The sequence below is a fragment of the Cryobacterium sp. TMT2-14 genome, assembly GCF_004402465.1.
Classification (GTDB): domain Bacteria; phylum Actinomycetota; class Actinomycetes; order Actinomycetales; family Microbacteriaceae; genus Cryobacterium; species Cryobacterium sandaracinum.
The window spans coordinates 1-57,237 of sequence record NZ_SOFV01000027.1; the positions used below are offsets into that span (position 1 = coordinate 1).

Genomic DNA, 57,237 nt, shown 5'->3' on the forward strand with positions numbered 1-57,237 from the left:
CTAGACAGTCAGAAACCTAGACAGGAAGCGGCGTGCGGCCGTTAAGGCGCTCCGAAACACCCACAGATGAAGCAGGAGAGCCAAAATCTCCGTCGAATTCGTTCGCGGCGTCGGCAGGCCAGTGCCCGGGGAGCCGGGAACCGGGACTGCTACCGAGTTACAGCGCCGCCTGGATGGCCGCCGCGTAGGCCTGGTAGCCGGCGGGGGTCGGGTGGAAGGCATCCGGACCAGCGAAGTAGACCCACGAGTCGACGTCTCCGATGCCGTGGCCCGCGAAAGCCGCGGACACGTCGACGTATTCGATGCTGGAGTTCGGTCGGATTGCCTGGGCCTGGGCTACGACGCCCTGGATGGTCTGGTTTAGCAGCATGGTTGCCCCGTTGAGCTGGGCGATCAGCGGGTTAGCCGAGGGGGCAAAGAGCAGCGGGTAACCGGTGACGACCACGTGGGCATTCGGGGCGGCCGCCGCGACGCGCGCGTAGGTGTCGGCCAGACGGGCTGTAAGCTCGCCGGAATAGATCAGGGCGCCGGCGGTGGAGATGGCGTTCCCGCACGCGACCGGATCCGCGGACGCGCACGCCGCCGCCACGCCGGCCACATTCAGATCGTTGCCGCCCACGGTAAGTGTCACCAGGGTGGTCCCCCGGTTCAGGGACGACAGCTGCGTGGTGGTCACAGTCCCGGTGGTGGCCAGGCTGCAACTGACGTTGCGCAGCAGGTTCGTGCCCTTCACCGCGTCCAGAAGGGCGGGGTAGCCGTTCGGGCTCTGCAGGCAGCTGTCCACGTAGTCACCGCCGCCTTGCCCGGCCGCGTAGGAGTCTCCCAAGGCGACGTACTTGTTGGCCGGGGCCGTGGGTGCGGCGGATGCCGGTAGAGCACCAGCGGCAAGCACGCCCGAGGCGGCGAGGATGGCGGCGAGGACGCTGGACAGGAGTCGGATTCGGGGTTTCATGGCCCGACTTTACTCGGATCTGCGCTCTAGGTGCAGGGTTGATTTCGGCACGACCTCAGCGACTCCCGGAAAGCGGCCTGGCGCTCAGCCAGCTCGGCTTTCTGGGCTGCCTGTGCTGACGGTGCCGACCTCACCAATTCGACGGAGATTTTGCCGGGATCACCCCGATCGGTGCGAAAAACCGGGTCCCGGAGCAAAATCTCCGTCGAATTGGTTCGCGCGCTCAGGGGATTGAATCGCGCGTCAGGCGGCAAGAACGTCAGGCGGTAAGGGGCACGTAGCGGTAATACTCGATGCCCTGGTCGTAGAAGTCGGGGCCGTTCGCGGTGCCGAGGTGGTCGACGACGAACTGGTCCTCGGCCGGGGCCGGCACGAGGTCACCGGGGCGCCCCTCGTGCAGCGCGATGTACTGCGCCTCGGTCAGGTCGACCGGGCCGTGCAGGGCGGTCTCGAAGTTGATGCGTGCGGCGGCGGCCTGCCAACCCTCGGCGACCCGCATCGGGAGAGCCTCGGCGGCGTCGCCGCTGCCGTAGCCGAGCGCCAGCCACTCCTGGCCGGCGAGCTCGAGGCCCTCCGTCAGTGCGTGCTGCAGACCGGATGCGAGCCACGCCGGCAGGGCGGCCGTGTAGAGGTTGCCCAGGTCGCGCATGGCGTCCGAGCCGAGGCCGAGCTTCTCGCTGACCAGGGTGTTCCAGACTTCGGTGCTGCGCAGGTGCTGGCGCAGGCGGCGGGACAGCGGGAAGACGTCACCGATGATCTCGCCGATGTCGGCCCCGTTTCCGTGGAACGGCGAGGGTGCGCACATCTCGGCGAGCAGGAGGTCGGCGTCGATCCCGGCATCCGCGCAGTGCGCGCGCAGCTGGTCGCGGCCCGATTCCTCGTCGGCCGCGAGCGTGAACAGGTAGGCCATCACCCAGCCGGTCGCCGGCATCTGGTGGTACGGGCGGTGCATGAACACCCGGTCGACCTCGTTGAAGTAATCGAGAGAATTGCCGGGGCGCTTTCCCAGCATGGCCGTCATCGCGTGGTGGGTCGCGTCGATGTAGCAGCTGGTCGAGTACCGGCCGTTGAACACGGGCAGGTCCTGCATCTGCCCGTCGTCGCGGGGCGGCTGCCCGCGGAAGCGCGCGAACGGCTTGCGGAAGTCGGCCACCCGGTAGTCGGAGTCGCTGCCGGACCCGGCCAGATTTACTTCCAGCAGTCGGGCCTCGCTTTCCAGGAGCACAGCGACGGCGCCTGCACCTTGGGTGGGCTCGCCGCTGCCGCCGCGAGCGTATTCGGCGATGTCGGCGGAGACGACGATGGCCTGGCGGCCCACGCCATCCGTCGCCAGGTAGCGCAGGGCGGCCTTGATGCCGTAGACGCCGGCGAGGCAGGCCTGCTTGAACTCGGGCACCTCGCAGTCGCGCGCGAGCAGCGGCATGCCATGGGCGGTGAGGGCATCGTTGACCATGCCCTTGACGATGACCGCACCGGCCGAGTTGTCGCTGCTGGATTCGGTGCCGAGGGCCAGGAGGCCGACCTGACCGGGGTCGATGTCGTAGTCGCGGATCAAACGCCACACCGCGTTCGCCGCGAGCGTGTAGACACTTTGGCCTGGGCCGCGCATGCGGAAGCTGCGTCCAACGACGTTCCGGACCTTCCCCCACGGCTGGTCGTTCCAGTCGCACCAGGCTTCGAGCTGCACCCGGTAGGGCGGCACGAACAGGGAGAATCCACTAATTCCAGGCGTCAACAGTTCCCTCTTCAGGTTTGGCGTGGTTGTTCACCCACACCGGGTCTCAAACGCACCACTCCATTATCAACGGATCGGTTGGTGAAAGTGGTGACCAGGATCAGATCGTCAGGCGGAACCGACCCGATCACGGCGGTGCGGCCCCCCGGGAAGCGACTAAAATCGAGTGAACCCGATCGGAGCACCACTGTGGACCAACCCATCGATGGTGGCGCCACCGCCGTGGCCCGCGCGCACAGCAACATCGCCCTCGTCAAATACTGGGGCAAGCGCGACGCCGCCCTGAACACGCCCGCGGTCGGCTCCATCTCGGTCACGCTCGACGCGCTCTACACCGACACCCGCGTCACCTTCACGCCCGGTCTGGTCGCCGATGAACTGTGGCTGGCCGGATGCCGCATCCAGGCCACGCGCATCAGTCACGTTCTCGACCTGGTGCGTGGGCATGCCGCCAGCATGGGCCTGTCCGCCGCCCGACTGAACGCCATCGTGACGTCGACGAACAACTTTCCGACCGGGGCCGGCCTCGCCTCGTCGGCGTCCGGCTTCGCCGCCCTCGCGGTTGCCGCGTCCGGCGCCGCCGGCCTCACCCTGGCCGACCGGGAACTGTCGATCCTGGCCCGGCACGGCTCGGGCTCGGCCGCCCGCTCGATCTTCGGCGGCTTCGCCGAGATGCACGCCGGCACCGCCGCCGACGGATCGGACGCCTACGCGGAAGAGCTGCTCGACCGGGCGGACTGGCCGCTGGCGGTCGTCGTGGCGATCACCGAGCACGGCGAGAAATCGATAAATTCCACTATCGGCATGAACGAGAGCAAGGCCTCCTCGCCGTTCTACCAGGCCTGGCTTGACTCGGCCGACGACGACCTCAACGAGATGCGCTCCGCCATCCGTGACCGCGATTTCGCCCGGCTCGGGCAGCTCTCCGAGTACAACTGCCTCAAACTGCACGCCCTGATGCTCACGACCCGACCCGCACTGATCTATTGGAACGCCGCGACCGTCGCCGCGATGCACGCCGTGGCGGGTCTTCGCGCCCAGGGCGTGCCGGCCTATTTCACCATCGACGCCGGGCCGCAAGTCAAGGTGCTCTGCCTGCCCGGCGACGCCGCCGCGGTTCAGCGGGCGATGGTGCTCGTGCCCGGGGTGCTCGAGGCGCGCATCAGCGCGCTCGGCCCTGCCGCCTGCCGGCTGGAATGACCATGGCGACGACTCTGCCGACGCCTCCGCCGAAGCCGACGATCCGGGCGTCCGCGCCCGGCAAGCTCTTCCTGCTGGGCGAGTACGCCGTGCTCGAGGGCGCGCCGGCCCTGCTCACCTCCGTCGACCGACGCGTAGAGGTGACGGTCGACGAGTCAACCACGGGCTCCTGGCAGGTCAGCGCGTCCAATTTGGGCATCCGGAACCTGGTGTTGGGCACGGATGGCGCCCTCCCGGCCGGGCTCACCGACCAGCAGCGCGACCACCTCCGCGTCTTCGACCAGGTGCGCGTCGCCGTGCAGGCCGCTGCGCTGCAGGCGCGGGTGCTGCCGCAGAGTCAGACCCCGCTCGCCATCACCATTGACAGCAGCGCGCTGTCCCGGGGCGGCCACAAGCTCGGCCTCGGTTCCAGCGCCGCCACCGCCGCCGGCCTGACCGACGCCCTGGCCCGCGCCCTGGGCCTGACGCTCGACCGGGACGAGCTGTTCCGCCTGGCCCACGCCGCCCACCGCAGCGCGCAGAACGGCGCCGGCAGCGGCGGAGACGTGGCCGCGAGCGTGCACGGCGGGTTGATCCGCTATGCCCCGGGTGCCGCAGTGGTGCCTCTGCGCTGGCCGGAGGAGCTCTGCATTTCGGCCGTCGTCACCGGCGAAGGTGCGCTGACCACCCGTCTGGTGGGCCGCGTGGCCGACTACGCCGCCGAGAACCCCGCCCGGCACCGGGCCGACCTCGACCGGCTGAAACACCTCGCCGAACAGGCCGAGGCGGCGCTGGCCAGCCCGGCCGATTTTCTGAGCCTCGCCTCCGACTACTTCGCGGCGCTCACCCAACTCGACGCGCATGCCCAGGCCGGCATCGTGAGCGAGCGACACCGTGAACTACACGCCCTCGCCCGGCGCAAGGGCGGCATCTTCAAGACCAGCGGGGCCGGCGGCGGAGACGTCGGTCTGGCCTTTAGCTACGCTGGAGAACCCACCGAGCGACTCGCCAGGGCACTCGCCCGGGCCGGGGCCGCCATCGTCCCGCTCGGCTTCTTCGCCGCCGGCCTACAGGGAGGCACCGCGTCATGAGCCGGTCCCGCATCCCCCGCTTCTACCAGTTGTCGGTCAGTGAACGCATCGCGCTCCTCCGGCAACGTGGTGTCCTGTCGACGGATGCCGCCGCGCACCTCGCAGACGGAACGTCCGCCCTCGACGTGGAGGCCGCCGACCGGTTGATCGAGAACGTGATCGGCGTCTTCTCAATGCCGATGGGACTCGGCCTGAACTTTCGGATCAACGGCCGGGACCACCTGGTGCCGATGGTGGTCGAAGAGCCCTCGATCGTCGCCGCGGTCAGCTCCGCGGCCCGGCTGGTGCGCCAGGCCGGCGGGTTCACGAGCGTCGCCGACGAGCCGCTGCTGATCGGCCAGATCCAGGTCGTCGACCTTATCGACCCCGAGCGCGCCCAGGCTGACCTGCTCGCGCGCGGCGACGAGCTCGTGGCGTTGGCCGACAGCGGGCATCCGAAAATGGTGGCGCGCGGCGGCGGCGCCCGCGGCATCGAGGTCTTTTTGCGCGGTGCGACGGCGCAGAACGGCGAACTGCTCGTAGTGCACCTGCTGGTCGACACCCGCGATGCGATGGGCGCCAATCTCGTCAACTCGATGTGCGAACGGCTCGCCCCACTGGTCGAGGAGATCAGCGGCGGCCGCGTGTTCCTGCGCATCCTCTCCAACCTCACCGACCGGGCCCTGGTGCGCGCCCGTGCCGTGATCCCGCACGCGCTGCTCGAGACCGCCGACTTCCCCGGCGAACGCGTGCGCGACGGTATCGTGCTCGCAAACGAGTTCGCGGCCATGGATCCCTACCGGGCCACCACGCACAACAAGGGCATCATGAACGGCATCGACGCCGTCGCCCTCGCCACCGGCAACGACTGGCGGGCGATCGAGGCGGCGGCCCACGCCTACGCCGGCCGCGGCGACGGCTACGGCCCGCTCACCACCTGGAGCGTGAACGACGCCGGCGATCTCGTCGGCGAACTGACCATCCCGTTGAAGGTCGGCACGGTCGGCGGCCAGGTGGAGTCGAACCCGGCCGTACGGCTCGCCCACACGATCCTCGGGGTGTCTTCAGCGCCCGAGCTGGCCGAGGTGATGGCCGCCGTGGGGCTGGCCCAAAATCTGGCCGCCCTCAAGGCCCTGTCGACCAACGGCATCCAGCACGGCCACATGCGCCTGCACGCGCGGGCCGTAGCGGCTGCCGCCGGCGCCAGTGGAGCCCGGTTCGAGGAGGTCGTCGAGAGGCTCATTGCCGACGGCGAGATCAAGGTGTGGAAGGCGCGCCAGATCATGCAGGCCCTCGAAGAGAGCAGCGACGGCGACCGGGCCATTGAGCCGGCCGCGCCGGATGCCGGGTACGGCACCGCCGCCGCCGTCGCCTTGCCCGCGGCTCACCCCGCACCCACGGCCACCCTTACGCCCAGCGCTTCCGCCACGTGCGCTGCTGCCCTCACCCCCGGCGCCCCCGGCCCGGATGCCCACCTCGGCTACGGTAAAATCATCCTGATGGGCGAGCATTCCGTCGTCTACGGCTACCACGCGATCGCCGCGCCGATCGGTCTGTCGGTGCGCGCGCAGGTCACCCGCCAGGCGTCGCTCCGCGAACCGGTCATCGCCGACCGGGACGTCGACGGCTCGGTGCGCGAACCGATCCGAGCAGACCTCTCGCACCGGGTGGCGGCGCTGATCGTCACCCGGCTCGGCGTGTCCGACGCCGGCCTTCGGGTCGACGTGTTCTCTCACCTGCCGCGCGCCAGCGGCCTGGGTGCCTCCGCCGCGTTCGCGGTGGCATTGATCCGCGCCGTCGCCGACAGCTTCCAGCTCACGATCAGCGACGCCGAGGTCTCGAGCCTCGCCTTCGAGTGCGAACAGATCGTGCATGGCACCCCGTCGGGCATCGACAACACCGTCGCCACCTTCGGCCGGTCGGTTCTTTTCCAGAGATCGGATGCCCCGGGCGGCCACACGATCCGCGACATCTTCACTCCCCACCCGATCCCCATCGTCATCGGGCTGTCCGGGGTGGAGTCGCTCACGAAGCAGACCGTGGGCCTCGTGCGCAGCGCCTGGCAGCGCAACCCCGCGCGCTACGACGCGATCTTCAGCCAGATCGACGGGCTGGTGTTGGCCGGGGTAGACGCGCTCCGCCGTGGCGACATCGCCGAGCTCGGCGAACTGATGAACATCAATCAGGGACTGCTCAACGCGCTACAGGTGTCGAGCCCGGAGATCGAGTCACTCGTGGCAATCGCCCGCCGCGCCGGCGCCCTCGGAGCGAAGCTGACCGGTGGCGGGGGCGGCGGCGCCATGATCGCTATCGCCGAACCCGGCGGCACCGAACCGATCATCACCGCGATGCGCAGCGCCGGCTACACGACTTACCTCACCGAGATTCGCTGAGCACCCGAAATTCGAACCTGTATTTGAGGTATTCGGAGCTGGGCATCTTGCCATTCCCGACAGCGATAAAAGGCGATTATGGCAGTCGTCCACAGGTTTCACACGTAGTTATCCACACCGGGCGTTCCAGTAATTATGCGGGCAAAAGCCACATTTCACTCTGCTGTCCACAGGGTTATCCACAAGGCTGTGGATAGACGTATCTTCGACGTCTGCCAGGCCGGCCTGCCCGCCTCGCGGCGCAGGTCTCAATCGGCGGCCCTACGGCGGGCCCACGCGCCCCGGCCACAGGTCGACACCCAAACCGTTCTCCAGACGGGCCACGGTCGCCAGGTCCGGCCAGGACCGTCCGTGCAGCACCGAGAGCAGTGTCGTGTGGTCGAGCCCGGCATCGCGCGCCACGGCGCGCACGCTCCGCTCGCCGATTGCGGCCTGCACGTTCACCGCGAACTGACGGGCCACCTCGCCGACGGCGCCCGCCGACGGCACGTCGGGCCACCCCACCACGAGGTCACGGGGAGCAGGTCGCGCCGGTCTGGACATAGCCCGAGCGTAGACGACGGATGTCCCCCTCGGATCGCCCACCCCAACCCGTCAGTCGAATCCACGGTGGTCGGGCTGGTCGAGACCCGGTGAGCCGCTCTCTGAACTTGTGAACAAACCTTCGAGATAAACTCTGAATCGAGTCTCTAAATACTGACAGACTATCAACTCTGTGTTCGCTTTGAGGTATCATCGTATCACGATCAATCTCGCGGATGACCTCAGGCAAGCGGCCGAGGCCGTCGCCCTGCTGGGTTCCTCGAGTGCCGATTATGAGGCGCTGGCTGATGCCGCAGTATTGTCCGGTCAGAAGCAGATCGCGGCGGCTCGCCGCCTGCTCGACACCCGCGCCGCGTGGATGGCCGGCACCATCGCCCGGCGGTCCCGGCCGGAGTTGGGCCACTCCGGGTTGGCGGCGCAGCAGGGGTTTCTCTCGCCGGAGGCCCTCATCCAGAAGTGGACCGGCTCCTCGAAGGGCGACGCCTACAAAATGGTCGCCGTCAGCACCATGATGGCTGATGCCGAAGCAGCCGAGAAGCAGGTCGAGGCGGCGCTCTCCTCTCCCGACGCGGATGCCGCCGAGGTCGCCGAGTTCGAGGCGAAGGTGCCGTGGCAGGCTCCGATCGCCCGGGCCGTCACCGCCGGAACCCTCTCCGTCGACGCGGCCGAGTCGATCCGCTCAGGGCTCGGCCAGATCGACGCCGCGGTCACCGCCGAGAAGCTCGGTGCGGCACTCGAAGCGCTACTCACCGAGGCGTCGTCACTGAATGCCGACGAGGTCTTCAAACGGGCGAGACGGATGCGCGACCGGCTCGATGAGGCCGGCATCGCCGCCCGCGAGAAGCAGGCCTACGACGACCGATACATGCGGGTCTACCGGCTGGGCAACGGCGACGTACGACTCAGCGGGCTGTTCGCGCCCGAAGATGGCGAGTTCGTGCTCTCCACCTTCGACTGAGCAGGTCAACGAACACGGGCCGGCCGAACCCGCCGCTCACGGGCAGATCGAGGGCCACCCTTTCCCCATCTCCCAGGAAACCATCGACCGGCTGCTCTGCGACGCCGGCACCCGCGGCATCAAATTCGACGACAACGGCCAGATCATCAACGTCGGCCGCGACGAACGACTCTTCACCGAGAAACAGCGCGCCGCGATGGCCGTGCGTGACGGCGGATGCCTCTGGATCGACTGCGACAGATCACCGGCCTGGAGCGAAGCCCACCACATCAACGAGTGGTCGAAAGGCAACGGCTACACCGACCTCGCCGACGGGGTACTCCTCTGTCATCCCCACCATCTGCTGCTGCACAACCAGCATTGGACGATCAGCCGCACCGGAACTCAGCATTGGTTGCGGCCACCGGTGGAGGTTGACCCGAAGCGGACACTGATCGCTCTGCCGAGCAAGCGGGCGAACCTGTAGGGCGGGACGGGTCGCCGGGTCTCGACGGGCTCGACCACCGGGGCTGAAACTACCGGAACGACAAAGGCCCCCAATCTCTCGGGGGCCTTTCTGTCCCACTGGGTGGACGGCAATCAACCCATCGTGTTCGCTGTGGGTTGATTGCAAAACTCAAAACTTCGGCCTGACCCCGTGTGCTGGTTGCGTAGTTCCTCGCGATTCTTCTGAATGATCTTGCCGATCCTCTGGCGTTCGACGAAAATCTTCTGAAAATTCATGGAATCGAGGGACACGCCTCCGCTGGCTCCACCGCGCTGTAGCGCCCGCGAGCGCAACGAAAGCTGGAACGCCTTCCTGAACCGCCTACACCCGTGTGTGGTGTGGTGCAGTTTCTGGTCATCGACGATGTCTTTCGCCTCGCGCAGTGACCGGGCGAGGCGGTCGAGCTTGGTGACCACAAGCGTGTCCCCGGCCCGGCATGCAGCCAGCGCTTCTCGTAGTCCTGGCCGCGCCCGGTTCGTGCCGGTCACCCTTGATCGGTGAACGTCCGACTATCGGGCACCCGGTAGATATAGATCCAGCACATACGTCGGCGACGGGCGTCCCAACAGCGAATGCTGGAATGGATGTGCGCCAACTCACCGGTGACGACCTGGAACTCATTGCGAAAGCCGGAGCGCGCGAGCTAACGGCGATTGTCGCCGTGGCGTGAAAACCCCGTGCGGCCGCGATCGCCAAGTTCTTGCCGAAGAGAAAGCGACCGCTGATGCGGCGAGCTCGGTTGCTGGCTAGTTCGACCATGAGTTGTCACGGGACGGCCGGGTGCCTCACGAACGGATAGCTTCCCATAACGCCGTTGACAGTTCCTGATGAGGCAACCCGACCGAGCTGTGGTTCTGCGGCGTGGACCCGACCTTTTCACCTTGCTGCTGCGTGAGGAAGAATTAGTCTGTACAACCACGATCCGAGACACCAATGGGTCGTGGTGAGAATTGTGCCGCCGAGAGCTACCATTCCTCCCAGCACGATTCCCAGCGCTGATAATCCGAAATAGAAGGACAAGGCCGCACCTGCAAGTAGCACGGTGGACAGCAGGTAGGAAAACCGTCGTGGACTCGGCGTGGGGGGAAGCGCCGGAGCGCGAAACATATGGCGAACGACCAAGTTATAGACCAGATCGAGAATCATGCCACGGGGAAATAGTGCACCTGTGAGAGGAACGATTGCACCCAATCCAAGAATGATAGGCGACTGCAAAATCAATCCGAGAACGATCAAGACAGTGCCCACTGCCGGTGTGAATCGTAGGGGCCATGCGTAACAAGACTTGGCTTCATCATCGAGGCCTCCGAATCCCTGCTTATCCAGATTGGTCTTCGTTAGTTCTCTCAGTGCCGCCACCTTCGATTCCTTAATGCTGGCCATAGGCAACCCCATTTCGCAGACAGGGGCTATTCGTCTTTTCTTAAGACATCTCAATGTTCCTAGGATATCGAACCCATGCCTCCGGCCCGGCGATGAGTGTTCACTCCCACTCCCGGCACCTACATGGCAATCGACCGTGCCAGTGGCAAGCGCGTCACCAGACCCGTCACACCAGTGACCGTCACCATCCCGATGGATGCCGGAGCCCCAGCCGAACGGAATCAGGACCCCCGGTTGGCCGTGAAGCACCTCCAGAAGTTCGCCTTCAATTACCTCGCGGCGACCATCGCCGCCGTGTCATCGAACCTGCGGAAGATATTCGACTTCTTCGTGAAGACCGCCGAACGTGACAGCGGCGAAAGTCTCTCCCGAGAACGCCGACGCAAAGAAGCCACCGGAACACCGTTGAACAAACACAGCGCACTTCCCGCCCTGGCACCGCCGCAGTAACGGAAACCAACGCCAATTCCGAACGTCACCCCGCGCACCGAACGCTTCAGCTTGCCCACCAGCAGGCTGATTGGCGTTTAAAGCGCAAACCCCCGAGCGGCGAGCGTTAAAACGGCCACCGAACGCGCACTGAGTCGTTAAAAGAAGAAGGCCGGCCGAGCATTTCTGCTCAACCGACCTGTCCACTTGGATTTCATGACAACCATTCCTGGATTTCCTGAAACACCCACTGTGCGCGAGGGGGGACTTGAACCCCCACGTCCTTTCGAACACTGGCACCTGAAGCCAGCGCGTCTGCCAATTCCGCCACTCGCGCGAACTTAGGCAGATTAGCACTTTCCGAGGGCACAACGCCATTCGAGACAGGCAGGCCGCGCGAACACAGGTCTGCGCGGCGTGCCGAACATCCTGAACACGCGCCCGATATGCGCCCGACATGGTGACCCGGACTGGCTCCCGTAGGATGACAACCCTCACCGGGTATTGCCCGGCGGGTGAGTTAACACTTGAGACAAGTAACATGCTCATAGCCGAAAGGATCGGATCGGGAGACCTGTGGGCATTCTGGATAGTTTTGAAAAGGGTCTCGAACGCGCCGTCAACGGTGCGTTCGCCAAGACCTTCAGGTCGGGGCTGCAACCGGTTGAAATCACCTCAGCACTGCGTCGCGAACTCGACACAAAAGCAGCGGTCGTGTCCCGCGATCGCATTCTCGCGCCCAATCGCTTCACGGTGCGAATGAGCCATGCCGACTTCCAGCGCATGTCCGCCCTTGGCCAGACCCTCCTAGACGAACTCACCGAACTCGTGCAGCTGCACGGCCGCGAGCAGCGTTACCAGTTCGCCGGCGGCGTCTCGATCACCCTGTCCGCGGATCGCGGCCTCAGTGAGGGCATGGTCCAGATCGACTCCAGTACGATCAAGGGCAGCGTCGCCTGGATCCCCGTGGTCGAGGTCAACGGCAAGCGCTATCCCCTGACGCAGTCGCACACGGTCATCGGCCGCGGGAGCGACGCCGACATCACCATCGACGACTCCGGCACCTCTCGCCGGCATGTCGAGATCCTCTGGGACGGCTCCCGCGCCCAGGTGCGCGACCTCGGCTCGACAAACGGCTCCCAGCTCAACGGTTCACCGGTCATGCAGGCCATCCTCGAGCCCGATTCAGTCGTCACCATCGGCCGCACCCGCATCGTCTTCCGGGTCATCGCGCAGGCATCCTCTTCCGAGCCGGTGACCGAGCGTCACCGCGACGGCGGCCGCGAACGTCACGACATGGACGGATTCTGGGGACCCACCGCATGAGCGTCAGCGAGCTCACCCTGCTGGTGCTGCGCCTCGGCTTCCTGCTGGTGCTCTGGCTCTTCATCTTCGGCATCGTCTATGCCCTGCGCAGCGACCTGTTCGGCCAGCGCGCCCGCAAGATGCAGGCGGATGTCGCTGGCTCGGCCGGCGCGCCCGCCGCGTTCCCGAGCGCCACGCCCGTGCCGAGCGCCACCCAGCCTCCCGCCGCCGCGGCCTCCGCGCCGACGGAGCAGTTCACGGCTCGGCCTGGCCCGGCGTTCACCGCCGTGGACGACAAGGCCACCAGCCAGAACGCGACCCGCCTCGTGATCACCTCCGGCCCGAAGTCCGGCACTGAGTTCCCGCTCACCGGCGACTCGATCACGATCGGGCGGTCGGGCGACTCGAGCCTCGTCATCCGTGACGACTACACGTCCACCCACCACGCGCGTCTGATGCTCTGGCATGACAAGTGGATGATCCAGGATCTCGATTCGACCAACGGCACCTTCCTGGATGGCAACCGTTTGGCCGTGCCGACCCCGGTCCCCCTGAACACCACCGTCAAGATCGGCGCAACCAGCTTCGAGCTTCGGCGGTAGCTGCATGGCGACAGTCAGTCACAGCGCGGCCGCGTCCCACGTTGGAAAGATTCGGTCCAACAACCAGGACTCCGGCTATTCCGGGCGCCATCTCTTCCTGGTTGCCGACGGCATGGGCGGGCACGCCGGCGGCGACGTCGCTTCGGCGATCGCCACCAAACGCATCATGGATGCTGACCGGGACTTCCAGTCCCCGCAAGACGCCGAGTTCGCCCTGCAGGCGGCGCTGATCGCCGCGAATTCGCAGCTCGCCGAGACCGTGTTCGAGCACGCCGAACTCACCGGCATGGGCACCACCGTCAGCGCGCTGATCGTGCTGGAAGACGAGGTGGCGATCGCGCACATCGGTGACTCGCGCATCTACCTGCTCCGCGAGGGCGAACTCTCCCAGATCACCATCGACCACACCTTCGTACAGCGGCTCGTCGACAGCGGCCGCATCACCGAGGCGGAAGCCATGGTGCATCCGCGCCGCTCGGTGCTCATGCGCGTGCTGGGCGACGTCGAATCGGCGCCGGAGATCGACACCTCCATCCTTGCGACCTTCCCCGGTGACCGCTGGCTGATCTGCTCCGACGGGCTCAGCGGCGTGGTCTCTAATTCGGGCATCGCCGCGGCCCTGCTCAGCCCACTTGACGCCCAGGGCGTGGCCGATCGCCTGGTCAAGGAAAGCCTCGACGGCGGAGCCCCTGACAACGTCACCATCGTCGTCGTCGACATCGGCTCACCCGCCGAACGCATCGACATGCCCATCGTGGTCGGGTCGGCATCCGCTCCCCTCGCCTTCGGCGAGGAGCCCACCCGCGGCCGGGCGCTGCGCATGTCGAGCTTGCGCCTGCACCCCGTGCGTGAAACGCACTTCGAGCCTGACTCCCAGGACTATCTCTCGGAGCTGATCGAGGAAGACAATCGCCGGGCCCGCCGCCGCAAGATCACCTGGCTGGTCGGCATCATCCTGCTGATTCTGGCCATCGTCGGCGCCGGCTTCCTCGGCTACCGGTGGACCCAGTCCCGTTACTACGTGGGGGTGGAAGGCAGCACGGTCGCCATCTTCCAGGGCGTGCAGCAGGACCTCGGCCCCCTCTCCCTGTCCTCCGTCTTCGAGGACACCGACCTGGAGCTGTCCGAACTGCGGGTCTACGACCGGCAGCAGGTCGAAAAAACCATCAGCGCAACCTCCCTCGCGGATGCGTTGCTCATCGTCGAACGGCTCCAAGATGCCAGCGTCCAGTAACCGGTCCATGACGACGGATGCGCCTGCGCGCCCGCCCCGCACAGGTCGCGTGCGCCGACTGCACCTGCCCCAGAAGCTGCGCAACCTCGAGTTGGTCCTGCTGCTCATCGCCTGCGGCATCAACGCGGCCACCGTTGTGCTCGTGCAGCTCGGCGCGCTCGGCCGAATCGACACGACACTGGTGCTGCTCGGCGCCGGCCTGTCGGTGCTGGTTCTGGCCATGCACGTGGTGCTGCGCGTCGTGGCCCGCGAGGCCGACCCGTTCATCCTGCCCATCGCCACCCTGCTCAACGGCCTCGGCATCGCCATGATCTACCGCATCGACCTGGCCAACGAAGAGTCCGGCTGGGCCAGCGCCTCCGTACGCCAGACCGTGTGGAGCGCCCTGGCCATCGGCTGCGCGATCGCGGTCATCCTGATCATCCGCAACCACCGGGTGCTGTTCCGCTACACCTACATCGCCGGGTTCGTCGGTGTGGCACTGTTGCTGCTCCCGCTCGTTCCCGGCCTCGGCCGCGAGGTCAGCGGGGCGCGCGTCTGGATCGGCGTCGGATCCTTCGCCACCTTCCAGCCGGGCGAGATCGCGAAGATCGCCCTGGCCGTCTTCTTCGCCGGCTACCTCGTGCGCAACCGCGACAGCCTCTCCATGGTGGGCAAGAAATTTCTTGGCATGCGTTTCCCGCGCCTGCGCGACCTCGGCCCGATCCTTGTCGTCTGGGCGCTGTCCATGTCCGTGATCATCTTCCAGCGCGACCTCGGAACCGCCCTGCTCTACTTCGGTCTATTCCTGGTCATGCTCTACCTGGCCACCGGCCGCCTCAGCTGGGTGCTGCTGGGCATGTCCCTCTTCCTCGGCGGTGCCCTCATCGCCAGCCAGACCCTGGACTACGTCAACGGCCGGTTCCAGAACTGGCTCGACGCCCTCAACCCGGATGTCTACGGGGCCGACGGCGGCAGCTACCAGCTGGTGCAGGGGCTCTTCGGTCTCGCCAAAGGCGGGCTCATCGGCACGGGCCTGGGCCAGGGGCGTCCAGAGATCACCCCCGTCCCCCAAAGCGACTACATCATCGCCAGCCTCGGCGAGGAACTCGGCCTGGCCGGCATCTTTGCGATCCTCGCGCTCTACCTGCTCCTCGTCGCGCGCGGCTTCCGCATCGGCTTCGCCGGCAATGACGACTTCGGCAAGCTGCTCGGCGTGGGTCTCTCCTTCGTCATCGCCCTGCAGTGCTTCATCGTGATCGGCGGCGTCACCCGTGTGATTCCCCTCACCGGTCTGACCACACCCTTCCTCGCCGCCGGCGGGTCCTCCCTCGTCGCGAACTGGATCATCGTGGCCCTGCTCCTGCGCCTGTCCGACACGGTGCGCAACCAACCCAGGCTGGTGGTCTGATGAATCGTGAACTCAAACGAGTGAGCATCGTGGTCATGCTCATGTTCGTGGCCCTGCTCGTCTCCACGACAATCGTGCAGGTCTTCCAGGCAGACAGCCTGTCCGCGGATGCCCGCAACACCCGCACGCTCTACGACAGCTACTCCGTCGAACGCGGTCCGATCCTCGTCGCGGGCGAGCCGATCGCCCAGTCGATGCCCGCCGACGATGAATACAAGTTTCAGCGCACCTACAGCAACGGGCCGCTCTACGCCCCGATCACCGGGTTCATTCCGCTCAACGGTGCGCCCACCGGGCTGGAGCATTCCCTTAACGGCGAACTCAGCGGAACGTCCGACGCCCAGTTCTTCGACAAGATGAACGCCCTGATCACCGGCCAGAACCCCAAGGGGGCTTCTGTGGAGGTCACGATCGACCCGGTCGCGCAGCAGGCCGCCTGGGATGCCCTCGGCGACCTCACCGGCTCCGTCGTCGTCTCCGAGCCGGCGACCGGTCGCATCCTCGCCCTGGTCTCCAAGCCCAGCTACGACCCGAACCTGCTCACCGTGCACGACAACCAGCAGGTCACCGACAACTATCAGTCGCTGCTGAACGACGACGGTAACCCGCTGCTCAGCCGCGCCACCAAAACCCTCAACCCACCCGGCTCGGTGTTCAAGCTGGTCGTGATGACGGCCGCCTTGGAATCGGGCAAGTTCACCCCGGAGAGCACCTTCCCGAACCCGCCCACGTACCAGCTGCCCGGCTCGTCGGCGGTCGTCATCAACTCCGGCGGCGGCACCTGCGGCGGAGGGGACACCGTCACTCTCGCCACCGCCCTGCGTCTCTCCTGCAACATTCCACTGGCCGAACTAGGTCTGCAGCTGGGCAACAAGGCCATTCGCGACACGGCCGAGAAGTTCGGCTTCAACAGCGACTATTCGATCCCCCTCGACGTGTCTCAAAGCGTGTACCCCACGGTTCTCGACGACGCCCAGACCGCACTCTCGGCCTTCGGCCAGACGGATGTCCGTGCGACGGCCCTGCAGATGGCGATGGTTTCAGCCGCGATCGCCAACGGCGGCCAGCTGATGACGCCCAACCTCGTCGACAAGGTGACCGCACCGGACCTGAGTCCGATTCAGGTCTTCGAGCCGGAAGCAATGAAACGGGTGATGAGCGCCGAAACGGCGGCAACACTGAACCAAATGATGGTCAACGGAGTCCAGGATGGCGCCGCCAGCAATGCAAGAATAGACGGGGTCAAGGTGGCAGGTAAAACGGGCACGGCGGAGAACGCCGAGGACGAGCCCTACACCCTGTGGTTCACCGGATTCGCTCCTGCGGAGGATCCGAAATATGCGATCACCGTTCTCGTTGAAAATGGCGGGGGACTTGGCCAGACAGGGTACGGCAATCTGCTTGCCGCACCTATTGCAAAGGAAGTACTAGAGGCGGTGCTGAACAAATGAGACCCACATCAGGGCTCACCTTCGGGGGACGATACGAGCTGCAGTCCCGGATCGCCATTGGCGGGATGGGCGAGGTTTGGAAGTCGATCGACCTCGTAATCGGTCGCACGGTCGCCATCAAGATTCTCAAGGACGAGTACCTCGGTGACCCTGGGTTCCTCGAGCGGTTCCGCGCCGAGGCCCGTCACGCCGCGCTCGTCAACCACGAAGGCATCGCCAACGTGTTCGACTACGGCGAAGAAGACGGCAGCGCCTTCCTCGTGATGGAACTCGTACCCGGTGAAGCACTGTCCACCATCCTCGAGCGCGAGCATGTCCTCCCCGCGGACAAGGTGCTGGACATCGTCTCCCAGACGGCCGCCGCACTTCACGCCGCGCACGCCGCCGGACTCGTGCACCGCGACATCAAGCCGGGCAACCTGTTGATCACGCCCGAAGGCCGCGTCAAGATCACCGACTTCGGCATTGCCCGCATCGCCGACCAGGTGCCGCTTACCGCGACTGGCCAGGTCATGGGCACCGTGCAGTACCTCTCACCCGAGCAGGCCAGCGGCCGCTCCGCCTCGCCGACCACCGACATCTACTCGCTCGGCATCGTCGCTTACGAAAGCCTCGCCGGCCGCAGGCCGTTCACGGGCGAGTCCCAGGTCGCGATCGCCATGGCGCAGATCAATGAGACCGCCCCCGACCTGCCCGACACGGTGTCGGAGCCGGTGCGCAACCTGGTGATCTCCTGCCTGGCCAAGAACCCCGCGGACCGTCCGGCCTCGGCCGCGCACCTGTCCCGTGCCGCCGCAGCCCTCCGCCGCGGCGACATCGCGGCCGCTGCGGCATCCGTGCCTGCCATCATGAACGGCGTCACGCCCACCTCCGCGACCATGTTGATGCCCGGCGCCGGCGGAATGCAGGCCACGACCGTGCTGCCCACCGGAGCGCCCGCGACGCGTGCCTCCGCGACGGCGGAACCCGAGGAAAAGAAGCGCAGCCCGTGGACCTGGCCGCTGATCGGCCTGATCGGCCTGCTCGCGCTCGTACTCACCGGCACCCTGATCGCCCTGTTCACACAGGACAACACGACGCCGGTGGAGACGCCGACCACGTCGGCACCGGCATCGGTGACTCCGTCCCCGAGTAAAACGCCCACCCCCTCGGCGACCCCCGCGCCATCGCCGACCCCAACGAGCAACACCGTCGAAGTCAGTCTGGCCGACTACCAGGGACTGACCAGCACGGAGGCGCGCGACAAGCTGTCCGGGCTGGGATTCGTAGCGGATGTCCAAGCCGGCAACGCGGCCACCACCCCGGAGCAGATCGCCGACACCGTCTACGACGTGAACCCCACCGGCCCGGTGACGAAGGGTTCCACGATCACGGTCACGGTCTACGCCCCCGCCGTCACCCCCGACGACCCGACCGCGGCGCCCACCGTCGCCCCCGCCTCGGTCGCCGCCGGAGCAGAGGCCACGGTCACCTGGGCTGCACAGTCCTGCCCAAGCGGCCAGACCCTCTCCGGCTATGAGGTCGTGGCCGACGGCGACGCCGTCTCCCCCGGCCCGATCAGCCCGGACGCCACCTCTACGAAGATCACCGCGGGTCCCGACGCCGGCACCTTCACGGTCAAGTTCCGCTACATCTGCGGCCAGGTCGCATCGGCCTACTCGAAGTCCAGCACACCTGTCACCGTCACCCCGGCGGCGTAGCGGAGGCTCAGGAAGGTACGGCTAAAATACGGTGAACTGTGTGCGCGAGCTGGGAGTAATGCTTTGACTGATGAAGGCCGTCTGCTCGCCGGTCGTTACCGGGTGGGTGCGCTCCTCGGGCGAGGTGGAATGTCCGATGTGCACATCGGCACCGATTCCCGGCTCGGCCGCACGGTCGCGATCAAGCTGCTCAAGTCATCGCTTGCCGCCGACCCGGCATTCCGCACCCGCTTCCGCCAGGAGGCGCAGGCGGCCGCCCGTATGGCTCACCCCACCATCGTGCGCGTCTTCGACGCGGGCGAGGAGTCTGTCTCCGAGATCGGCGGCCACGAATCGCAGATCCCGTTCATCGTGATGGAATACGTCGACGGTCGACTGCTCAAGGACATCATCCGCGAGGGCGCGGTTCAGCCCGACGAGGCCGTTCGCATCATCGTCGGCGTTCTGACAGCCCTCGAATACTCTCATCGCGCGGGCGTCGTGCACCGCGATATCAAGCCCGGCAACATCATGATCACCAAGACAGGTCAGGTCAAGGTGATGGACTTCGGCATTGCCCGGGCCATCTCCGACTCCTCGACGACCGTGGCGCAGACCACGGCGATCCTGGGCACCGCCTCCTATTTCTCCCCCGAGCAGGCCAAGGGTGAATCGGTGGATGCCCGCACCGACCTCTACTCCACGGGCGTGGTCCTGTTCGAGATGCTCGCCGGTCGCCCTCCATTCCGCGGTGACTCCGCCGTGGCCGTCGCCTACCAGCACGTCAGCGAAGCCCCGGTCGAACCGAGCTCGATCAACTCCCGGGTGTCCCCCGCACTCGACGCCGTCGTGCTGCATTCCCTGGCGAAGGACCGTTTCACGCGCTACCAGAGTGCCGTGGAGTTCCGCACCGACGTCGAGCTGGCCGGGTCAGGGCAGATTCCGGAGTACCACACGTCCGATGACTCCAGCGGCGGGCTGTTCGCTGCTGCCCCGCTGGCGGCTTCCGGCTCCGAGCTCGCGCTCAAGCAGCTCACCGAAGACGAAACCATGGTGCGCACGCAGCGCCGCCCACCCGTGATCTGGATCTGGGCCGGTATCCTCAGCGTCATCGTCATCGTGCTCTCCGTCATGATCTGGGCCTTCAGCCTCACGCCAAGCGTTGATCTGCCCGACAACTCGCGCCGGGTGCCGTCGCTCACCGGATTCAGCTATGAGAACGCCCAGAATTCACTTCTGGACCGTGACCTGGCCGCGATCCGGGCCGAGGAGGCCAGCGCCACGGTGCCCAAGGACCAGGTGATCCGCACAGACCCTCCGGCAGGCACGATCGCCCAGCCGACCGACCTGATCGAGGTTTATGTCTCCACCGGCGCCCAGCCGGTCGACGTCCCGGATGTCACCAACCTGCCCCTCGCCGATGCCCAGACCGCGGTGACGGACCTCGGTCTCACCGCGGGGTCGGTCACTCGGGAGAACTCTCCGACCATCGCCGCCGGTCTGGTGCTCCGAACCGACCCAGTCGCCGCGACGACGGAAAAAACCGGTGTCACGGTCGATTTCATCGTCTCCAGCGGCCTCGTAGCCCTCCCCGACCTCGAGGGTCAGCTCCTGAGCGCGGCGATCGATATGCTCGCCGCAGCCGACGTGCAGTTGTTCCCCATCCCCACACCCGATGAGACATGTCCCCAGCAGGATGGCTCGCCGGTGACCCAGCAGTCCCTGGCTCCGGGCGACGTGCCCCAGAAGTCCGAGGTTACGCTGGTCTACTGCACCGGCCCGGCTGCCGACTGAGTCCCGGCCCGGCGGCTGACTGCCTCAGCTGAGCTTCAGCAGGGGAGTGAGCCCCTGGGCCGTCTTCCGGGCGCCGGGCAGTCCGGCCAGAACCAGCCAGTTGGCCACCATCAGGTAGCCGCCCTCGGTCAGCACCGACTCGGGGTGGAACTGCACACCCAAAATGGGGGCGCTCACGTGCCGGAGCCCCATGATCACGCCGCCCTGCGTGCGTGAGGTGACGATCAGGTCGCTCGGCACGGTGCCGTCGACGACGGCGAGCGAGTGATACCGCGTCGCCGAGAACGGCTGCGGCACGCCGGCGTAGAAGTCGCTGCCGTCGTGCGTGATCAGGCTGGTCTTGCCGTGCATGAGTTCTTCGGCGTTGGTGACCGTGGCCCCGAAGGCCTCGGCAATCGCCTGGTGCCCCAGGCAGACGCCGAACAGGGGCTGACCGGAACCGAGGGCGGCGCGCACGATCGGTACGGAGACGCCGGCGTCGGACGGCTTGCCGGGACCGGGTGAGATGAGCACGCCGTCAAATTCCGCGATGCGGGCCGCGGCCTCCTCCGGCTCGAAGGCATCGTTGCGCAGCACGACCGTTTCGGCTCCGAGCTCCATCAGGTAGCCGTTGAGCGTGTAGACGAAACTGTCGTAGTTATCGATGACGAGGATGCGGGTCATGGGCTTCCTACCGTGACTTCCTGATTGTTGACAATGGAATCCACCCATGGGAACGCCCAGGTGGCAAGCACGAACAACATGGCTGTGAGCAACACGAACACCAGCACGATCCGGAGCCAGACCGGTCCGGGTAGAACCCGCCAGAGAGCAGCGTACATCCGAGCCTCCTAGCCCTGGGCCTGGGCCTGGGCATTGATAACGGTCGCGACTTCGGCCGGCGGGCCGGCAGATGTCGGTTGCCACGCCTCGAGAACACCGTACGCGATGATGCGCTCGGCCGTGGAGAGCAGGGGATTGCAGCTCGTGAGCGTGATGAACCGGTCGACGGGCGCCACATCCGGATTGTGCGGCACCGGCGCGATCACGTCGACCGCGGTCGGGGCGACGTACTCGAGGTCGCGGAACCGGTAGGTGTAATAGCCATCGGCGGTCTGAACGTAGATCGCGTCGCCCAGCTGGAGTTCGTTGATCAGGTGCATGCCACCGCCGTTAGCGCTGCGGTGCGCCGCCAGGGCGAAGTTGCCGACCTCACCGGGCATCTGGGTGTCGGGGTAGTGGCCGATCCCCGACCGGGAGCTGTTGAGCACATTGTTACCAATCCCCTCGGCGATGGACCGGTGATAGTCCGCCCCGAATCGCGGCACGTAGAGCACGGCGAAGGATTGGGCGCTGGGGGGAGCCTCACGGACGACCGGGTCACCGAAGTCGGCCGGGGCCGACTCCCCCGGGTCGGTTGTCTGCGGGGTATCCGCGGCCTGATCGCGACTGGACCGCTCGTCGTCAATCCAGGTCTGGCTGATCTCGGCCGCCGCCTTCGACTGCTGACCGGCCATAATCATGTCATTCCACCAGAGTTGCCAGCCCAGGAATGCGAGCACGAGAACGCCGGCCGTGATGAGCACCTCGCCGATGATCCCCACGGTACTGAGTCGCGGGCGACTCTTGTGGCGGGGGGCGTGGCGGGTCGCCTCTGCGGGAGGCTGATCTGCTCGCTCGGACATGGTCTCAATTCTAATCGGGGAGGTGGGTCCTCTCTGCCGGGCGCCTGCCGGTCGATCCAGCCAAAGACGCTAGAATCGCAGGCATGTCACGCTCGAATCCCCGCAGCAAGCCCGCCCGCACCGAGGTCGCCCGCTCCGGCGAGGCCGGTCCGAACGCCGTGTGGTTCAAGCCGGTGATGTTCGGTTTCATGCTCATCGGGCTGGCCTGGATCATCGTCTTCTACGTGAGCCAGGGAACGCTGCCCGTCGCTGGTTTCGGGTCGTGGAACATTCTGGTCGGTTTCGGGATCGCCTTCGTCGGCTTCCTGATGACCACCCGCTGGCGCTGATCCCGCCCTTATCCGGCCCGGTTATCACACCTGTCGAGACCCCGTCCCGCACCCCCGCGACGGGATAATGACAACGGTGTAATTATCCCCATGTGGACAAACCTGTGGATAACTTTTCCGGGAGGCGACCGCGGCCGAACCGCTCGCTGAACCCCGGCACTGTGTCTCACATTGTGCACCTGCTAAGGTGCTGTGTGAAACCAAGCGGGGGCACCGGCCGAGACGCGGTCGAGACGTGTTTCCGCTGTGTGAGAAGAGGCGTAACTCATGAAAGCATCAGCAGAACTCGGCTCCAACCTGCAGTCCGTTCTCGTCGACCTGATCGAGCTGCACGTGCAAGGCAAGCAGGCGCACTGGAGCGTCGTGGGCAAGAACTTCCGGGACCTGCACCTCCAGCTCGACGAGATCATCGACGATGCCCGACTATTCACCGACCAGCTGGCCGAGCGGATGCGCGCGCTCGACGCCCTGCCGGACGGCCGAAGCGAGACGGTCACGGCGACCACCCACCTGCCCAAGTTCCCCGCCGGAGAGGTGGACACCTCGGAGACCGTCGGCCTGGTCACCGAACGCCTCGACGCGGCGGTCGACAACATCCGTGCCGTTCACGACGCGGTCGACGAGGAAGACCCAACGAGCGCCGACATCCTGCACGGCTTTATCGAGAAGCTGGAACAGTACGCCTGGATGGTCAGCGCCGAGAACCGCACCCCGCGCAAGGCGCCGGCCAAGGCCCCGACCAGGCCAGCCGGCAGGGCCTGAGTCGGAAGCTGCGCCTCCTGTTCCACGCACCTGCACACGGAGCCTGGTGTGGTCGGTACCAAACCAGGAGGTCGGTTTGACGAGGATAGAAAGTCCGCGACCGACCTGGCTGACCGTGCCCGGGAAACGCACGGCGGAGTCCAGCCTGCGTGACGCCGCAACGGCTGCCTTCGCAGTGAACGGAGACGCGGGGCGGGCTCTGGGGCTCTCCCGCGCGCTCGGCGGCTCCGTTCCCCGACCAGGGTCAGGGCGGACGCTGCGCCTGCTTGAAACCCTGGCTTCCCTGGCCGCCGCGGACCTCACGGCCGCGCGGGTAGCCGAGGCGCACCTGGACGCCCTCGCCATCCTCGACCAGGCCGCCCTGCATCCGGCCGGGCTCGTCGCGGGGGGCAGCCCGGAACCGAGCTGGGGCGTCTTCGCCGCCGAGGCCGCAGGGTCTCGTCTCGAGGCGAGACTGGTCGGCGGCGAACGGTGGCGTCTCGACGGCACGAAACCCTGGTGCTCGCTCGCCGGCTCGCTCAGCCACGCCCTGGTCACGGCGAACACCGCGGCCACCACCCAGCGGCTGTTCGTGGTCGACCTGGCCGACCCCGGCATTACCGTCCGCACGGACGCCTGGGTGAGCCGAGGGCTCCCCGCCGTGCCGAGCGGACCGGTCGAGTTCCGAGGCACTATGGCCCGGCCGGTCGGCGACGACGGCTGGTACCTCCGCAGACCGGGCTTCGCCTGGGGTGGGATCGGCGTCGCGGCCTGCTGGTGGGGTGGCGCCGTGGGTCTGGCCAGGCGGGTCTGGGAGTCCGTACTCGAGCGAGAGCCCGATCAGATCGCGCTCGCGCACCTGGGCGCCCTCGACCTCGCACTGACCGCCGCCGGGACCTCCCTGGCTGCCGCCGCGGCGGCGATCGACGCCGGGGACGCCGTCGGCGACCAGGGCGCACTCCTGGCAGCGCGGGTGCGCGGCCAGGTCGCGCGCACGGTCGACGAGGTGATCACCCGCACGGGCCACGCGCTCGGCCCAGCGCCGCTCGCCTTCGACGCTCGGCACGCTGGGCGCATCGCCGATCTGCAGCTCTACGTTCGCCAGCACCACGCCGAACGGGACGACGCGGCGCTCGGCCGCCGACTACGGGACGCCGGGGTATCCCCGTGGTGAACTTCAGTCACACGGATGCTGGCACGGCCGAAACCGTGTGGACGGCGGTGCACGGTGATGCGGCCGGCGTGCAGGCACTGCGCATCGACGGATTGCGCCGACTCGTCGTGGTCGCGTCGCATCCCGACGACGAAACGCTCGGTGCCGGCGGGCTGATCGCCCGGGCCGGGGGAGCCGGAGTTCCGGTGACGGTTGTGGTGCTCACCAATGGTGAGGCCTCCCATCCCCGGTCCCGTACGCACGACCCCGGGCGGCTTGCGGAATTGCGCCGGGTTGAGGTGACGGCTGCCGTCACCGCCCTGGCGCCCACGGCCCTGGTGCGCCTGGTCGAGCTCCCCGACGGATCCCTCGCCGAGCGCCCGGAGGAGGCGTCCCGGGCGATTTCCGTCGAACTCGGGGCCGGCGGGCCGGGAACCTGGTTGGTCGCCCCCTGGAGCCTGGACGGCCATCCTGACCATGCGGCGGCGGCCGAGGCCGCCCGCCACGCGGCCCGCGGCCGAGGTGTCAGCCTCTTCGAATACCCGATTTGGGCCTGGCACTGGTCCACCCCGGGGGACCCGATCTGGTCGGACGGCGTGCTGCGAACCCTTGACCTGGCGCCCGAAGACCGTCGGCGTAAATCTAGGGCAATGGCTCTGCACATCAGTCAGGTGCAGCCGCTGTCCGAGCTGCCCGGCGACGAAGCGATCATCCAGGCGGCCTTCGGTGCGCACTTCGAACGCGAGTATGAGATTTTCATCGAGATCGAAACTGAGAAAGAGTCGGGGAATAGAGCGAGTCTGGCCGGGGATTTCTTCGAGGAGTTCTACGCCGGGAACCGTGACCCGTGGAGTTTCGAAACTCGCTGGTACGAGGAGCGCAAGCGGTCACTGACCCTGTCGGCGCTGCCTCGGAAACGCTACCGAGCGGCGCTGGAACTGGGCTGCTCGATCGGCATGCTGACGGCTGGTCTTGCCGACCGGTGCGACACTGTCGCCGCGGTCGACATCGCCGAGCAGCCGCTCCAAGTCGCCCGCGCCCGGCTGGTATCACGCCCCAGCGTCACTTTCGCACGGCTCACCCTACCCACCGAGTGGCCGGAGGGCTCCTTCGATCTCATCGTGTTCTCCGAGGTCGGGTACTACTTCTCGGCGGAGGAATTGCGAGCGGTTCTCGGGCGATGCCGCGATAGCCTTGCTGCCGGTGGTGTGCTCGTGGCCTGCCACTGGCGGCATCCGGTGCCGGAATATCCACTGACCGGCGACCAGGTGCACGCAGAGCTCGGCAGGCTGGCTGGGTTCGAGCGCACGGTTGAGCATCGGGAACGCGACTTCCTGCTCGAGGTGTTCGAAGCCGCGCCTGCTCGCTCGGTCGCACAACGTGAAGGCCTGGTTCCGTGAGCGGCCGCGGCGCGATCGACAGAATCATCGTCGTGGTACCGGCCCGCAATGAGGAGGAGCTCCTGCCGAGATGCCTGTCGGCATTGGCCGTGGCCGTCGGAGAGGTCGGCGGGGTGGCCGGTCAGGCGCCGCCGGTCATCGACGTCGTGGTCGTGCTCGACCGGTGCAGCGATGGTACAGCCGACGTCGCCTCGGAGTGGCCGATATTCGCGAGCATCCAGACGAACGGTGGCGCCGTCGGCGTTGCCCGCCGCGCCGGGGTGCGGCACCTTGTGCCGACCTCTGACCGGTTCACCTCGGCGACGTGGATCGCGACGACGGATGCCGACTCCGCTGTGCCGCCGAACTGGCTGACCGTTCAGCTCGCATTCGCCCGCAACTCCATCGATCTCGTCCTGGGAACCGTGGTTCCCGACGACGGGTTGTCCGACGGAGGCAGGGAACGGTGGGACGCCCAGCACCGCCTGGTCGAGGGCCACACCTATGTGCACGGTGCGAACCTCGGAGTGCGCGCCGACCGGTATTTGCACGCCGGAGAATTCGCGCGCGTCGACGGGCATGAGGACGTGCGGCTGGTCTCCGCCCTGCGTAGTCTCAGGGTGAGCGAGATTCGCACCGAACTGATCCCCGTTGTTACCTCCGGTCGCCTCGCCGGGCGCACTCCAGAAGGATTCGCCGGCTATCTGCGTGATCAGGCGGCCGAAGCCACTTCCTAGGGGAGTGAGTTCTCATCGTTTGGTTGTGTCGCTCCCGGAAGGTCGCGGGCTGACCGCACTGCGGGCACGCGTTCATCCCCGGCGGAGCGCCGTGCCCGGCGTCGAACCAATTCGACGGAGATTCTGGGTCAAACACCTGTTCCTCAGCTCAAACGGGCTGTTTAGAGAAGGATCTCCGTCGAATTCGTTCGGGCAGAGTAGCTGCAGGCCTCGGGCTCGACAGACACGGCGGTCGGGCCGCACGTACCGCCCGCCCCGCGGTCCCCTGCGCGCCTGCGTCGGTATCGGGAACAACCTTCTCCGCCACCCTCCGCGAACCCACATTGCCCCGGGCAATCGGGGCTCACTCGGCGAGCTAGGTCAGGAACATCGCACCGCTGACGACCACCAGAAACGCCCCGAAAGTCGTTATCAGCACGGTCTGCAGCCGCTGCTGCTTGATGCGGCGGGTCTGCACGAAGATCAGCCCGACCACCGCACCAGCGATCAGACCGCCCACGTGCGCCTGCCAGGCCACATTCAGCCCCGGTAGGAATCCGATCACCAGGTTGATGCCGACCAGGATCAAAAGCTGGGTCGCGTTGCCGCCCAGGCGTCGCTGGATGATCAGGAACGCGCCCATCAGGCCGAAGATGGCGCCGGAGGCGCCGACAACGGGAATCCGGGGGTCGGACAGGAACAGGACGCCCAGGGATCCGGCGAGGCCGCTCAGCACGTACAGGGCGAGGAAACGGCCACGACCGAGCATTCCCTCAAGGATCTGACCGAAGATCCAGAGCGTGTACATGTTCAGCAGTACGTGGAAGATGGAGCCGTGCACGAGCACGCTCGTCAGCATGCGCCAGGGCTCAAAGCTCCCGGGAGAGGAGTAAACGCCCGCGTACCAGAGGAGGCTGGTGAAACCAGCACCCAGGATGAACTGCAGCAGGTATATCGCCAGTGTGACGCCGATGATCACTGTGGTCACCGGGTGCGAGGTGCTCTTCAGCCGGGTCAGGATGGCCGGCTTGGTGCGCGGGGCATTCCTGCGCTGTTCGTTCATGCACTCGGGGCAGATCACGCCGACGGCGCCCTGAGTCTGGCAGTCAGGGCAGATTGTGCGGCCGCAGCGCTGGCAGAGGATGTAACTCTGCCTGCCCGGATGCCGGTAGCAGAAGTTAGCGGCGGTTCCGGGCAGGCCTGTCATCGTAGGCGGAGCCTAGACCTGCTCGACGGTGACGCTCTCGATGACGACTTCGGTCTGCGGACGGTCGCGGCCGTCGGTGGGCACGGTCGCGAGCTTGGCGACGATCGCACGAGACTCCTCGTCTTCGACGGCACCGAAGATGGTGTGCTTGCCCTGCAGCCAGGTCGTCGGCACGACGGTGATGAAGAACTGCGAACCGTTGGTTCCGCGTCCGCCCTGGATACCGGCGTTCGCCATTGCGAGCACGTACGGCTGTGTGAAGTCGAGGTCCGAGTTGATTTCATCGTCGAACTGGTAGCCCGGTCCGCCGGTGCCCTGGCCGAGCGGGTCGCCGGCCTGGATCATGAAGTCCTTGATAATGCGGTGGAAGACCGTACCGTCGTAGAGAGGTGCGTTGGAGGTTTGACCGGTGGCGGGGTGCTTCCACTCGATCTCGCCGGTTGCGAGACCGACGAAGTTCTTGACGGTCTTCGGCGCGTGATTGCCGAAGAGGTTGACCTTGATCGGTCCGAGGGTGGTATTGAGCGTTGCGACGGCGGTGTGCTTAGACATGGAATCAATTCTTGCACAGCCGGATTGCTGGATTCCGAATACCGGCTCCACCCAGAGCCCTCCCAGACGATTGCGTGGCAAGATGGACAGTGTTCGCCACATGACATCGATGGAGGGTCCAGATGAGCCTGTCACGCAAGCGCCGCAAGGAACTTACTCGGCTGCGTAAGAGCGCAGACGAATTATGGAACAACCAGCAGGAAGTGCTCGAGCGTGCCAACGCCATTGCAAGGGAGGCCAGCCGCCAGGCCGGCATCCTCACCCGTGAAGAAGTAGCTCCGCGCGTGCGTGAAAGCTATGAGCACCTTTTGCGCCCTGGAGTGCAGGCCACTCAGGATCTCGCCGAAGGTGTTCGCCACCAGGTCATCGACCGGGTGTTGCCCGGAATCGGCAGCGGAATCGGCACGGCCATCGGCTCGGTATTGAGCGTCGGGGACGTTGCCCGCGACGCCCGCGTTCGTGCGGCACTGAACCGCGTGCGGTTCCAGAAGCCTGTCGTGCTAGAGAACAAGGGTCCTGGCGCCGGCACCTACATCGCACTCGGCGTTGCCCTGGCCGCCGCCGCAGGCGTCGCCTACGCCGTCTGGCAGACCTTCCGCGCCGACGACGAGCTGTGGGTCGCTGAAGATGATCCCGCCGCCGCCACGTCAGTCGAAGACTAGACCGCAGCACCGCAACACCAGGGGAGGGCCCGCATCCATGGGATGCGGGCCCTCCCCTTTTCTTTCGGGTTGCCGGCTCAGCCGAGAAGAGTCGTCGAGGCACCCTCGAGTTCTTCGAGCTGCGTCAGAATCGACATGACGACAATCACGTCGATAACCACATTGAACAGCGCAGCGACGAGCGAGAGGATCAGCCCGATCTGCGCCAGCTCCCGGCGATTCGAGCGCCGCAGCGCGATAATGCCGAGCACAATCCCTACGATCGCGAGCAACAGGCCGAGAACCGGGAGCCAACCGCCGGCGAAGGCCACAATGCCCATCCAGAGGGCCGTGATCGCGAGCCTGTCGGCCGTGGGCCGGGAGGGCGGCATTGCGGCGGCTGGTGCGGGGCGGTTGCTGGCTGACATGCGCCTCACCGTACCAAATCGCAGGGTGAAGCTGTGCGAAAGTGACTGAGGGCCGATAAATGGAGAACGCCCGGCCCCAAAAAAAAAAGGGGNGGGGCCGAGCGTTCTTCCTTGTGGAGCCACGGGGAATCGAACCCCGGACCTCCTGCTTGCAAAGCAGGCGCTCTACCAATTGAGCTATGGCCCCGCATGATCACGGGGATTACATGCCGCTGTGTCAAAACTTTTCTTGCGTGGGGATACCGGGATTTGAACCTGGGACCTCTTCGTTATCAGCGAAGCGCTCTAACCAACTGAGCTATATCCCCCTAATGGGCAGGTTTGAGACTACCCGATTCGGCGGGATTGTCCCAATCGAGCCGCAAAGCGACCCGACCGGCGACATCCGACGACTAGTTGTTGGTGAATCCGACGAGCAAGCCGCCGGTGATCTTCACACTCAGGTTGTACAGAACCGCGTATACGGCTCCCAGCGCAGTGATGACGACCGTGTTCAAGATGGCCACGACGAAGGCGAAGCCCATCACGTTCCCGATGGACAGGATGCTGGCCAGATCGGACGAGGCGCCGGCGATATCGGTGTAGAGGTCATCGACCTTGCCGAAGATGCCCGTTCCGTTCAGGATCGTAAAGATCAGGAACGTGGCCACGATCGTGACGATGCCCAGGCACAGAGCGATCAGGAAAGACAGTTTGACAGCCGACCAGAAATCCACGTAGACGAGCTTGAGCCGCACCTGCTTGGTCGCGGCCGGCTTGCGGCTGGATTTCTTGGCGAGCTTTTCGGCGACACTACTCATTTACAGGTTCTTCCTCTCCCAAGGCGTTTTCCGGTTCGGCCGCGAGAATCTCGGCCACCAGATTGCGCTCGGTGTTTTTCGCAATGGCGATGATTCTGTCTTCATCCGCAAACTTAGCGAAAACAACGCCCATTGTGTCCCGTCCCTTGGCCGGGACTTCGGAGACGTCAGAGCGTACCACCTTGCCGCTGGCAAGTACCACGAGCACCTCGTCTTCCTCGTCGACGATCAACGAACCCACCAGGTCGCCACGGTCGTCGTTGAGCTTGGCCACCTTGATGCCCAGGCCGCCTCGGTTCTGGAGGCGGTACTGGTCGGCTGCGGTGCGCTTGGCGTAACCGCCCTCGGTCACGACGAACACATAGCCGTCGCCCGAGACCACGGATGCGTCCAGCAGGCTGTCCTCGCCGCGGAAGTGCATTCCGATGACGCCGGAGGTGCTGCGTCCCATCGGGCGCAACGCCTCATCCGACGCCGTGAACCGGATCGACATTCCTTTTTTGGAGACGAGCAGCAGGTCGGAGTCGTTTTCGACCAGCAGGGCCGAAACAAGTTCGTCGCCCTCGCGCAGCTTGATCGCGATGATGCCGCCCGTGCGGTTCGTGTCGTATTCGCGCAGCTCGGTCTTCTTAATCAGGCCGTCGCGGGTCGCAAGCGTCAGGTACTGGGCCACGCCGTAGTCGCGAATGTCCAGGATCTGCGCGATCTCCTCACCCGGCTGCAGCGCGAGCAGGTTGGCGACGTGCTGGCCCTTCGCGTCCCGGCCGGATTCCTGCGCTTCGTAGGCCTTGGCCCGGTAGACGCGTCCGGTGTTCGTGAAGAACAGCAGCCAGTGGTGCGTGGTCGTGACGAAGAAGTGCTCGACCACGTCGTCCGCCCGCAGCTGGGCTCCCTTGACACCCCTGCCGCCGCGGTGCTGATTGCGGTAATTGTCACTGCGCGTGCGCTTGATGTAGCCGCCGCGGGTAACCGTGACCACCATCTCCTCTTCGGGGATGAGGTCCTCGATCGACATGTCACCGTCGAAGCCGAACATGATCTCGGTGCGCCGGTCGTCGCCGAACTTGTCGGTGATCTCGGTGAGCTCATCGCTGATGATGGTGCGCTGACGCTCCGGGCTGGCCAAGATTGACTGGAACTCCACGATCTGCAGTTCCAACTCGGCAGCCTGATCGATGATCTTCTGACGTTCCAGAGCAGCTAGACGTCGCAGCTGCATGGTCAGGATCGCATCGGCCTGGAGCTTGTCCACGTCCAGCAGTTCCATCAGGCCGGTACGAGCGTCGTCGACGGTGGGGGAGCGACGGATGAGGGCGATCACCTCGTCGAGGGCGTCGAGGGCCTTGAGATAGCCGCGCAGGATGTGCGCATCCGCTTCGGCTTTCTTCAGGCGGAACTGGGTGCGCCGCACGATGACCTCGACCTGATGGGCGACCCACGCGTTAATGAAGCCGTCGAGGGACAGGGTGCGCGGCACCCCGTCGACGATGGCCAACATGTTCGCGCCGAAGTTCTCCTGCAGCTGGGTGTGCTTGTAGAGGTTGTTCAGCACGACCTTCGCCACCGCGTCGCGCTTGAGAACGATCACAAGGCGCTGGCCCGTGCGGCCACTGGTTTCGTCACGGATGTCGGCGATGCCGCCGATCTTGCCGTCCTTGACCAGGTCGGCGATCTTGATCGCGAGGTTGTCCGGGTTGACCTGGTAGGGCAGCTCGGTGATCACCAGGCAGGTGCGACCCTGGAGCTCCTCGATGCTCACCACGGCACGCATGGTGATGGAACCACGGCCGGTGCGATAGGCATCCTGGATGCCCTTGATGCCGAGGATCTGAGCGCCGGTGGGGAAGTCGGGGCCCTTGATGCGCTGGATCAGCGCTTCGAGCAGTTCATCGCGGGTCGCGTCGGGGTTCTGCAGGTACCACAGGGCGCCGGCCGCCACCTCGCGCAGGTTGTGCGGCGGGATGTTTGTGGCCATACCCACGGCGATGCCGACCGAGCCGTTGACCAGCAGGTTAGGGAAGCGGGAGGGCAACACGGTGGGCTCGAGTGTGCGGCCGTCGTAGTTGTCCTGGAAGTCGACGGTGTCCTCGTCGATGTCGCGCACCATCTCGAGAGCGAGCGGGGCCATCTTCGTTTCGGTGTACCGTGGGGCTGCGGCGCCGTCGTTGCCGGGGGAGCCGAAGTTGCCTTGCCCGAGGGCCAGCGGATAACGAAGGCTCCAAGGCTGCACGAGGCGCACGAGCGCGTCGTAGATCGAGGAGTCACCGTGGGGGTGAAACTGCCCCATCACGTCGCCCACCACGCGAGCACACTTGGAGAACGCCTTGTCCGGACGGTAGCCGCCGTCGAACATGGCGTAGATGACGCGACGGTGCACGGGCTTCATGCCGTCGCGCACGTCGGGCAGCGCGCGCCCGACGATGACGCTCATCGCGTAGTCGAGGTAGGAGCGTTGCATTTCCAGCTGCAGGTCGACCTGATCGATCTTGCCGTGCTGCACGAGATGCGCAGCCTTGGCCGCGGTGTCTGCTGCCAGGGACGCGGCGTCCATGTCGGTCCCGTCGGGGCCCTCGCCCGAGGTGCCGCCGGTGTCGGAGTGGTCAGATGTCAAGGAAACGCACGTCCTTCGCGTTTTTCTGGATGAAGTTACGGCGGGACTCGACGTCTTCGCCCATCAAAGTGGAGAAGATTTCGTCGGCGGCGGCAGCATCGTCGAGGGTGACCTGCAGCAGGGTGCGGGACTCGGGTGCCATCGTGGTTTCCCACAGCTCCTTGTAGTCCATCTCGCCCAGACCCTTGTAGCGCTGGATCCCGTTGTCCTTCGGAATGCGCTTGCCGGCCGCGGCTCCGTCTTCGAGGAGCGCGTCGCGCTCTCGGTCGGAGTAGACGTACTCGTGTGCCGAGTTCGCCCATTTGAGGCGGTACAACGGCGGCTGGGCCAGGTAGACATATCCGAGATCGATAAGTGGCCGCATATACCGGAAGAGCAATGTGAGCAGCAGGGTCGTGATGTGCTGGCCGTCGACATCGGCGTCGGCCATCAAAACGATCTTGTGGTACCGCACCTTGTCGGGGTTGAACTCTTCGCCCATGCCGGCGCCGAAGGCCGTGATCATAGCCTGAACCTCGGCGTTGCCGAGGGCACGGTCGAGCCGGGCCTTCTCCACGTTCAGGATCTTGCCCCGCAGGGGCAGAATCGCCTGGAACTCGGGGTTGCGGCCCTGCACGGCGGATCCGCCGGCCGAGTCACCCTCCACGATGAAGATCTCGGAAAGCGATGGGTCCTTGCTCTGGCAGTCCTTAAGCTTGCCGGGCATGCCGCCACCCTCGAGGAGTCCCTTGCGCCGGGCGGTCTCTCGCGCTTTGCGGGCGGCCATCCGTGCGTTCGAAGCTTGAAGCGCCTTGCGGATGATTTCCCGCGCCGGGTTGGGGTTGCGGTTGAACCAGTCGGATAGCTGGTCGTTGGCGACCTTCTGCACGAAGGACTTCGCCTCGGTGTTGCCCAGCTTGGTCTTCGTCTGTCCCTCGAACTGCGGTTCGGCGAGCTTGATCGAGACCACGGCGGTCAGGCCCTCGCGCACGTCGTCACCGGTGAGGTTGTCGTCTTTTTCCTTCAGGATGCCCTTTTCCCGGGCGTATTTGTTGACGAGGGTGGTGAGCGCGGCGCGGAAGCCCTCCTCGTGGGTGCCTCCCTCGTGGGTGTTGATCGTGTTCGCGTAGGTGTGCACGCTCTCGGTGTAGGCGGTGGTCCACTGCATGGCCACTTCAAGCGCCATCTTGCGTTCGTGATCTTCCCACTCGAACGAGATTATCTCGTCGTTGACCAGGTCGGCTTTCTTGGCCCGGTTGAGATATTCGACGTAGTCGACAAGGCCGTTCTCGTAGAGGAAGGTCCTGGTGACCGGCGTGCCCTCGTCGTCGAGGTTCTGCGGGCGCTCGTCGGTGAGCGTGAGGCTGAGTCCCTTATTCAGGAAGCCCATCTGCTGGAAGCGGGCTCGCAGAGTCTCGAAGTCGAAGTCCGTGGTCTCAAAGGTCTCCGAACTTGGCCAGAACGTGATGGTGGTGCCGGTTGCATCCGACGGCTCGTCCATGGTGAGGGGAGCGTTGGGCACGCCGTCGTGGAAGCTCTGGCGCCAGACGTGACCCTGACGGCGTACCTCCACCTCGAGGCGGCTGGACAGCGCGTTGACAACCGAGCTGCCCACGCCGTGCAGACCGCCGGACACCGCGTACCCTCCGCCGCCGAACTTGCCTCCGGCGTGCAGCACGGTGAGCACGACCTCGACGGTCGAGCGGCCCTCCGCCTTGTGAATGTCGACCGGGATTCCGCGGCCGTTGTCGGCGACGCGAACCGCGCCATCCGACAGGATCTTAATGTCGATGGTGTCGCAATAACCGGCAAGGGCCTCGTCGACTGAGTTGTCCACGATCTCGTAGACGAGGTGATGCAGACCGCGAGGTCCGGTGGACCCGATATACATTCCGGGTCGTTTACGAACGGCTTCAAGTCCCTCGAGAACTTGGATATCGTCTGCGCCGTATCCGTGCTCCGGCTCGATCTGTGGGTCAACTGACATCTGTAATGGGGCTCCTGACCGTCGCGCGGGCGACCCTTTAGCCTACCAAAGACGCCAAGCACTGCGGGCCAAATCGGGCATCTGCGGCGTTTAATGCACCGGGTTGACCTGTTTTGGCCAGTTACCCATAGGTATCGCGTGGACCGCGCCCTGGAATTGATCTGGGACCCTTTTTCCAGGAGGGGGCGTTAGGTCCTTGAAAACGGATCGACTCGATGCCTGCGTCCGGATACTTCACGGCGATATGCGTCATTATCTCCACCCGCATCATGCGCAGCTGCGTCGCCCAGGCCGTCGACTCGCACTGCACCGTCAGAACGCCCTCGTCGATTCCGACCGGGGTCGAGTGTTTCGACGTCTCCTCGCCGGCCAGCAGGGTCCAGGAAGCAAGCAGCTCCGATTGGGCCAGTGGTGAATTCCAACCCAGCTGCAGCGTGAGCGAGTTGATCGTATCGCTCAGTCCCCGAGGATCCCGGCCCGCACCGAACGGAACGCTCGAGCCGATTTCGGCTCCAGGACGCCGTCGGGCGCGGCTGCGCTTGGCGTTTGGGTCACCGAATACGTCCTTGAAGCGCAGGTAGACCCGGGAGGCCTCACTCGGCTCAGCCATCGACGACCGCCCCGGCATGGATGTGGATGGTGTGCTCGGTGAGTTCTTCCGGCACGTCTTCGAGTACCGCCGCGGTGATCAGGACCTGTTCGAAACCGGTGACGGCGGCGGCCAGACGTCTCCGGCGGCTCAGATCCAGTTCGGCGAAGACGTCGTCGAGGATCAGGACCGGGTCGCCCGTCGTCGAGTCCCGGCGCAGCAGCTCCGCCGAGGCGAGTTTCAGGGCGAGGGCGAACGACCACGACTCACCATGGCTGGCATAGCCCTTGGCGGGCAGTGCATTGAGCGCGAAGACCAGGTCGTCCCGATGCGGTCCGACCAGGGTCATACCCCGGTCGAGCTCCTTGCGACGAAGGGCGGCCAGTGCCGTGCGAAACGAATCCCCGGTGGTCGATCCTGTCGAAACCGAGGCTGACGAAACCGAACCGGTGGGAACCGAGCCCGTCGAGGCCATCGCCTCCATCGCTGCATCCTCGTCTGCACCCAGGATGCTGAGCGATGGAACCAGCATCGGCCCATGGTCTTCCCCCGCGACCGCCCGGTACGCAGCACCCAGGGGTGGCCCGAGCAGGCGAACGAGTTCGGCCCGCTCGTCGATGATTTCGGAGCCGAGAGCAACGAGGCGATCGTCCCAGATCTCGAGTGTTCCAAGCTGGGTGGTGCGCACCCCCGAGGCCCGCGCCGACTTCAGCAGCGTATTCCGCTGGCGCAGCACCCGGTCGTAGTCGGCCAGAACCCCGCTAAGCCGGGGGGTGCGCAGCACGAGCAATTGGTCGAGGAATCGCCGGCGCCCGGACGGGTCACCCCGAACCAGTGCCAGGTCTTCAGGGGCGAAGAGCACGCTGGAGAAAAAACGTGGGAGTTCTCGAGTCTTGATCACCGACCGGTTGACTTGGGCCCGGTTCAAGCCCGAGCGGTTGATCTGCACCTCGGTCAGGATCTCGCGGCCGTTGAACTCGAGCTTGGCCCGGATGATGCCGGCGTCGCGACCGGCCCTGATCATGGCGGACGTGTTGGAGACCCGGTGCGAACTGAGGGTACTGAGGAATCCCAAGGCCTCGACGAGATTCGTCTTTCCCTGCCCATTCCGGCCCACGATCAGATTGGGTCCCGGCGCGAACGGCACCTCGACCTGCGCATAGTTGCGAAAGTCGGTCAGCGAAAGGTGTTGGACCCGCACTCGGGTCAGTCGGTTGTTCTGACGGCGTGGCCGCCGAACTGATTGCGCAGGGCCGCGACCGCCTTCATCGCGGGGGAGTCGTCCTGCCGGGACACGAACCGCGCGAAGATGGCCGCGCTGATCGTCGGTACGGGTACCGCGTTATTGATGGCCTCTTCGATGGCCCAGCGGCCCTCACCGGAATCCTCGACGAAACCCTCGATGTTTTGAAGTTCCGGGTCGTCGTCCAGGGCTCGCACGAGAAGTTCAAGCAGCCAGGACCGCACCACGGTGCCGCGCTGCCAGGCCTTGAACACGCCGGGAACGTCGGTGATCAGGTCACTGCGCTTCTCCAGCAGTTCATAGCCCTCGGCGTATGACTGCATGAGGGCATATTCGATTCCGTTGTGCACCATCTTCGCGTAATGCCCGGCGCCGACCGCTCCGGCATGCACGAAACTCTCGTCGCGTGGGCCCTCGGGACGCAGAGCGTCGAAGACGGGCATGGCGCGCTCGACCTGCTCGGCGGCGCCACCGACCATCAGCCCGAATCCATTGGTCAGCCCCCACACGCCCCCGGAAACCCCGGCGTCGACGTAATGCACGCCCGATGCCGCCAGAAGGGCGGCATGGGCGAAGTCATCGGTGAAGCGCGAGTTTCCACCGTCGATGACAAGGTCGCCGGCGCTAAGCTCATTGGCCAATTCGGCGATCACAGCATCCGTCGCGGCACCGGCCGGGACCATTACCCAAACAAGCCGCGGAGCCGGCAGCGCGGCAATCAGCTCAGCGGTGCCGGCAACGTCCGAAATCTCGGGGTTCCGGTCGAAACCAGTGACCTCGACGCCATTGGCCCGCAGACGGTCGCGCATGTTCGCGCCCATTTTCCCCAGGCCGATGATGCCGATGTGCATGGCTGTTCCTTCCGAGATTGGTCTAGCGCAACAGCAGGTTGGGCTGGAGCAGGTACTTGTAGCTGTCGGCGCCCGGCTGATCCCGAGAGGTCTGGCTGGTGATCAGAACCGGGCCCGGCTTGTTGGGATTCTCGGTCTTCGTGAAAGAGATTCGCACAAATTCCGAGTGCACCGCGCCCAGGCCGTCCAGCAAAAACTGAGGTTTCAACGAAACGATCGTGTCTGTACCGGACAGGATCGCGTCGATCGTCTCCGATGCCTGGGCCTGCTCCGATCCGACCGCCTCGAGGGTGAGACCGTCGGCGGTGAAGGTGAACCTCAGGGCTGCTTCGCGCTCGAGGACGAGCTGCACTCGACGGGTCGCCTCGATCAGGTCCGCCGTGTTCATGACCGCGTAGTTGTCCACGTTATCGGGGAACAGGCGCCGCACGGGTGGATAGTTTCCCTTGATCAGAAGGGAGGTGACGGTTTTCTTATCGGCGGTGAAGGCGATGAGCTCGCGGTCGTCGGTGTGAGTGATCGCGATAGAAATCGTGCCGCTGTGACCGAACGTCTTGCCGACCTCCTGCAGAGTGCGGGCCGGAACCAGGGCCGTGATGGTGTCGGTGGTCGTGGTGCTGCCTTTATCCCAATCGATCTCGCGCACGGCAACACGGTACCGGTCCGTGGCCACGAGGCTGAGGCTGTTTTCCGTGACTTGCAGCTGTACGCCGGTGATCACGGGGGTGACATCGTCACGGGAGGCAGCCACGGCCACCTGGGCGACAGCGGCCGAGAACTCTTCAGCGGGCACGAGACCGGACTGCGCGCTGACCTGCGGGATGCTCGGGTATTCCTCAACCGGCATGGAGAGCAACGTGAAACTCGCACTGCCACAACTGACCGTGATCCGGGATTCGTTGGTCGAGAACCGCACCGGTGCGTTGGGCATCCGACTGGCGATGTCGGCGAGGAGTCGTCCCGAGACGAGAACTTTGCCGACTTCTTCGACGTCGGCGGCGATCTCGGTTTGCGCGGAGACCTCGTAGTCGAACGAGGAGAGGATCAGCCCGGTTGCCGTCGCCTCAATCAGCACACCGCTCAAAATCGGCAGCGTCGTCCGCTGGGGAAGGAGCTTGACAGCGAAAGAGACGGCTTCACTGAAGACGTCCCGGTTGGCCTGAAATCTCACGAAGTCACTCCTGTTCGGTTAGAGACCTGGATACGGCCTCAATGGTAGCCGTGTTTCACGGAGCAAATTTTTGCAACCGTCGAGCACTCAAGGTTGTCGGATGGAGAGAAAGAGAAGTTAATTGTTAATCTTCTTAACCGGTGTGGAAACTGTGGATAACTTGTGGGATGCCGCCACGCGACTGGGAACTACAAACTTGTAACTTGTTGGCAGCCTGTGAGTGCCCAGCACACTTCGGTGTCGTGCCGGTTTGGCAAGGAGGGGAGTTTGCACAACCACGTGCCGAGTTTCTACAGGTTGTGCCCAGTTGTGTAAACAATTTCCACAGGGTTATCCACAGGTGTGAAAACTGAAGAAATACCGCTATTTGTAACGGTGGTTCTGCTTGATGCGGTTCGTGAGCTCGGTCACCTGGTTGTAGATCGACCGGCGTTCCTTCATCAGCTCGCTGATCTTTTTATTCGCGTACATCACCGTGGTGTGGTCGCGGTTACCGAACAATTGGCCGATCTTGGGCAAGGAGAGGTTGGTCAGCTCACGGCACAGGTACATCGCGATCTGGCGCGCCGTGGCGATCGCCTGCGACCGGGATGACCCGTAGAGGTCATCCACGGAGAGCTTGAAGTAGTCGGCGGTGTTGGTGATGATATCGACCGGCGCGATCACATTGTCCTCATCGAGGGTGATCAGGTCCTTCAACACCGTCTGGACCAGGTCCATGTCGACCGGGGTGCGGTTGAGGCTCGCGAAGGCCGTCACCCGGATTAGGGTTCCCTCGAGTTCACGGATGTTCGAGGAGACCTTCGAGGCCATAAACTCGAGAATATCGTGCGGGACCTGTAGTTTCTCGCTCTGCGCCTTCTTGCGTAGGATCGCAATTCGCGTTTCCAGGTCGGGTGCCTGGACATCCGTGATCAGGCCCCACTCGAAGCGTGACCGCATTCGGTCCTCAAAACCGGTGAGGTGCTTGGGCGGGAGGTCGCTCGTGATGACCACCTGCTTGTTGTGATCGTGCAGGGTGTTGAAAGTGTGGAAGAAAGCTTCTTGCGTTTCCGCCTTGCCCTGCAGAAATTGGATGTCGTCGATCATCAGGATGTCGATGTTGCGGTAACGCGACTGGAATGCGGAACCACGGTTGTTGGCGATCGAGTTGATGAAGTCGTTGGTGAATTCCTCTGAGCTGACATAACGCACCCGGATGCCGGGGTACAGGCTCATCGCGTAGTGGCCGATGGCGTGCAGGAGGTGGGTTTTGCCGAGGCCGGACGACCCATAGACGAAGAGAGGGTTGTAGGCCTTCGCCGGCGCCTCCGCTACCGCGACCGCCGCGGCGTGTGCGAAGCGGTTGGACTGGCCGATCACGAAGTTGTCGAAGCTGTACTTCGAGTTCAACCGGGTGTCATGGGGCCGCTCGGGCGAGCTGCTCTCGAACACCGATTGCGGTGCGGCTGGGGTTTCCACATCGGGGGGAGAACTCGATTCGTGCACCGGCCGGATGGATTCCTTTTCCAGCTCGGGATTGACGACCACATAGAAGGTGGACACCGCGGACGCCTCATCCAGGTGGCCCATCGCCGTCAGGAGCGGCACTCGCATGCGCTGATTGAGCATGCTGGCCGTGAACTCGTTGGGGACCTCGAGGTAGAACGTGCCGGCGGCGATACCCTTGGGTTCGACCAGGTTGAGAAAGCCGTACAGCATGGGCGTGATGCTGTCGTCGGATTCCAGGCTGGTCAGGACAGACCGCCAGGTCTCCGTGATGGGCTGTTCTTCGGTGGCCATGGTTTCTCCGCTTTTCTCTCATTGTTGCCTTCTACAACGACGGAGATCGAGGATTGGGCTCGTCTCTGAACGCATAATCCAGCCAAAGCATCCACAAGGTTATCCACCGCCTGTGGGCAAATAAGCCCCAATTCACAGGGTTTGTTGAAAACCTGTGGATAACTTGTCCTCACGGTAGTCAATCACCGCCAGTCCGGCCAAATTCGTTCGCATTTCGTGCGCGTGTCGATGCTCGAAATGGGTGCGATTGTGTGTACAACCGATGATTTCGGGAGGTCGAGTTTGACCATCACCGGCCAAAGCCGTAGTTTTAATCAGTTGACCCCAGCCCTAGGGCTACCTCACTCTTTCCCGGCCGCTCAGTTTGGCCTACGGAGATTTAACACGTGGAGACAAAACAATGAGCAAGAGAACGTTCCAGCCGAACAATCGCCGTCGCGCCAAGGTGCACGGCTTCCGCCTTCGCATGAAGACCCGTGCCGGCCGCGCGATTCTGGGTGCTCGCCGTCGCAAGGGTCGCATCGAACTCTCCGCTTAAGTACTCTCGTGCTCGCGGGGGCCAATCGCATCACCGCCGGTGACGACTACAAGTCGGTCGTGCGCCGGGGTGCGCGCATCGTCGGCCCGCACCTGGTGACGTATCTGCGCCGGAATCCGGAGGAGGCTCCGGCACGGTTCGGTTTCATTGTGGCGAAAAACGTGGGTGACGCCGTGCGGCGCAATCGAGTCCGACGTCGTTTGAAGGCGGCGAGCTACGCTGTGCTGATCTCTGCGCGGCCCGGCACGGATGTCGTCATCCGCGCTCTGCCGTCAGCAGCGGATGCGTCGTGGTCGACCCTGCATGCGGAACTGTCCGTGGCGCTGGAGAAGTTTCAGCGCATTTCGGTTACATCCGTTGCCGGTAAGGCCCCGGCAGCGATCCGATCGGATCGCTGACTGATGAACAGGTTCTTGACTACGCTCATACTCCTCCCACGCAATGCGGGGGTTCTCGTACTGCGTGCGTACCGAGCCGTGATTTCCCCGCTCTACGGCGATGTTTGCCGGTACTACCCCTCCTGTTCGGCGTATGCACTCGGCACCGTTCAGGAATACGGACTCGTCGTGGGATCAGCCCGAGCCGCGCTGCGGCTGGGCCGATGCCATCCGTGGGCCGAAGGCGGGATCGATGACGTTCCCCTCAGGCGGAAGCGTCGCGTCATCGTGACGTCGTTTGGTTTTGTTATCGCAGCGAGCCACGGAAAGGGCTGACGCAAAGATGGACCTCCTAGGTACGATTCTCTGGCCGCTGAAATGGGTCGTCGAGGCTCTACTCGTCGCATTCCACTCCCTCTTCTCCGTCATGGGGATGAACTACGACGACGGCCTCACATGGGTGCTCTCAATCGTCGGTCTCGTGATTGTCGTCAGGGCCGCCCTGATTCCCATCTTCGTGCGGCAGATCAAGAGCCAGCGCAAGATGCTGGAGGTCGCGCCGCAACTCAAGAAGATTCAGGACAAGTACAAGGGCAAGAAAGACCAGTTTTCGCGCGAGGCCATGTCCCGCGAGACCATGGAGCTCTACAAGCGCACAGGCACCAACCCGCTGAGCTCCTGCCTGCCTCTGTTGCTGCAGATGCCGATCTTCTTCGCCCTGTTCTCCGTATTGAATGACGCGCAACGCAGTCAGGCTGGAGTCGGCCCACTCAACGACGATCTCGCGAAGAGCTTCGGAAACGCCACCCTCTTCGGCGACGCGCCGCTGCATGACTCGTTCGCGTCTCAGTGGACGAAAATGGTCGCTGGTCAGGACTTCAATGCCGTCGTTATGTGGATCGCGGCCATCATGGTGGTCCTGATGACCGCCTCACAGTTCATCACCCAGCTACAGATCGTCTCCAAGAACATGTCGCCGGAAACCAAGGCAAGCCCCATGTTCAAGCAGCAGCGCATCATGCTCTACCTGCTTCCCCTTGTCTTTGCCTTCTCCGGTGTTGCCTTCCCCCTCGGCGTCATGTTCTACTGGCTCACCTCGAACATCTGGACCATGATCCAGCAGTTCTTGGTCATCCGGAATATGCCCACGCCCGGCAGTGAGGCCGCCAAGGCGCGTGAAGAGCGACTGGCCCGAAAGGGTAAACTCATCGCCACGGATGGTGACGTGATTGTGGTCGAAGAACCCAAGAAGCCTCAGCGTCAGCAGCCGGTCGCAAAGAATCGTGCCAAAAAGCAATCCGGCCCTAAAAAATAAGAAGAGACCCAACGTGACTGAGAACACTGACGTGATCGCCGCACCTGGACCGGCGGACGATTCCCCCACGCTCGGCCAGCTCGAGCAGGAGGGGGACATCGCCGCGGACTACATCGAGGAATTCCTCGATATCTGCGACCTCGACGGGGACATCGACATTGACGCGCGTAATGGGCGGGCATACCTGTCCGTCAATTCCTCGGATGTCGCAAACCTGCGTTTGCTCTCCAAGCCGGAAACCGTCAATGCCTTGCAGGAATTGACGCGACTGGCCGTGCAGAACAAGACCGGAGCTTTCTCGCGGTTGATCCTGGATATCGGCGGCTCGCGCGACGCCCGGCAGGCCGAGTTAGCCTCGCTGGTGTCCCGCGCCGTGGAACGCATCCAGGCGGGTGCCGCCGAGGCATCACTGCCGCCGATGTCCTCCTACGAGCGCAAGCTCGTGCATGACCTGGTGTCGGAAGCGGGTTTCGTCTCTGAGTCCAAGGGCGAGGGCCGGGACCGTCACACGGTCATCTCCGCCGCGTAGTACATCGAAATATTGTGACTCACACTCTCGAGGCGGAGCCAGCCGTTGCCGCGGATCTCTTCGGTGGCCAGATCGACGATGCCCGCGCCTTCGTGGCCAGTCTGGCTGCGCAGGGCGAGGAACTGGGCCTGATCGGCCCGGTGGAAGTACCACGGCTATGGAGTCGACATATCCTCAATTGTGCGATCGTGGCGCCGCTGCTCCGACCCGGACTCGTCGGCGATGTCGGTTCCGGGGCCGGGTTACCCGGCTTGGTGCTGGCGATCGCCCGGCCGGACGTGACGTTCGTACTCATCGAGCCCATGGAGCGCCGGGTCGCGTGGTTGACCGGCCAAGTGGCCGCGCTCGGCCTGACCAATGCGACCGTACTCCGGGCTCGGGCGGAAGACGTTCGGCTGCCCGGGCGACTTGACCAGGTGACCGCCCGTGCGGTCAGTGCCTTCCGCACCCTGATCCCTCTCACGGCCCCCCTTCTGAATCCCGGCGGTGAGTTGGTGCTGATGAAGGGCACGGGCGCCGCGGCGGAGGTCGAAGCCGCGGCGAAGGCCATCCGTAAGTTCCGGCTCAGCAATGTCGAGGTGATCACCCTCGGCGAGGGCGTGCTGCAGGATGTGACTCGAGTCATAAGGGCTACAGTGGACTAGTCCCTGGTGTCTGCTCTTATCAGTGCTGAGGTACAACCGGAGTCCCTGTGGGGGTGGCTCATCAATCGTCGATCGCGAAGGTTTCACGTGAAACAACCTGGTGAAGACCAGCAATCAAGCAAGGCGGCCGCGGTGTTTGACGATACGACCCCGCTTGCGCGTGAGATTTCTGACCTGACGCGGCGCCGACAGCGGATTGCCTCCGAGACGCTGCCGAGGCCGGAGAAGACGCGCGTCATCACCATCTCGAACCAGAAGGGTGGCGTCGGCAAGACCACGACCGCGGTCAACTTGTCGGCCGCTCTGGCCCGTCAGGGCGCGCGCGTTCTGGTGATCGACTTGGACCCCCAGGGCAACGCGTCTACAGCCTTGGGCGTCGAACATCGCGCGGAAACACCCAGCGTCTACGATGTCATCGTCAACGACGAGGAAATGGCTGCGGTCGTTCAGACCAGCCCGGAGTTCGGCTCGCTGTTCTGTGTGCCGGCCACCATCCACCTCGCGGGTGCAGAAATAGAGCTCGTCTCCCTGGTCGCCCGTGAGCAGCGTCTCAACCGTGCCCTCGAATCGCACCTGAAAACGATGGATGACCCCTACGATTACGTTTTCATCGACTGCCCCCCATCTCTGGGACTCTTGACGATCAACGCGTTTGTCGCGGCCCGCGAGGTGCTGATTCCGATTCAGTGTGAGTACTACGCGCTCGAAGGTCTCAGCCAGCTGCTTAAGAATATCGAATTGATCGAGAAGCACTTGAACCCGGATCTCGGGGTGTCCACGATTCTGCTCACGATGTACGACAGCCGCACCAACCTGGCGAACCACGTGGCCCAGGATGTGCGTGAACACTTCCCCAAGCAGGTTCTGAACACCCTTATACCGCGTTCCGTGCGTGTCTCTGAGGCGCCGAGCTACGGTCAGAGCGTTATCAGTTACGACCTCAACTCTGCCGGATCACTCTCATACCTCGAAGCAGCAGCAGAGATCGCCCATCGGGGCGCCCCCAAGACAGGAGTCGCGCTCTAATGGCTAAAAGGACTGGGCTTGGCCGGGGGATCGGTGCACTCATCCCCATTCAGGACGACCCGACTCAGGCGCGTCCAGTCGATGTGTTCTTCCCCTACGCCAATGCGGTGCGCTCGGACGAGACCGAGGGACTTCTCCCGGTTCCGGGTGCGCGGCTCGCGCACCTCAATCCCAGCGACATCGTGCCGAACCACGTCCAGCCGCGGAGCACCTTCGATGAGTCCGACCTGGCCGAGCTGGTACACAGCATCCAGGAAGTCGGCGTGCTGCAGCCCATCGTGGTTCGTTCCATCGTGGAGCAGCCCGGCAAATACGAACTAGTGATGGGGGAGCGTCGGCTTCGTGCCACGAAGGTGGCCGGACTGACCACCATTCCGGCGATCATCCGTGAAACGGCGGATGCCGACATGTTGCGTGACGCGCTGCTGGAGAACCTGCATCGCGCACAGCTGAACCCGCTCGAGGAGGCGTCCGCCTACCAGCAGTTGCTGGCCGATTTCGGCATCACCCAGGAGGAGCTCGCACAGAAGATCGGTCGGTCGCGGCCGCAGATCACCAACACCATCCGTTTGCTGAAGCTCCCCGAGGCCGTGCAGATGCGCGTTGCCGCCGGTGTTCTGTCCGCCGGGCACGCGCGCGCGATCCTCTCCGTCGGGGATCCGGCGGGCATGGTCAAGCTGGCCGATAAAATCGTCAACGAGGATCTCTCCGTGCGGGCAGCAGAGGCCGCGGCCGCGATGCAGCCACGTGTCGATTCCGCCAAGCCAACGGGCGGACGTCGTCAGGGACACCTCGACGAGATCGCGGAACGCCTCGGTGACCGACTCGACACCCGCGTAAAGATCCATTTAGGCGCAAGAAAAGGCCAGATCATGGTCGATTTTGCCACGATCGGTGATCTCAATCGCATTCTCGACGTCCTCGGTGAACCCGGTTTCGGAGCCAGCTAGCCTCACCCGAGTGTCGAGCGCCCCGCTGATCGACCGCTCGGTGGTCGACCGGCCGGTGACCGATCACCCCGTGGTCGAGTGGGTCGACACCCGCCCACCCCATTAGTGTTTCACGTGAAACATGAGCATCGGCCCTCACCCGTGCGTCGAACCGGGCCGCGGTGTTCGAGCCTGTCCAGACTTCTGTCCCCTCACCTTTTCCGGTGGTGGAGCCTGTCGAGACCCGAGACCCGAGACCCGCGACCCGACATCTTGGTCGCACGTCCATCCAGATACGCTGGTCCTCCCGCGCATGCGGGCCTGCGATTCGTCAAACCGACCTCCGGTCATCGCCAGCTGAGTCTCCGGGGCGATCAAATCAGCCATGAACTGCACATTAGACGTCATCAGGAAGCAACCTAAGCGCTCAGGTGGCAGAACAGAAATCCGCGTTACGGCCCTTATGAGGCCTAAATTCTGCGTTTCAGAGATCGTGCACTCAAGAAGCGCACTGACCAGCCCACCCTGGATTCACTGCTTGAGTCACGGCGCTCATTTCGAGTGAGCAGCCGGCATCCGCGGTCAGATTCTTGCCTGCAGAGAATGGAGCGATTCAGTGTGCACGGGTTGCGACAGGCTCGACGACCGTCGCCCCCCGTCCCGTTCCGGTGGTCAAGCGTGGCGGGACTGGTTCTCGTCGATCCGCTTCGGTGGTCGGGTTCGTCACGTGCCGGGCTCCTCGGGTCCTTCCGCGTGACCGAGCATGACGCGGGTCAACCTGGTAAATCATGAGTGTTGCGCGGGTGAGGTCAATCACTGGAGCCACCCTCGGCCCCCGTCAACTGATGACTTGTTCCCCACGGCTCGTGGGTTTGGTCCTGCCGTTTGTGCAACACGACGGGGAGTCGCCTGCCCCGTGCGCTGCGCAAACCCAGCAGGACCTGAGTGAGGCAGTATCGGCATCCCCTCGTCCCTGATCGACATTGCCGAAATACAACCGCGTCGAGCGCAAGAACCCCGACAGGCAGACCCGAAGACACGACGTCCAGATCGGGCGGGTCGCCATGCGAACGGGTTCCAGGGCACTGCGTGGGCGAAGAATATCGTTTCCCCGTCCCGACATGGTCATGTTTCACGTGAAACACATGCCGGGTTCGGATCTGGTCTCTAAAAGTTCGACACTGGAGCAGTTCCGCAGCGTCAACACCTCCGCGCACCTGCGCCGGTTCCCATTCCGGTCTTGACAGGATCGACCGCCGAAATGAGTGTGTTCGTGAGATCGGGGATCGTCAGCGGATGCAGCCGCCCACGGCATGGCATCTGTCACAGTCGCGAGTTCGATCCGCTACCTAGGCCGATATGGTCGCGATGTTGCCTGTCTGGATTGCGCCTAATCCCGGGCACACGGTGCGGCGGAACGGTGAGAATGTCCTGCCTTGCGCGCGGAGTGCCGACTCCCTGGAGGCACGGCGGTTCGTCTGCGGTCTGGTCTCATTCCGTTAGCTTGCGTCACATCCGTCGAATCCGCGAAGGCGCCACACTGCCAAAGGGGAGGGGTAGGGGAGAGGGCCAGTCAGTCCGAGCTTGCTCACCCGTGGTTGTTCTCGGGCCTGCTCGTACGTGGAGACTCGGTGGTTTAGCGTCTACTGCGGTCAGCGAGTGGATGTGTCGTGAGCGTTTCACGTGAAACGTTGGATCCCGCGGATGACGGTCGGTGAGCGGACGGTGGCAAGTGTGGCCGGGGCTGTCCCTCGCGAGAGCATCGTCGATCAAGTAGTGTTCATCGACGCAGAGGAGCGACACCGAGCGTCGGGTGCGTGTGTACTCGTCACCATCTCCGACGGTGTAATGAAAGAGTCTGCGACCTAACTTCCAGGTGCAGCCAACGACGTCGGTGCCGTCCGGGCATTCGGGCAGGTACGGGGGGCAAGGCGCCCATGCCGGCAGGGCGGGCGGTGTGGGCGCGGGGTGGGTGCTCGATAGCCTTCACCAGCGTGAGGGGGGGCTGGTCGGCGTGGTCTCGATGAGTTCGTCCACCGACGGGCTCGAGTGGCGACAGAACCATGTTTCACGTGAAACACGGCCCACGGCGCGGACTACGAGCCGGCGATGGCGGCTCGGGCGAGGGCGTCGTAGACGGCGCCGAGAGACTGACCGGAAGCCTCGATGCACTGGGGCACCAGGGATGTCTCGGTCAGACCCGGAAGCACGTTCGCTTCCAGGAACCAGGGAACGCCATCCGAGTCCACGATCAGGTCGATGCGGGAGATGTGGCGCAGGCCGAGCAGTTCATGGATGGCGACCGCGGTTTGTGCCACCAGTTCCGCAATCTCCGCGTGGATCCGGGCCGGTGTGTAGAACAGCGTCTCTCCCGCGTTGTAGCGGGCCTCGAAGCTGTAGACGCCGTCAATGGGCACGATCTCCACGGCGGGCAGTGCAATGGGGCCGTCTCCGATGTCGATGACCGTGACCGCGAGTTCGGTACCCTCGACCTTCTCCTCCACCAGGGCGACCGTGGCGTAGGTGTAGGCGTCGACCATGGCACGTGGCAGTCCGGCGGGGGAGTCGATGATGTTGACCCCCTGGGCCGAGCCACCCTCGGCCGGTTTCACCACGAGCGGCGTGGGCATGGCCGTCAGGAGGTGCTCGAGGACGCTGGCGGCACCGAGATCGCGGAACGTTTCGGTGGACAGAGCGATTGCGTCGGGGGTGGCGTAGCCGGCCCGGCGCACGAGCTCCTTGGCGATCGGCTTCGACCAGGCCAGACGGGCCGGTCCAGCTAGCGAGCCCACGTGGGGTATCCCGGTGGTCTCCAGCAGGGCCAGGAGTGCACCGTCCTCACCGGTGGCGCCGTGCACGACCGGCCAGATCACATCGGGTTTCCGGATGGTCAGATCGGCGAGCAGGCCGGCCTGCGGGTCCAGAACGGTGACGGTATGGCCCAAGCTCGTCAGTGCATCCGCGACCCGGCGACCCGAGCGCAGTGAGATGTCCCGCTCGTGCGAGATCCCGCCCGCGAGAACAACGATGTCAAGTGCCAAAAAATCGCTCATGGTCAGGGTTTTTCCTTGCTTTGGCTGGTGTGGATACCGACGGAGACGAACTACGAAATGTCGGGGGGTGGGGAGTTGAAGCGGCCTTCTGCGCGCAACGGGTTCAGGGAACCGGTGCCGGCGAAGGTCTCGAGCAGGTCGAGCTCATCACGGAGGACGGATGCGAGGCGACGGATTCCGACCCGGATGTGATCCGGCGTCGGGTAGCAGAACGAGAGGCGCATGTTGCGCCGCCCGTCGCCGTCGGCGAAGAAGGCGGTGCCGGGCGTGTACGCCACGAGTTCCTTGACCGCCCGCGGCAGCATGGCCTTGGAGTCCAGTCCCTCTGGAAGAGTGACCCAGACGTAGAACCCTCCGTTCGGATTGGTCCAGGTGAGGCCGGGCAGGTACTCTTCCAGGGCGTCCAGCAGTGCGTTCTTTCGCTCGTGGTAGACCCCGCGGAAGGTGTTGATCTGGCCCTTCCAATCGGACGTCGCCAGGTACTCGGAAATCACCAGCTGGCTGAACGAGCTGGGGGAGAGCACCGCGGCCTCGTTGGCAAGCACCAGTTTCTCCCGGATGGCGTGCGGGGCCAGCGCCCAACCGACCCGGAAGCCCGGGGCGAGGGTCTTGGAAAACGTGCCTAGGTAGACGACTCCGTCCTCTTCGAGCGAGCGCATCGCATCCGGTGCCGGCTGGTCGAAGTAGAGCAGTCCGTAGGGGTTATCTTCCAACACCAGGATGTCGTTCGCCCGGGCGATCTCGAGGATCTCGAGGCGACGGGCCCAGCTCAGGGTCACTCCGGCCGGGTTGTGGAAGTTCGGGATCGTATACAGGAACTTGATGGTCTTGCCGGCGGCCTTGAGGCGCTGGATGTGCTGGCGGAGCGCTTCAGGGATCAGGCCGTGCTCGTCCATGGGCACGTGTTCTACCTCGGCCTGATACGACTTGAAGATGACCATGGCCGTGACGTAGCTGGGGCCCTCCGAGAGCACCACGTCGCCCGGGTCGAGAAAAAGTTTACTGACCAATTCGAGGGCATGTTGCGACCCCGTTGTCACGACGACATCGTCGGCGTGCGCACGGATGCCTTCAAGCCCCATCACCTCGAGTATCTGCTCCCTCAGAACGGGAACGCCCTGACCAGAGCCGTATTGGAGAGCGACGGGGCCCTGCTGGCGCATGACCCGGTCCATGGCGTTGATAACCAGGTCGGGCGGTAGGGCAGCCACGTAGGGCATGCCGCCGGCCAGTGAGACGACTTCGGGGCGGGAGGCCACCGCGAAGAGAGCCCTGACCTCGGAGGCGCGCAACCCCGCGGCTCGCTCGGCGTAGTGGTGGTACCACGGGTCGAGGTTGTTGCCGGTCTGGGGGGAGCGCTTCGCTGTCACGTCACTTCCGATCTGGTGAGGTTTCAATCGTATGCGGTCGGTACCATCCGGCCCGAATCCCGAAAAACCCGCCCGGCGTGAGCCGGACGGGTCAGGGCCTCGGTAGAAACAGGGACGGTTAGGCCAGGTAGGCGGCCAAATCTTTCTCAAGGGCGACCTTCGGCTTGGCGCCGATGACGGTCTTGACGACCTCGCCCTTCTGGAACACCTTCATCGCCGGGATGGAGGTGATCTGGTACTTGGCGGCCAGCGCCGGGAAGTCGTCGACGTTCAGCTTGACGATGTCGAGCTTGTCAGCGTTCTCGCTGGCAATCTGGTCGAGGATCGGGCTGACGGCGCGACACGGGCCACACCATTCCGCCCAGAAGTCCACCAGAACGGTTTTTTCGTTGTTGATGACTTCCTGGTCGAAGGTGACGTCGGTGACGGCGCGTGCAGACATGTGGTTACTCCTTGATTGCGGGTTATGTGACTTCGGTGAGGGATTACGCGAGTGCGGGTTCGCCGGCGCTGGCCAGCAGGTTCTCGGGAAGCGAGGCCAGGTAGTGCTCCGCGTCGAGTGCGGCGACGGTTCCGGATGCCGCTGCGGTCACCGCCTGGCGATAGGTCGGGTCGATCACGTCCCCGGCGGCGAAAACACCGGTCTGGCTGGTTTTCGAGCTGCGACCGGCGACGGCGATGGTGCCCTCCGGGGTCAAATCGAGCTTGGTGTGCACGAGGTGCGTGCGCGGGTCGTTGCCGATGGCCACGAAGATTCCGCCGAGGGGGAGCAAGGTTTCATCACCCGAGACGGTGTTGCGCAGGACCAAGCCGTCGACGGCATCCGTGCCGGTGATGCCGACGACCTGGGAATTCCAGAGGAATTCAATCTTGGGGTTGGCGAACGCACGCTCCTGCATGATTTTGGAGGCCCGCAGGGTGTCCTTGCGGTGCACGACGTAGACCTTGCTGGCGAAGCGGGTGAGGAAGGTGGCCTCTTCCATCGCGGAGTCGCCGCCTCCGATCACGGCGATCGTCTTCTCCTTGAAGAAGAAGCCGTCGCAGGTGGCGCACCAGGACACGCCGCGGCCGGACAGGCGCTCTTCGTCGTCCAGGCCCAGCTTGCGGTAGGCAGAACCCGTGGCAAAAATCACGGAGAGAGCTTCGTGCTTCTCGCCGCTGCCCAGCGTGATGGTTTTGGTGTCGCCGGAAAGCTCGAGCTCGGTGACGTCGTCATAGACGACCTCGGTGCCGAACCGCTCGGCCTGCTCCTGCATCTTGGACATCAGTTCCGGTCCCTGGATGCCGTCGGGGAAGCCCGGGTAGTTCTCCACCTCGGTTGTGTTCATCAGTTCGCCGCCGGCCTCGACCGAACTGGCGATCAGAAGCGGCTTCAGGTTCGCCCGGGCGGCATAGATCGCGGCCGTGAAACCGGCCGGTCCGGAGCCTATGATGATGATCTGACGCACGCGTAGACTCCTTCAGATTGTGGGGGCAGCGATCTCGATTGCCTCGCTTCCGGATACAACACATCCTAATCGGATGCTATTCCACGCCGGCTGGGGACCGGTCAACGACGACGGATGCGGTCGATCACCGGGTCGATGAAGCCGCGCAGCTCAGCGGTGCGCATGAGCAGCAGCAGGCCGAAGTAGACGCCTGACATGGCGAGGCCGATGACGATCATAGTGAGAACGGCCTGGAGCTTCCCGGACAGGGCGAATCCAGCCTCCTGGGTGCCACCAAGCACGAGCAGGAGGAGAACGCCGGCCGTGATCGCGGGCACGGCGGCGACTAAGTACTTCACGAGGCTGCGCAGGATGCGCCGCCCGTCGATGCCGCCGAGGCGCCCACGGAGCAGCCCTGCCGCCAGCAGGGCCTGCGCAATGCCGGACACGGTGACCGTGAGCGCGACGCCCGCGGCGATCCAGGCGCTGGGCAGAAGCGAGCAGGCAAGGACGCCGATGATGACCAGCGTCACCTGGAACAGGGTGAAGTAGAACGGCGTACGGGTGTCGCCGAGCGCGTAGAAGGTGCGTTGTACGACGAACAGGACGCAGAACGCAACGAGGCCGAGCACGTAGGCGACGATGACGTTGCCGATGCTCTGTACCTGTTCGTAGGGGGCGACGAAGACCCGGGCGAACGGGTAGGCGCAGACCGCGATGACGGCGGAGGCGAGCACGATGATCAGGGTGGTGCCGCGGATGGCGGAGGAGGCATCCGTTCTGACCAGGGCCAGCTTGCCCACCGAGGCGTGCTCGCTCATCCGGGTGAAGTAGGCGGTGGTGACTGAGACGGTGATCACCGAATGCGGGAGCATGAAGATGAGCCAGGCCGTGTTGAGTGCGGCGACCGAGGCGTCGGAGTCGCCGGCTAGGGTGACCACCCGGGTTTCGACGACGCCGGCCAGGGTGGTCAGCAGGAGCATCCCGAAGGTCCAGCTCGCCATCCGGCCGGCCACGCCGAGCCCGACGCCGCGGAAGCGGAAGTCGGGGCGGAAGCGCAGACCGATGCGGTGCCAGAAATAGAACAGCACGACGGCCTGCAGCACGACGCCGAGCGTGGCGCTCCCGGCGAGGACGGCGATCATCGCGGGCGTGAACTCGGTGGCCAGCCGGGTCCCGTTCGGGTCGGCTCCGTAGAACGCCGAGAAGGTGAGTAGGCCCGCGATGGCCACGACGTTGTTGACCACGGGAACCCAGGTGAACGGGCCGAAGGACTTGCGGGCGTTCAGAACCTCTCCGAGGACCGTATACAGGCCGTAGAAAAAGATTTGTGGCAGGCACCAGAAGGCGAACGCCGTGGCGAGGGCCAGCGATTCCGGCTTCATGTTGGACCCGTAGAGCAGGGTCAACAGCGGAGCAAGCGCGGTGGCTGCGATGGTGGTCGCGGCGAGGATGACCAGGGCCAGCGTGAGGAGTTTGTTGATGTACGCCGTGCCACCGTCGGCGTGCAGGCTGGCGCGCACGATCTGCGGCACCAGGACGGCCGTCAGCACCCCACCGGCCACGATGACGTAGACCGTGTTCGGAAGCTGATTCGCCACGGCGAACGCGTTGGTGCTCTGACCGACCTGGCCGATCACCCCCGCCAGCACAATCAGCTTCACGAAGCCGAGGATGCGAGAAACAATGGTTCCGGAGGCGAGGAATGCGCTCGCCCGGCCGATGCTGTCGGTCTTAGGCACGGGGCTCCGTCGGGGCATCGGCCGCGCTGGTGGGGGTCAGCGGGCCGGGCGCAGCGCCGGCGGCCCCGGATTCGGGATCTTCTTCTGGGGGTGCTTCGGCTTCAGGGACTGTGGCCGGTTCTGCCTCTGGCTCGGGGGCGTCCGCAGTCTCAGTTTCGGCACGTTCCCGTCGGCGTCGCAGAATGTTGCGCCACACCCCGAACCCGAAGAACAGCACCACGAACGCGGCGAACAGGAGGGATCCGAGGCCTTCCCAGTCTGCGCGCACGTTGATCGGGATGAGGGCGGGCTGCGAGATGACCGTTCCCGCCGGAGTGAGCAGGGTCACGCGCAGGGTGACGGCGCCGTTTCCCACTGCGGCCGTCACCGGGATGGTCACGGTGCGGGCGGATTGGGCTTCGATGGTGGACTCCACCGCCTCGCCGACCAGGAGGCGCCCGTTGGAGGGAACGACCTGCACCATCACCGTCACGGCCTGGCTCAGGGCGTTGTCCAGGGTCACCGGAATGTCGACCTGGCTGCCGACCACGTTGATGGGGCCCTTGGTCGCGACCGTGATGGAGCCCACAAGCGCCGAGGAGTTCGCGAGGCTGGTGCCGACGGCATCCGCCCAACTGGCCTCCTGGGATGCCCAGGAATTGGATAGCAGAGCCATCAGGTCCAGGCGCTGCGTGCCTGTGACGATCGCCGGGTCGGACAGTACGGAGGAAAAGTCGGTGATTGTCTTCTCGGCCTCGAAGAGCTCGGCGGCCAGGGCCACGCGATCCTCCGGCTCGGCCTGGCTGTCAAACTCGACCTCTTCGGCTGGAACGGATGCCCGCACCTCCGGCAGGGTGGACGGCGCGTACCACCGCAACCCGGCCAGCGCGTCGATGGTCTCGGTGAGTCGGTCTGCGTTGGGCGGCCACCCGCGGTCGAAAGTGGCCAGGAGGGTGCGCGCGGTTCCGGGGCGCTCGGCCGAGACGACCGCCAGCTGCGAGCTGACCTGGGACATGGCTTCGCGCCACGCGTCATCCGTTGTCGCGGCCGCGGCGGTGCGCAGGGCGGCGGCCAACGAATCATCGACGACCAGACCCAAACCGTGGCCGGTGCCGAGATCAAGGGATGCATTCGGGGTGAAGTCGCCGGCGGCCCCGGATGCGTTCGATCCGCCCAAAATGGTTGTGTTGAGGCCACTGGCCGCGAATACGTCCAGGTCTGCACTCGCAACGTCACCCTCGGCCGGCCAGCCGATGTCAGTGGCGCTATATTCCCAAGCAAGCAACTCTTCCGTGGTGGGTGGTGTGCCATCGCTGGGGGGTGCGGGCTGGTCCGTTGACGGCGCCGGTGTCTCGGTGCCAGGCGGGAGGGCAAGGTCGGAGTTCGGCGTCGCGGACTGGTCCGTCGCGGCGAACAAGGCAGGGTCGATCGCCTGGACGAACGTGGTGGGCGTCAGCAGCGGCCCGGCGCCGGCTTGAGCCTGCAGGGCAAGGTCGGCATCGGCATAGCTGAGCGGGAATATATCGTTCGGAGCCTCGTCCAGCCGGTTCAGCCACGCGATTGCGCTGGGCGGTGCCGCCGAACCGAGGATTCGGATGGAAACAATGATCAGCGGGTCGATGGCAATGGTGACCGGGCGGCCGACGACGCCGTCGAGCTGGCGGCTCAGAACACCGGTCGGCGCCGTAAACGTTTCCAGTGCCTTTGACGTAATCAGGCCCGTCGACTGCGCGGGGGCGGTGATCGGCATGATCACCGACATGTTGACGGGGGTGACCTCTTCGTCGGAATACCAGACGAAGGTGCCTCTGCCCTCTGCCCGCACCCTGTCGTCTGTACTCAGGGTGGCGGCAATGCCGCGGGCACCCCACGCGTTGCCGCTGGTGAGGCCCACGGAGCCGGCCGGCACGGTCAAGGTGAAGATCTCGGTGCTGTCCGGCTGAATGGACGCCATCGTGGGCTCGCTCAGCATGAGATCGCCGGGTTTGCTGTTCTTCTCCGGATCCAGCCAGCTGTTGAGGGCGTTGCGGTTGATCAGTGCCCGTTCCGCGAGGAAGAGGTTGATGGTGCCCGGTGAGATGGTGTCAAGGGTCGCGTTCTCGACGGTGACAGTGACCGTGAGGTCCTGGCCAGCCTGGAGGGGCGCCAGTGTCGCGGGCGACACGCGCAGGTTCACCGCATTGGCCGTTACGGCGGCGATGGTCTTCGCTGTCGGGGCCGCTGGGGCAGATGCAGATGTGATTTCAGACGCGGTTGCGGATGCGGGCAGACCGGCGGAGGCGACCGGCAGAACCCCGGCCAGTAGGCCGATCAGAACGGCGCCGATCGGCCTCTTCGTGCGTGACCAGAGGCCGCGCATCGCTCCGGGGAGCGCGGGCCGACGCTTGAGAACAGACTCGGCCACCATGTAGGGGATTCTACGGCTTCGACGCGGGGGTAACGCCGCACCGGGGCAGCCGGCGTAGCTCCAGCAACTAACATGGGGTCATGCAAAGCGTTGCGACAGCCCTCAAGCGGCTGGGCGACCTGGCTGCCACCCCGACCGTTTCCCGATTGGCGACCGCGTTCCAGACGGCTGGACACGAACTGGCCCTCGTCGGCGGACCGGTCCGCGACGCCTTCCTCGACCGGCCGTTCAACGACCTCGATTTCACGACGGATGCCACGCCGGACCAAATCCTGCACCTCGTGAAGCCAATCTCGGATGCCCACTGGGATATCGGCCGCGCCTTCGGAACAATCGGCGCCCAAATCGCCGGCGAAAAGGTGGAGATCACGACTTACCGGTCGGAGAGCTACGACGGCCAGACGCGCAAGCCCGAGGTGGTTTTCGGCCACCGCCTGGAGGATGACCTGCTACGCCGCGATTTCACGGTGAACGCACTGGCTCTGCGCCTTCCGGGGCTGACTCTGGTCGACCCCGCGAACGGCATCGACGACCTCCTGGCCGGCGTTCTGCGCACGCCGATTTCCCCGGAGATCTCGTTCGGCGACGACCCGCTGCGCATGATGCGGGCGGCCCGGTTCGCCGCCCAGCTCGGATTCGCCCTCCACGCCGACACCGCGGAAGCGATGGAAGCGATGGCGGACCGCATTCGTAATATCTCGGCCGAACGCATCGGCGACGAGCTCTCGAAGCTGCTGTGTGCGGACAACCCGCATGCCGGGCTTGAGCTGCTGGTGGACTCCGGGCTATGCAGCCGGGTGCTGCCGGAGATCCCCGCCCTGCGCCTCGAAGTCGACGAGCACCACCACCACAAGGATGTCTACCAGCACACCCTGACGGTGCTGGACCAGGCCATCGGCTACGAGAAGTCCCGCGGCAGCTTCGACGGCCCCGACCTGATCGTGCGCCTGGCGGCGCTGCTGCACGACATCGGCAAGCCCGCGACTCGCAAGCTCGAGCCGGGCGGCGTGGTCAGTTTCCACCACCACGACCTGGTCGGCGCGAAGCTGGCGAAGAAGCGGCTACGAGCCCTCCGTTTCGACAACGACACGACCGCCGCCGTGGCACGCCTGATCGAACTGCACCTGCGTTTTTTCGGCTACACCGAGGGTGCCTGGACGGACTCCGCGGTGCGGCGCTACGTGCGGGACGCGGGGGACCAGCTCGAACGACTGCACATCTTGACTCGTGCGGACGTCACCACCCGTAACCGCCGCAAGGCGGACCGGCTCGGCTTCGCCTACGACGACCTGGAACAGCGCATCGAGGAGCTGAACGAACAGGAAGAGATGGCGGCGGTGCGCCCCGATCTCGACGGTGAGCAGATCATGGCCGTCCTCGGAGTGGGTCCGGGCCGTGACGTCGGCGAGGCCTACCGGTACCTGCTCGAGCAGCGGCTGGATGATGGGCCGCTCGGCGAAGACGAGGCCACCCGCCGCCTTATCGCCTGGTGGG

General features: G+C 65.1%; 53 protein-coding genes and 3 tRNA genes (1 of these 56 only partly in view). 28 read left to right on the forward strand and 28 right to left on the reverse strand.

Translation table 11 applies throughout. The features are described 5' to 3' along the window. Window positions 1-157 precede the first annotated feature (157 nt). Entirely contained in the window at window positions 158-952 is a 795-nt protein-coding gene (locus tag E3O28_RS10045) for an SGNH/GDSL hydrolase family protein (protein ID WP_134375245.1), read from the reverse strand. Window positions 953-1,211: 259 nt separating this feature from the next. Then, on the reverse strand, window positions 1,212-2,687 hold the full coding sequence (locus E3O28_RS10050; RefSeq protein ID WP_104100612.1) for a hydroxymethylglutaryl-CoA synthase family protein: 1,476 nt from the start codon (window positions 2,685-2,687) through the stop codon (window positions 1,212-1,214). A 189-nt stretch (window positions 2,688-2,876) separates the two neighbouring features. On the opposite strand from E3O28_RS10050, the gene mvaD reads away from it, so the two are divergent. From mvaD to E3O28_RS17245, 3 genes are read left to right on the forward strand one after another with little or no spacing between them, the layout of a single operon-like run. Continuing rightward, complete coding sequence (mvaD, locus tag E3O28_RS10055; protein WP_241973086.1) at window positions 2,877-3,887, forward strand: diphosphomevalonate decarboxylase; 1,011 nt, start codon at window positions 2,877-2,879, stop codon at window positions 3,885-3,887. A 2-nt stretch (window positions 3,888-3,889) separates the two neighbouring features. Then, a complete protein-coding gene (locus tag E3O28_RS10060; RefSeq protein ID WP_104100613.1) occupies window positions 3,890-4,957 on the forward strand; it encodes a hypothetical protein in 1,068 nt (355 codons plus the stop codon). After that, entirely contained in the window at window positions 4,954-7,329 is a 2,376-nt protein-coding gene (locus E3O28_RS17245) for a hydroxymethylglutaryl-CoA reductase, degradative (RefSeq protein WP_134415823.1), read from the forward strand. The genes E3O28_RS10060 and E3O28_RS17245 overlap by 4 nt, the downstream gene beginning before the upstream one ends. A 261-nt stretch (window positions 7,330-7,590) precedes the next feature. On the opposite strand, the gene E3O28_RS10070 is transcribed toward E3O28_RS17245, so the two are convergent. Further along, the gene (locus E3O28_RS10070) at window positions 7,591-7,872 is read right to left on the reverse strand and encodes a helix-turn-helix transcriptional regulator (RefSeq protein WP_134375249.1); all 282 of its coding nucleotides are present in this window, start codon (window positions 7,870-7,872) and stop codon (window positions 7,591-7,593) included. A gap of 181 nt (window positions 7,873-8,053) precedes the next feature. Here E3O28_RS10070 and E3O28_RS10075 point away from each other — a divergent pair, with 181 nt between their 5' ends. Continuing rightward, the gene (locus tag E3O28_RS10075; protein ID WP_134415825.1) at window positions 8,054-8,830 is read left to right on the forward strand and encodes a DUF222 domain-containing protein; all 777 of its coding nucleotides are present in this window, start codon (window positions 8,054-8,056) and stop codon (window positions 8,828-8,830) included. Further along, window positions 8,799-9,296, forward strand: coding sequence for a hypothetical protein (locus tag E3O28_RS10080; protein WP_134415827.1), 498 nt, complete (start codon window positions 8,799-8,801; stop codon window positions 9,294-9,296). Before E3O28_RS10075 ends, E3O28_RS10080 begins: the two co-directional genes overlap by 32 nt. Before the next feature lie 113 nt (window positions 9,297-9,409). Here the strand turns inward: E3O28_RS10080 and E3O28_RS17330 are convergent, their stop codons facing one another. Next, the gene (locus E3O28_RS17330; protein ID WP_347232377.1) at window positions 9,410-9,805 is read right to left on the reverse strand and encodes a recombinase family protein; all 396 of its coding nucleotides are present in this window, start codon (window positions 9,803-9,805) and stop codon (window positions 9,410-9,412) included. Window positions 9,806-10,193: 388 nt separating this feature from the next. Then, window positions 10,194-10,700, reverse strand: coding sequence for a DUF4395 domain-containing protein (locus E3O28_RS10090; RefSeq protein ID WP_166784794.1), 507 nt, complete (start codon window positions 10,698-10,700; stop codon window positions 10,194-10,196). 96 nt (window positions 10,701-10,796) lie between these two features. Here E3O28_RS10090 and E3O28_RS10095 point away from each other — a divergent pair, with 96 nt between their 5' ends. Continuing rightward, window positions 10,797-11,150: a hypothetical protein gene (locus E3O28_RS10095; RefSeq protein ID WP_134415829.1), complete on the forward strand. Its 354-nt coding sequence runs from the start codon at window positions 10,797-10,799 to the stop codon at window positions 11,148-11,150. Between the two features lie 232 nt (window positions 11,151-11,382). On the opposite strand, the gene E3O28_RS10100 is transcribed toward E3O28_RS10095, so the two are convergent. Then, a tRNA-Leu gene (locus E3O28_RS10100) sits at window positions 11,383-11,466 on the reverse strand. 239 nt (window positions 11,467-11,705) lie between these two features. Here E3O28_RS10100 and E3O28_RS10105 point away from each other — a divergent pair. From E3O28_RS10105 to pknB, 7 genes are all read left to right on the forward strand, one after another. Then, window positions 11,706-12,455, forward strand: a complete 750-nt coding sequence (locus tag E3O28_RS10105; RefSeq protein ID WP_134415831.1) for a DUF3662 and FHA domain-containing protein — start codon at window positions 11,706-11,708, stop codon at window positions 12,453-12,455. Then, a complete protein-coding gene (locus E3O28_RS10110) occupies window positions 12,452-13,036 on the forward strand; it encodes an FHA domain-containing protein (RefSeq protein ID WP_104100622.1) in 585 nt (194 codons plus the stop codon). The genes E3O28_RS10105 and E3O28_RS10110 overlap by 4 nt, the downstream gene beginning before the upstream one ends. Before the next feature lie 4 nt (window positions 13,037-13,040). Beyond that, window positions 13,041-14,270, forward strand: coding sequence for a PP2C family serine/threonine-protein phosphatase (locus E3O28_RS10115; protein ID WP_134415833.1), 1,230 nt, complete (start codon window positions 13,041-13,043; stop codon window positions 14,268-14,270). 7 nt (window positions 14,271-14,277) lie between these two features. Continuing rightward, complete coding sequence (locus tag E3O28_RS10120; RefSeq protein ID WP_134415855.1) at window positions 14,278-15,660, forward strand: FtsW/RodA/SpoVE family cell cycle protein; 1,383 nt, start codon at window positions 14,278-14,280, stop codon at window positions 15,658-15,660. Further along, window positions 15,660-17,111, forward strand: coding sequence for a penicillin-binding protein 2 (locus E3O28_RS10125; protein WP_104100625.1), 1,452 nt, complete (start codon window positions 15,660-15,662; stop codon window positions 17,109-17,111). The genes E3O28_RS10120 and E3O28_RS10125 overlap by 1 nt, the downstream gene beginning before the upstream one ends. Further along, the gene (locus tag E3O28_RS10130) at window positions 17,108-18,811 is read left to right on the forward strand and encodes a protein kinase (RefSeq protein ID WP_104100626.1); all 1,704 of its coding nucleotides are present in this window, start codon (window positions 17,108-17,110) and stop codon (window positions 18,809-18,811) included. The genes E3O28_RS10125 and E3O28_RS10130 overlap by 4 nt, the downstream gene beginning before the upstream one ends. Window positions 18,812-18,874: 63 nt before the next feature. Next, window positions 18,875-20,584, forward strand: coding sequence for a Stk1 family PASTA domain-containing Ser/Thr kinase (gene pknB, locus E3O28_RS10135; protein WP_104100627.1), 1,710 nt, complete (start codon window positions 18,875-18,877; stop codon window positions 20,582-20,584). Window positions 20,585-20,608: 24 nt separating this feature from the next. Here the strand turns inward: pknB and E3O28_RS10140 are convergent, their stop codons facing one another. The 3 genes from E3O28_RS10140 to E3O28_RS10145 are packed head-to-tail and all read right to left on the reverse strand — an operon-like array spanning window position 20,609 to window position 22,248. After that, window positions 20,609-21,247, reverse strand: a complete 639-nt coding sequence (locus E3O28_RS10140) for a gamma-glutamyl-gamma-aminobutyrate hydrolase family protein (protein ID WP_134342744.1) — start codon at window positions 21,245-21,247, stop codon at window positions 20,609-20,611. Beyond that, window positions 21,244-21,405 carry a DUF4175 domain-containing protein gene (locus E3O28_RS16350; protein ID WP_146067669.1) on the reverse strand — a complete coding sequence of 54 codons (162 nt, stop codon included), beginning with the start codon at window positions 21,403-21,405 and terminating at the stop codon, window positions 21,244-21,246. The genes E3O28_RS10140 and E3O28_RS16350 overlap by 4 nt, the downstream gene beginning before the upstream one ends. 9 nt (window positions 21,406-21,414) lie before the next feature. After that, window positions 21,415-22,248 carry a class E sortase gene (locus E3O28_RS10145; protein ID WP_134415835.1) on the reverse strand — a complete coding sequence of 278 codons (834 nt, stop codon included), beginning with the start codon at window positions 22,246-22,248 and terminating at the stop codon, window positions 21,415-21,417. Window positions 22,249-22,331: 83 nt separating this feature from the next. On the opposite strand from E3O28_RS10145, the gene E3O28_RS10150 reads away from it, so the two are divergent. From E3O28_RS10150 to E3O28_RS10170, 5 genes are all read left to right on the forward strand, one after another. Further along, window positions 22,332-22,577 (forward strand): cell division protein CrgA, encoded by a 246-nt coding sequence (locus E3O28_RS10150; protein WP_104100630.1) that lies wholly within the window; start codon window positions 22,332-22,334, stop codon window positions 22,575-22,577. A 267-nt stretch (window positions 22,578-22,844) separates the two neighbouring features. After that, on the forward strand, window positions 22,845-23,339 hold the full coding sequence (locus E3O28_RS10155) for a DNA starvation/stationary phase protection protein (RefSeq protein ID WP_104100631.1): 495 nt from the start codon (window positions 22,845-22,847) through the stop codon (window positions 23,337-23,339). A 76-nt stretch (window positions 23,340-23,415) separates the two neighbouring features. Further along, entirely contained in the window at window positions 23,416-24,492 is a 1,077-nt protein-coding gene (locus tag E3O28_RS10160) for an acyl-CoA dehydrogenase family protein (RefSeq protein ID WP_134342742.1), read from the forward strand. Further along, window positions 24,486-25,871: a bifunctional PIG-L family deacetylase/class I SAM-dependent methyltransferase gene (locus E3O28_RS10165; RefSeq protein WP_134415837.1), complete on the forward strand. Its 1,386-nt coding sequence runs from the start codon at window positions 24,486-24,488 to the stop codon at window positions 25,869-25,871. The genes E3O28_RS10160 and E3O28_RS10165 overlap by 7 nt, the downstream gene beginning before the upstream one ends. Then, window positions 25,868-26,587 carry a glycosyltransferase family A protein gene (locus E3O28_RS10170; RefSeq protein WP_104100634.1) on the forward strand — a complete coding sequence of 240 codons (720 nt, stop codon included), beginning with the start codon at window positions 25,868-25,870 and terminating at the stop codon, window positions 26,585-26,587. Before E3O28_RS10165 ends, E3O28_RS10170 begins: the two co-directional genes overlap by 4 nt. 355 nt (window positions 26,588-26,942) lie before the next feature. On the opposite strand, the gene E3O28_RS10175 is transcribed toward E3O28_RS10170, so the two are convergent. Further along, complete coding sequence (locus tag E3O28_RS10175; protein ID WP_104100635.1) at window positions 26,943-27,773, reverse strand: rhomboid family intramembrane serine protease; 831 nt, start codon at window positions 27,771-27,773, stop codon at window positions 26,943-26,945. Window positions 27,774-27,785: 12 nt separating this feature from the next. Then, window positions 27,786-28,325, reverse strand: a complete 540-nt coding sequence (locus E3O28_RS10180) for a peptidylprolyl isomerase (protein WP_104100636.1) — start codon at window positions 28,323-28,325, stop codon at window positions 27,786-27,788. Between the two features lie 122 nt (window positions 28,326-28,447). Here E3O28_RS10180 and E3O28_RS10185 point away from each other — a divergent pair, with 122 nt between their 5' ends. After that, on the forward strand, window positions 28,448-28,987 hold the full coding sequence (locus tag E3O28_RS10185) for a hypothetical protein (protein ID WP_134342740.1): 540 nt from the start codon (window positions 28,448-28,450) through the stop codon (window positions 28,985-28,987). Window positions 28,988-29,064: 77 nt separating this feature from the next. Here E3O28_RS10185 and E3O28_RS10190 read toward each other — a convergent pair whose 3' ends face one another. From E3O28_RS10190 to dnaA, 11 genes are all read right to left on the reverse strand, one after another. Then, entirely contained in the window at window positions 29,065-29,394 is a 330-nt protein-coding gene (locus E3O28_RS10190) for a hypothetical protein (protein WP_134342739.1), read from the reverse strand. A gap of 114 nt (window positions 29,395-29,508) precedes the next feature. After that, a tRNA-Ala gene (locus E3O28_RS10195) sits at window positions 29,509-29,581 on the reverse strand. Between the two features lie 47 nt (window positions 29,582-29,628). Continuing rightward, a tRNA-Ile gene (locus E3O28_RS10200) sits at window positions 29,629-29,702 on the reverse strand. 84 nt (window positions 29,703-29,786) lie between these two features. Beyond that, a complete protein-coding gene (locus E3O28_RS10205; protein WP_104100639.1) occupies window positions 29,787-30,194 on the reverse strand; it encodes a DUF3566 domain-containing protein in 408 nt (135 codons plus the stop codon). Beyond that, window positions 30,187-32,745 carry a DNA gyrase subunit A gene (gene gyrA, locus E3O28_RS10210; RefSeq protein ID WP_134342777.1) on the reverse strand — a complete coding sequence of 853 codons (2,559 nt, stop codon included), beginning with the start codon at window positions 32,743-32,745 and terminating at the stop codon, window positions 30,187-30,189. The genes E3O28_RS10205 and gyrA overlap by 8 nt, the downstream gene beginning before the upstream one ends. 49 nt (window positions 32,746-32,794) lie before the next feature. Further along, a complete protein-coding gene (gyrB, locus tag E3O28_RS10215; RefSeq protein ID WP_104100640.1) occupies window positions 32,795-34,771 on the reverse strand; it encodes a DNA topoisomerase (ATP-hydrolyzing) subunit B in 1,977 nt (658 codons plus the stop codon). Between the two features lie 121 nt (window positions 34,772-34,892). Further along, window positions 34,893-35,381 carry a DciA family protein gene (locus E3O28_RS10220; RefSeq protein WP_233194112.1) on the reverse strand — a complete coding sequence of 163 codons (489 nt, stop codon included), beginning with the start codon at window positions 35,379-35,381 and terminating at the stop codon, window positions 34,893-34,895. Beyond that, window positions 35,374-36,561: a DNA replication/repair protein RecF gene (gene recF, locus E3O28_RS10225; protein ID WP_134342737.1), complete on the reverse strand. Its 1,188-nt coding sequence runs from the start codon at window positions 36,559-36,561 to the stop codon at window positions 35,374-35,376. Before recF ends, E3O28_RS10220 begins: the two co-directional genes overlap by 8 nt. Window positions 36,562-36,566: 5 nt before the next feature. Next, a complete protein-coding gene (gene gnd / locus E3O28_RS10230; RefSeq protein ID WP_347232379.1) occupies window positions 36,567-37,472 on the reverse strand; it encodes a phosphogluconate dehydrogenase (NAD(+)-dependent, decarboxylating) in 906 nt (301 codons plus the stop codon). A 4-nt stretch (window positions 37,473-37,476) separates the two neighbouring features. Then, window positions 37,477-38,625, reverse strand: a complete 1,149-nt coding sequence (gene dnaN, locus E3O28_RS10235) for a DNA polymerase III subunit beta (protein ID WP_104100644.1) — start codon at window positions 38,623-38,625, stop codon at window positions 37,477-37,479. 363 nt (window positions 38,626-38,988) lie between these two features. Further along, window positions 38,989-40,407, reverse strand: a complete 1,419-nt coding sequence (gene dnaA, locus E3O28_RS10240; RefSeq protein ID WP_104100645.1) for a chromosomal replication initiator protein DnaA — start codon at window positions 40,405-40,407, stop codon at window positions 38,989-38,991. 400 nt (window positions 40,408-40,807) lie between these two features. On the opposite strand from dnaA, the gene rpmH reads away from it, so the two are divergent. The 8 genes from rpmH (at window position 40,808) to E3O28_RS10280 (ending at window position 45,786) form a co-directional block, all read left to right on the forward strand. Further along, window positions 40,808-40,945: a 50S ribosomal protein L34 gene (gene rpmH, locus E3O28_RS10245; protein WP_104100646.1), complete on the forward strand. Its 138-nt coding sequence runs from the start codon at window positions 40,808-40,810 to the stop codon at window positions 40,943-40,945. Between the two features lie 8 nt (window positions 40,946-40,953). Next, a complete protein-coding gene (rnpA, locus tag E3O28_RS10250; protein WP_134375277.1) occupies window positions 40,954-41,343 on the forward strand; it encodes a ribonuclease P protein component in 390 nt (129 codons plus the stop codon). A 3-nt stretch (window positions 41,344-41,346) separates the two neighbouring features. Continuing rightward, window positions 41,347-41,658 carry a membrane protein insertion efficiency factor YidD gene (gene yidD, locus E3O28_RS10255; protein WP_104170913.1) on the forward strand — a complete coding sequence of 104 codons (312 nt, stop codon included), beginning with the start codon at window positions 41,347-41,349 and terminating at the stop codon, window positions 41,656-41,658. 7 nt (window positions 41,659-41,665) lie between these two features. Next, window positions 41,666-42,637 carry a membrane protein insertase YidC gene (gene yidC, locus E3O28_RS10260; RefSeq protein WP_104100649.1) on the forward strand — a complete coding sequence of 324 codons (972 nt, stop codon included), beginning with the start codon at window positions 41,666-41,668 and terminating at the stop codon, window positions 42,635-42,637. Between the two features lie 31 nt (window positions 42,638-42,668). Then, window positions 42,669-43,166 (forward strand): R3H domain-containing nucleic acid-binding protein, encoded by a 498-nt coding sequence (locus tag E3O28_RS10265; RefSeq protein WP_174720236.1) that lies wholly within the window; start codon window positions 42,669-42,671, stop codon window positions 43,164-43,166. 11 nt (window positions 43,167-43,177) lie between these two features. Continuing rightward, window positions 43,178-43,810, forward strand: coding sequence for a 16S rRNA (guanine(527)-N(7))-methyltransferase RsmG (gene rsmG / locus E3O28_RS10270; protein ID WP_134415839.1), 633 nt, complete (start codon window positions 43,178-43,180; stop codon window positions 43,808-43,810). A gap of 87 nt (window positions 43,811-43,897) precedes the next feature. Further along, window positions 43,898-44,836: a ParA family protein gene (locus E3O28_RS10275; RefSeq protein WP_277870364.1), complete on the forward strand. Its 939-nt coding sequence runs from the start codon at window positions 43,898-43,900 to the stop codon at window positions 44,834-44,836. Further along, window positions 44,836-45,786 (forward strand): ParB/RepB/Spo0J family partition protein, encoded by a 951-nt coding sequence (locus E3O28_RS10280; RefSeq protein WP_134375281.1) that lies wholly within the window; start codon window positions 44,836-44,838, stop codon window positions 45,784-45,786. The genes E3O28_RS10275 and E3O28_RS10280 overlap by 1 nt, the downstream gene beginning before the upstream one ends. A gap of 2,075 nt (window positions 45,787-47,861) precedes the next feature. Here the strand turns inward: E3O28_RS10280 and E3O28_RS10285 are convergent. From E3O28_RS10285 to E3O28_RS10310, 6 genes are all read right to left on the reverse strand, one after another. Further along, entirely contained in the window at window positions 47,862-48,818 is a 957-nt protein-coding gene (locus E3O28_RS10285; RefSeq protein WP_134342732.1) for an ATP-grasp domain-containing protein, read from the reverse strand. Window positions 48,819-48,868: 50 nt separating this feature from the next. Beyond that, window positions 48,869-50,188 carry a PLP-dependent aminotransferase family protein gene (locus E3O28_RS10290; RefSeq protein ID WP_104100655.1) on the reverse strand — a complete coding sequence of 440 codons (1,320 nt, stop codon included), beginning with the start codon at window positions 50,186-50,188 and terminating at the stop codon, window positions 48,869-48,871. A gap of 118 nt (window positions 50,189-50,306) precedes the next feature. Beyond that, entirely contained in the window at window positions 50,307-50,630 is a 324-nt protein-coding gene (gene trxA, locus E3O28_RS10295; RefSeq protein ID WP_104100656.1) for a thioredoxin, read from the reverse strand. A gap of 43 nt (window positions 50,631-50,673) precedes the next feature. Continuing rightward, window positions 50,674-51,636: a thioredoxin-disulfide reductase gene (gene trxB, locus E3O28_RS10300; protein ID WP_104100657.1), complete on the reverse strand. Its 963-nt coding sequence runs from the start codon at window positions 51,634-51,636 to the stop codon at window positions 50,674-50,676. Between the two features lie 101 nt (window positions 51,637-51,737). Beyond that, entirely contained in the window at window positions 51,738-53,357 is a 1,620-nt protein-coding gene (locus tag E3O28_RS10305) for a lipid II flippase MurJ (RefSeq protein WP_347232378.1), read from the reverse strand. Next, a complete protein-coding gene (locus E3O28_RS10310; protein ID WP_134415843.1) occupies window positions 53,350-55,743 on the reverse strand; it encodes a DUF6049 family protein in 2,394 nt (797 codons plus the stop codon). The genes E3O28_RS10305 and E3O28_RS10310 overlap by 8 nt, the downstream gene beginning before the upstream one ends. Window positions 55,744-55,823: 80 nt before the next feature. Between E3O28_RS10310 and E3O28_RS10315 the strand changes: the two genes are divergently transcribed. Further along, window positions 55,824-57,237: the 5' portion of a CCA tRNA nucleotidyltransferase gene (locus E3O28_RS10315; RefSeq protein ID WP_104100659.1), read on the forward strand. 17 nt of this gene lie beyond the right edge of the window; the window shows 1,414 of its 1,431 coding nt (coding positions 1-1,414); the start codon lies at window positions 55,824-55,826; its stop codon lies beyond the right edge, outside the window.

What these genes read in the sequence shown, in the direction of transcription:
- dnaA (WP_104100645.1), bottom strand. Translation starts at nt 40,407, where the DNA reads ATGGCCACCGAAGAACAGCCCATCACGGAGACCTGGCGGTCTGTCCTG.
- E3O28_RS10115 (WP_134415833.1), top strand. Translation starts at nt 13,041, where the DNA reads ATGGCGACAGTCAGTCACAGCGCGGCCGCGTCCCACGTTGGAAAGATT.
- E3O28_RS10070 (WP_134375249.1), bottom strand. Translation starts at nt 7,872, where the DNA reads ATGTCCAGACCGGCGCGACCTGCTCCCCGTGACCTCGTGGTGGGGTGG.
- yidD (WP_104170913.1), top strand. Translation starts at nt 41,347, where the DNA reads ATGAACAGGTTCTTGACTACGCTCATACTCCTCCCACGCAATGCGGGG.
- E3O28_RS10125 (WP_104100625.1), top strand. Translation starts at nt 15,660, where the DNA reads ATGAATCGTGAACTCAAACGAGTGAGCATCGTGGTCATGCTCATGTTC.
- trxA (WP_104100656.1), bottom strand. Translation starts at nt 50,630, where the DNA reads ATGTCTGCACGCGCCGTCACCGACGTCACCTTCGACCAGGAAGTCATC.
- E3O28_RS17245 (WP_134415823.1), top strand. Translation starts at nt 4,954, where the DNA reads ATGAGCCGGTCCCGCATCCCCCGCTTCTACCAGTTGTCGGTCAGTGAA.
- E3O28_RS10185 (WP_134342740.1), top strand. Translation starts at nt 28,448, where the DNA reads ATGAGCCTGTCACGCAAGCGCCGCAAGGAACTTACTCGGCTGCGTAAG.
- E3O28_RS10145 (WP_134415835.1), bottom strand. Translation starts at nt 22,248, where the DNA reads ATGTCCGAGCGAGCAGATCAGCCTCCCGCAGAGGCGACCCGCCACGCC.
- E3O28_RS10140 (WP_134342744.1), bottom strand. Translation starts at nt 21,247, where the DNA reads ATGACCCGCATCCTCGTCATCGATAACTACGACAGTTTCGTCTACACG.
- gyrB (WP_104100640.1), bottom strand. Translation starts at nt 34,771, where the DNA reads ATGTCAGTTGACCCACAGATCGAGCCGGAGCACGGATACGGCGCAGAC.
- E3O28_RS10180 (WP_104100636.1), bottom strand. Translation starts at nt 28,325, where the DNA reads ATGTCTAAGCACACCGCCGTCGCAACGCTCAATACCACCCTCGGACCG.
- E3O28_RS10150 (WP_104100630.1), top strand. Translation starts at nt 22,332, where the DNA reads ATGTCACGCTCGAATCCCCGCAGCAAGCCCGCCCGCACCGAGGTCGCC.
- E3O28_RS10205 (WP_104100639.1), bottom strand. Translation starts at nt 30,194, where the DNA reads ATGAGTAGTGTCGCCGAAAAGCTCGCCAAGAAATCCAGCCGCAAGCCG.
- E3O28_RS10120 (WP_134415855.1), top strand. Translation starts at nt 14,278, where the DNA reads ATGACGACGGATGCGCCTGCGCGCCCGCCCCGCACAGGTCGCGTGCGC.
- E3O28_RS10175 (WP_104100635.1), bottom strand. Translation starts at nt 27,773, where the DNA reads ATGACAGGCCTGCCCGGAACCGCCGCTAACTTCTGCTACCGGCATCCG.
- E3O28_RS10090 (WP_166784794.1), bottom strand. Translation starts at nt 10,700, where the DNA reads ATGGCCAGCATTAAGGAATCGAAGGTGGCGGCACTGAGAGAACTAACG.
- E3O28_RS10110 (WP_104100622.1), top strand. Translation starts at nt 12,452, where the DNA reads ATGAGCGTCAGCGAGCTCACCCTGCTGGTGCTGCGCCTCGGCTTCCTG.
- E3O28_RS10080 (WP_134415827.1), top strand. Translation starts at nt 8,799, where the DNA reads ATGGCGAGTTCGTGCTCTCCACCTTCGACTGAGCAGGTCAACGAACAC.
- E3O28_RS10130 (WP_104100626.1), top strand. Translation starts at nt 17,108, where the DNA reads ATGAGACCCACATCAGGGCTCACCTTCGGGGGACGATACGAGCTGCAG.
- yidC (WP_104100649.1), top strand. Translation starts at nt 41,666, where the DNA reads ATGGACCTCCTAGGTACGATTCTCTGGCCGCTGAAATGGGTCGTCGAG.
- E3O28_RS10060 (WP_104100613.1), top strand. Translation starts at nt 3,890, where the DNA reads ATGGCGACGACTCTGCCGACGCCTCCGCCGAAGCCGACGATCCGGGCG.
- E3O28_RS10155 (WP_104100631.1), top strand. Translation starts at nt 22,845, where the DNA reads ATGAAAGCATCAGCAGAACTCGGCTCCAACCTGCAGTCCGTTCTCGTC.
- rpmH (WP_104100646.1), top strand. Translation starts at nt 40,808, where the DNA reads ATGAGCAAGAGAACGTTCCAGCCGAACAATCGCCGTCGCGCCAAGGTG.
- E3O28_RS10045 (WP_134375245.1), bottom strand. Translation starts at nt 952, where the DNA reads ATGAAACCCCGAATCCGACTCCTGTCCAGCGTCCTCGCCGCCATCCTC.
- E3O28_RS10220 (WP_233194112.1), bottom strand. Translation starts at nt 35,381, where the DNA reads ATGGCTGAGCCGAGTGAGGCCTCCCGGGTCTACCTGCGCTTCAAGGAC.
- E3O28_RS10285 (WP_134342732.1), bottom strand. Translation starts at nt 48,818, where the DNA reads ATGAGCGATTTTTTGGCACTTGACATCGTTGTTCTCGCGGGCGGGATC.
- E3O28_RS10310 (WP_134415843.1), bottom strand. Translation starts at nt 55,743, where the DNA reads ATGGTGGCCGAGTCTGTTCTCAAGCGTCGGCCCGCGCTCCCCGGAGCG.
- E3O28_RS16350 (WP_146067669.1), bottom strand. Translation starts at nt 21,405, where the DNA reads ATGTACGCTGCTCTCTGGCGGGTTCTACCCGGACCGGTCTGGCTCCGG.
- E3O28_RS10280 (WP_134375281.1), top strand. Translation starts at nt 44,836, where the DNA reads ATGGCTAAAAGGACTGGGCTTGGCCGGGGGATCGGTGCACTCATCCCC.
- E3O28_RS10190 (WP_134342739.1), bottom strand. Translation starts at nt 29,394, where the DNA reads ATGTCAGCCAGCAACCGCCCCGCACCAGCCGCCGCAATGCCGCCCTCC.
- gyrA (WP_134342777.1), bottom strand. Translation starts at nt 32,745, where the DNA reads ATGGACGCCGCGTCCCTGGCAGCAGACACCGCGGCCAAGGCTGCGCAT.